At 73.6% G+C, this 55004-nt stretch carries 53 protein-coding genes (1 of these 53 running past the window's edge); 21 read left to right on the top strand and 32 right to left on the bottom strand.

All coding sequences use genetic code 11. The features are described 5' to 3' along the window. The 8 genes from ACWGN5_RS26260 to ACWGN5_RS26225 form a co-directional block, all read right to left on the bottom strand. Positions 1–6 carry the start of a TrmH family RNA methyltransferase gene (locus ACWGN5_RS26260; protein ID WP_453519427.1) on the bottom strand. 813 nt of this gene lie to the left of the window's left edge, so the window shows 6 of its 819 coding nt (coding positions 1–6); its start codon is at positions 4–6; the stop codon falls past the left edge of the window. 62 nt (positions 7–68) lie between these two features. Continuing rightward, positions 69–1325 (bottom strand): uroporphyrinogen-III C-methyltransferase, encoded by a 1257-nt coding sequence (cobA, locus tag ACWGN5_RS26255; protein ID WP_453519425.1) that lies wholly within the window; start codon positions 1323–1325, stop codon positions 69–71. Between the two features lie 204 nt (positions 1326–1529). Further along, complete coding sequence (gene cobT, locus ACWGN5_RS26250; RefSeq protein WP_453519423.1) at positions 1530–4973, bottom strand: nicotinate-nucleotide--dimethylbenzimidazole phosphoribosyltransferase; 3444 nt, start codon at positions 4971–4973, stop codon at positions 1530–1532. Positions 4974–5279: 306 nt separating this feature from the next. Continuing rightward, positions 5280–6524, bottom strand: a complete 1245-nt coding sequence (gene cbiE, locus ACWGN5_RS26245; RefSeq protein WP_453519421.1) for a precorrin-6y C5,15-methyltransferase (decarboxylating) subunit CbiE — start codon at positions 6522–6524, stop codon at positions 5280–5282. A 73-nt stretch (positions 6525–6597) separates the two neighbouring features. Continuing rightward, positions 6598–7233 (bottom strand): GNAT family N-acetyltransferase, encoded by a 636-nt coding sequence (locus ACWGN5_RS26240; RefSeq protein WP_369143210.1) that lies wholly within the window; start codon positions 7231–7233, stop codon positions 6598–6600. Positions 7234–7453: 220 nt separating this feature from the next. Beyond that, the gene (locus ACWGN5_RS26235; protein WP_453519418.1) at positions 7454–8308 is read right to left on the bottom strand and encodes a MetQ/NlpA family ABC transporter substrate-binding protein; all 855 of its coding nucleotides are present in this window, start codon (positions 8306–8308) and stop codon (positions 7454–7456) included. A gap of 92 nt (positions 8309–8400) precedes the next feature. Then, positions 8401–9069, bottom strand: a complete 669-nt coding sequence (locus tag ACWGN5_RS26230) for a methionine ABC transporter permease (RefSeq protein WP_041128301.1) — start codon at positions 9067–9069, stop codon at positions 8401–8403. Further along, complete coding sequence (locus ACWGN5_RS26225) at positions 9066–10115, bottom strand: methionine ABC transporter ATP-binding protein (protein WP_453519415.1); 1050 nt, start codon at positions 10113–10115, stop codon at positions 9066–9068. Before ACWGN5_RS26225 ends, ACWGN5_RS26230 begins: the two co-directional genes overlap by 4 nt. Before the next feature lie 561 nt (positions 10116–10676). Here ACWGN5_RS26225 and ACWGN5_RS26220 point away from each other — a divergent pair. Together ACWGN5_RS26220 and ACWGN5_RS26215 are read left to right on the top strand one after the other, a co-directional pair. Further along, positions 10677–11039: a hypothetical protein gene (locus ACWGN5_RS26220; RefSeq protein ID WP_453519413.1), complete on the top strand. Its 363-nt coding sequence runs from the start codon at positions 10677–10679 to the stop codon at positions 11037–11039. 2 nt (positions 11040–11041) lie between these two features. After that, positions 11042–11458: a hypothetical protein gene (locus ACWGN5_RS26215; protein ID WP_453519411.1), complete on the top strand. Its 417-nt coding sequence runs from the start codon at positions 11042–11044 to the stop codon at positions 11456–11458. A gap of 43 nt (positions 11459–11501) precedes the next feature. Here ACWGN5_RS26215 and ACWGN5_RS26210 read toward each other — a convergent pair whose 3' ends face one another. The 3 genes from ACWGN5_RS26210 to ACWGN5_RS26200 all read right to left on the bottom strand — a co-directional run bounded on the left by ACWGN5_RS26210 (position 11502) and on the right by ACWGN5_RS26200 (position 14023). Beyond that, a complete protein-coding gene (locus tag ACWGN5_RS26210; protein ID WP_453519409.1) occupies positions 11502–11990 on the bottom strand; it encodes a GNAT family N-acetyltransferase in 489 nt (162 codons plus the stop codon). A 37-nt stretch (positions 11991–12027) separates the two neighbouring features. After that, on the bottom strand, positions 12028–12612 hold the full coding sequence (locus tag ACWGN5_RS26205; RefSeq protein WP_453519408.1) for a sigma-70 family RNA polymerase sigma factor: 585 nt from the start codon (positions 12610–12612) through the stop codon (positions 12028–12030). A 241-nt stretch (positions 12613–12853) separates the two neighbouring features. Next, positions 12854–14023, bottom strand: coding sequence for a glycerophosphodiester phosphodiesterase (locus ACWGN5_RS26200; protein ID WP_453519407.1), 1170 nt, complete (start codon positions 14021–14023; stop codon positions 12854–12856). 241 nt (positions 14024–14264) lie between these two features. Here ACWGN5_RS26200 and ACWGN5_RS26195 point away from each other — a divergent pair, with 241 nt between their 5' ends. Then, a complete protein-coding gene (locus ACWGN5_RS26195; RefSeq protein WP_453519405.1) occupies positions 14265–14936 on the top strand; it encodes a lysophospholipid acyltransferase family protein in 672 nt (223 codons plus the stop codon). Between the two features lie 111 nt (positions 14937–15047). On the opposite strand, the gene ACWGN5_RS26190 is transcribed toward ACWGN5_RS26195, so the two are convergent. Together ACWGN5_RS26190 and ACWGN5_RS26185 are read right to left on the bottom strand one after the other, a co-directional pair. Then, positions 15048–16577, bottom strand: a complete 1530-nt coding sequence (locus ACWGN5_RS26190) for an MFS transporter (RefSeq protein ID WP_453519455.1) — start codon at positions 16575–16577, stop codon at positions 15048–15050. Further along, a complete protein-coding gene (locus tag ACWGN5_RS26185) occupies positions 16577–17128 on the bottom strand; it encodes a TetR/AcrR family transcriptional regulator (protein WP_453519404.1) in 552 nt (183 codons plus the stop codon). The genes ACWGN5_RS26190 and ACWGN5_RS26185 overlap by 1 nt, the downstream gene beginning before the upstream one ends. Positions 17129–17213: 85 nt before the next feature. On the opposite strand from ACWGN5_RS26185, the gene ACWGN5_RS26180 reads away from it, so the two are divergent. After that, positions 17214–17723, top strand: a complete 510-nt coding sequence (locus ACWGN5_RS26180) for an HAD domain-containing protein (RefSeq protein ID WP_453519401.1) — start codon at positions 17214–17216, stop codon at positions 17721–17723. A gap of 15 nt (positions 17724–17738) precedes the next feature. On the opposite strand, the gene argH is transcribed toward ACWGN5_RS26180, so the two are convergent. Beyond that, positions 17739–19166, bottom strand: a complete 1428-nt coding sequence (gene argH / locus ACWGN5_RS26175) for an argininosuccinate lyase (protein ID WP_453519399.1) — start codon at positions 19164–19166, stop codon at positions 17739–17741. 145 nt (positions 19167–19311) lie between these two features. Here argH and ACWGN5_RS26170 point away from each other — a divergent pair, with 145 nt between their 5' ends. The 8 genes from ACWGN5_RS26170 (at position 19312) to ACWGN5_RS26135 (ending at position 26604) form a co-directional block, all read left to right on the top strand. Then, the gene (locus ACWGN5_RS26170; protein ID WP_453519397.1) at positions 19312–20589 is read left to right on the top strand and encodes a HEAT repeat domain-containing protein; all 1278 of its coding nucleotides are present in this window, start codon (positions 19312–19314) and stop codon (positions 20587–20589) included. Positions 20590–20923: 334 nt separating this feature from the next. After that, positions 20924–21043 (top strand): keywimysin-related RiPP, encoded by a 120-nt coding sequence (locus ACWGN5_RS26165; protein ID WP_453519396.1) that lies wholly within the window; start codon positions 20924–20926, stop codon positions 21041–21043. A gap of 73 nt (positions 21044–21116) precedes the next feature. Then, positions 21117–23003: an asparagine synthase-related protein gene (locus ACWGN5_RS26160; RefSeq protein WP_453519395.1), complete on the top strand. Its 1887-nt coding sequence runs from the start codon at positions 21117–21119 to the stop codon at positions 23001–23003. After that, a complete protein-coding gene (locus tag ACWGN5_RS26155; protein WP_453519393.1) occupies positions 23000–23311 on the top strand; it encodes a lasso peptide biosynthesis PqqD family chaperone in 312 nt (103 codons plus the stop codon). The genes ACWGN5_RS26160 and ACWGN5_RS26155 overlap by 4 nt, the downstream gene beginning before the upstream one ends. After that, positions 23308–23706, top strand: coding sequence for a lasso peptide biosynthesis B2 protein (locus ACWGN5_RS26150; RefSeq protein ID WP_453519392.1), 399 nt, complete (start codon positions 23308–23310; stop codon positions 23704–23706). The genes ACWGN5_RS26155 and ACWGN5_RS26150 overlap by 4 nt, the downstream gene beginning before the upstream one ends. Further along, complete coding sequence (locus ACWGN5_RS26145; protein WP_453519390.1) at positions 23703–25475, top strand: ABC transporter ATP-binding protein; 1773 nt, start codon at positions 23703–23705, stop codon at positions 25473–25475. The genes ACWGN5_RS26150 and ACWGN5_RS26145 overlap by 4 nt, the downstream gene beginning before the upstream one ends. A gap of 8 nt (positions 25476–25483) precedes the next feature. Further along, on the top strand, positions 25484–26083 hold the full coding sequence (locus tag ACWGN5_RS26140) for a pyridoxamine 5'-phosphate oxidase family protein (protein WP_453519387.1): 600 nt from the start codon (positions 25484–25486) through the stop codon (positions 26081–26083). Positions 26084–26130: 47 nt separating this feature from the next. Further along, positions 26131–26604, top strand: a complete 474-nt coding sequence (locus ACWGN5_RS26135; RefSeq protein WP_453519385.1) for a hypothetical protein — start codon at positions 26131–26133, stop codon at positions 26602–26604. Between the two features lies 1 nt (position 26605). Here ACWGN5_RS26135 and ACWGN5_RS26130 read toward each other — a convergent pair whose 3' ends face one another. From ACWGN5_RS26130 to argC, 5 genes are read right to left on the bottom strand one after another with little or no spacing between them, the layout of a single operon-like run. Then, on the bottom strand, positions 26606–27136 hold the full coding sequence (locus ACWGN5_RS26130) for an arginine repressor (RefSeq protein ID WP_030214728.1): 531 nt from the start codon (positions 27134–27136) through the stop codon (positions 26606–26608). A gap of 7 nt (positions 27137–27143) precedes the next feature. Next, a complete protein-coding gene (locus ACWGN5_RS26125) occupies positions 27144–28343 on the bottom strand; it encodes an acetylornithine transaminase (protein ID WP_453519382.1) in 1200 nt (399 codons plus the stop codon). Then, positions 28343–29245 (bottom strand): acetylglutamate kinase, encoded by a 903-nt coding sequence (argB, locus tag ACWGN5_RS26120; protein WP_453519380.1) that lies wholly within the window; start codon positions 29243–29245, stop codon positions 28343–28345. Before argB ends, ACWGN5_RS26125 begins: the two co-directional genes overlap by 1 nt. Further along, a complete protein-coding gene (gene argJ / locus ACWGN5_RS26115) occupies positions 29242–30393 on the bottom strand; it encodes a bifunctional glutamate N-acetyltransferase/amino-acid acetyltransferase ArgJ (RefSeq protein ID WP_453519378.1) in 1152 nt (383 codons plus the stop codon). Before argJ ends, argB begins: the two co-directional genes overlap by 4 nt. Continuing rightward, entirely contained in the window at positions 30390–31418 is a 1029-nt protein-coding gene (gene argC, locus ACWGN5_RS26110; protein ID WP_351188230.1) for an N-acetyl-gamma-glutamyl-phosphate reductase, read from the bottom strand. The genes argJ and argC overlap by 4 nt, the downstream gene beginning before the upstream one ends. A 152-nt stretch (positions 31419–31570) precedes the next feature. On the opposite strand from argC, the gene ACWGN5_RS26105 reads away from it, so the two are divergent. The 5 genes from ACWGN5_RS26105 to ACWGN5_RS26085 all read left to right on the top strand — a co-directional run bounded on the left by ACWGN5_RS26105 (position 31571) and on the right by ACWGN5_RS26085 (position 38077). Beyond that, positions 31571–32164 (top strand): hypothetical protein, encoded by a 594-nt coding sequence (locus ACWGN5_RS26105; RefSeq protein WP_453519375.1) that lies wholly within the window; start codon positions 31571–31573, stop codon positions 32162–32164. A 59-nt stretch (positions 32165–32223) separates the two neighbouring features. Continuing rightward, positions 32224–33618, top strand: a complete 1395-nt coding sequence (locus tag ACWGN5_RS26100) for a hypothetical protein (protein ID WP_453519373.1) — start codon at positions 32224–32226, stop codon at positions 33616–33618. Positions 33619–33847: 229 nt separating this feature from the next. After that, positions 33848–35302 (top strand): argininosuccinate synthase, encoded by a 1455-nt coding sequence (argG, locus tag ACWGN5_RS26095; protein ID WP_369143230.1) that lies wholly within the window; start codon positions 33848–33850, stop codon positions 35300–35302. Positions 35303–35497: 195 nt separating this feature from the next. Next, positions 35498–36337 (top strand): sigma factor-like helix-turn-helix DNA-binding protein, encoded by an 840-nt coding sequence (locus tag ACWGN5_RS26090; RefSeq protein WP_453519371.1) that lies wholly within the window; start codon positions 35498–35500, stop codon positions 36335–36337. A 141-nt stretch (positions 36338–36478) separates the two neighbouring features. Beyond that, on the top strand, positions 36479–38077 hold the full coding sequence (locus ACWGN5_RS26085) for an ABC-F family ATP-binding cassette domain-containing protein (protein WP_453519369.1): 1599 nt from the start codon (positions 36479–36481) through the stop codon (positions 38075–38077). Positions 38078–38084: 7 nt separating this feature from the next. On the opposite strand, the gene ACWGN5_RS26080 is transcribed toward ACWGN5_RS26085, so the two are convergent. The 6 genes from ACWGN5_RS26080 to ACWGN5_RS26055 form a co-directional block, all read right to left on the bottom strand. Then, positions 38085–38489: a MerR family transcriptional regulator gene (locus ACWGN5_RS26080; RefSeq protein WP_453519368.1), complete on the bottom strand. Its 405-nt coding sequence runs from the start codon at positions 38487–38489 to the stop codon at positions 38085–38087. A 120-nt stretch (positions 38490–38609) separates the two neighbouring features. Further along, positions 38610–39629 carry an MDR family NADP-dependent oxidoreductase gene (locus ACWGN5_RS26075; protein ID WP_453519366.1) on the bottom strand — a complete coding sequence of 340 codons (1020 nt, stop codon included), beginning with the start codon at positions 39627–39629 and terminating at the stop codon, positions 38610–38612. A 219-nt stretch (positions 39630–39848) separates the two neighbouring features. After that, entirely contained in the window at positions 39849–41012 is a 1164-nt protein-coding gene (locus ACWGN5_RS26070; RefSeq protein WP_453519363.1) for a methyltransferase, read from the bottom strand. A gap of 64 nt (positions 41013–41076) precedes the next feature. Beyond that, a complete protein-coding gene (locus ACWGN5_RS26065) occupies positions 41077–41652 on the bottom strand; it encodes a histidine phosphatase family protein (protein WP_392154921.1) in 576 nt (191 codons plus the stop codon). A 68-nt stretch (positions 41653–41720) separates the two neighbouring features. Further along, on the bottom strand, positions 41721–42182 hold the full coding sequence (locus tag ACWGN5_RS26060) for a GNAT family N-acetyltransferase (protein ID WP_453519360.1): 462 nt from the start codon (positions 42180–42182) through the stop codon (positions 41721–41723). 105 nt (positions 42183–42287) lie between these two features. Next, positions 42288–43724, bottom strand: a complete 1437-nt coding sequence (locus ACWGN5_RS26055) for an aminotransferase-like domain-containing protein (RefSeq protein WP_453519357.1) — start codon at positions 43722–43724, stop codon at positions 42288–42290. Between ACWGN5_RS26055 and ACWGN5_RS26050 the strand changes: the two genes are divergently transcribed. Together ACWGN5_RS26050 and ACWGN5_RS26045 are read left to right on the top strand one after the other, a co-directional pair. After that, positions 43723–44751, top strand: a complete 1029-nt coding sequence (locus tag ACWGN5_RS26050) for a DMT family transporter (RefSeq protein WP_453519355.1) — start codon at positions 43723–43725, stop codon at positions 44749–44751. The two genes, ACWGN5_RS26055 and ACWGN5_RS26050, sit on opposite strands and share 2 nt — an antisense overlap. A 111-nt stretch (positions 44752–44862) precedes the next feature. After that, positions 44863–45066, top strand: coding sequence for a DUF1918 domain-containing protein (locus ACWGN5_RS26045; RefSeq protein WP_369143239.1), 204 nt, complete (start codon positions 44863–44865; stop codon positions 45064–45066). 8 nt (positions 45067–45074) lie between these two features. On the opposite strand, the gene ACWGN5_RS26040 is transcribed toward ACWGN5_RS26045, so the two are convergent. Beyond that, a complete protein-coding gene (locus ACWGN5_RS26040; protein WP_453519352.1) occupies positions 45075–46361 on the bottom strand; it encodes a glycoside hydrolase family 10 protein in 1287 nt (428 codons plus the stop codon). Positions 46362–46534: 173 nt separating this feature from the next. Here ACWGN5_RS26040 and ACWGN5_RS26035 point away from each other — a divergent pair, with 173 nt between their 5' ends. Further along, positions 46535–47395, top strand: a complete 861-nt coding sequence (locus ACWGN5_RS26035; RefSeq protein WP_190160426.1) for a 3-hydroxybutyryl-CoA dehydrogenase — start codon at positions 46535–46537, stop codon at positions 47393–47395. Between the two features lie 142 nt (positions 47396–47537). Here ACWGN5_RS26035 and ACWGN5_RS26030 read toward each other — a convergent pair whose 3' ends face one another. From ACWGN5_RS26030 to ACWGN5_RS26010, 5 genes are all read right to left on the bottom strand, one after another. After that, complete coding sequence (locus tag ACWGN5_RS26030) at positions 47538–48068, bottom strand: NUDIX hydrolase (protein ID WP_369143242.1); 531 nt, start codon at positions 48066–48068, stop codon at positions 47538–47540. Positions 48069–48130: 62 nt separating this feature from the next. Continuing rightward, complete coding sequence (locus tag ACWGN5_RS26025; protein WP_453519453.1) at positions 48131–49471, bottom strand: transcriptional regulator; 1341 nt, start codon at positions 49469–49471, stop codon at positions 48131–48133. Between the two features lie 302 nt (positions 49472–49773). Then, positions 49774–50841, bottom strand: coding sequence for a PP2C family protein-serine/threonine phosphatase (locus tag ACWGN5_RS26020; RefSeq protein ID WP_453519351.1), 1068 nt, complete (start codon positions 50839–50841; stop codon positions 49774–49776). Between the two features lie 118 nt (positions 50842–50959). Beyond that, positions 50960–51475, bottom strand: coding sequence for a tetratricopeptide repeat protein (locus ACWGN5_RS26015; RefSeq protein ID WP_453519348.1), 516 nt, complete (start codon positions 51473–51475; stop codon positions 50960–50962). Between the two features lie 10 nt (positions 51476–51485). Then, positions 51486–52622 carry a flavin-containing monooxygenase gene (locus ACWGN5_RS26010; protein ID WP_453519345.1) on the bottom strand — a complete coding sequence of 379 codons (1137 nt, stop codon included), beginning with the start codon at positions 52620–52622 and terminating at the stop codon, positions 51486–51488. A 120-nt stretch (positions 52623–52742) separates the two neighbouring features. On the opposite strand from ACWGN5_RS26010, the gene ACWGN5_RS26005 reads away from it, so the two are divergent. Next, complete coding sequence (locus ACWGN5_RS26005; protein ID WP_453519343.1) at positions 52743–53180, top strand: methyltransferase family protein; 438 nt, start codon at positions 52743–52745, stop codon at positions 53178–53180. Here ACWGN5_RS26005 and ACWGN5_RS26000 read toward each other — a convergent pair. Continuing rightward, positions 53147–54790 carry a LuxR C-terminal-related transcriptional regulator gene (locus ACWGN5_RS26000; RefSeq protein ID WP_453519342.1) on the bottom strand — a complete coding sequence of 548 codons (1644 nt, stop codon included), beginning with the start codon at positions 54788–54790 and terminating at the stop codon, positions 53147–53149. The two genes, ACWGN5_RS26005 and ACWGN5_RS26000, sit on opposite strands and share 34 nt — an antisense overlap. Positions 54791–55004: the final 214 nt, after the last annotated feature.

Below are 55004 nucleotides of genomic sequence, written 5' to 3'. Positions count from 1 at the left end.
GGCCACGAGGTGATACTGCCTTGTCCGGGGTGTGGTGCCAATGTGCGGGAAGGTTTGGTTACCCCTGGTTACGCAGGGGTGTCGCTTCCGTGGTTCTTCGTCAGCTTGTCGGGGCCCTCGGTCACCACGTCGCCGATGACGATGACCGCCGGCGGGCGGACCTCCTCCGCCCTGACGGTCTCCGCGACCGTCGCCAGCGTGGCGTCCACCCGGCGCTGCGTCGCCGTCGTGCCCTCCTGGACCAGGGCCAGGGGGGTGTCCGGGCTCTTGCCGTGGGCGATCAGCGCCTCGGCGATCTTCCCGATCTTGTCCACTCCCATGAGGATCACGAGCGTGCCCGTGAGCTTCGCCAGCGACGCCCAGTCGACCAGCGAGCGCGGGTCGTCCGGGGCCACGTGGCCGCTGACCACCGTGAACTCGTGCGCCACCCCGCGGTGCGTCACCGGGATGCCGGCCGCTCCCGGGACCGAGATCGAGCTGGAGATGCCCGGAACCACCGTGCAGGCGATGCCCTCGGCCGCCAGGGCCTGGGCCTCCTCCATGCCACGGCCGAAGACGAAGGGGTCCCCGCCCTTGAGGCGGACCACCGACCTGCCCTGCTTCGCGTGCTCGATCAGGGCGTTGTTGATGGCCTCCTGGGCCATGAAACGGCCGTACGGGATCTTCGCCGCGTCGATCACCTCGACGTGCGGCGGCAGCTCGTCCAGGAGGTCCCGGGGGCCGAGCCGGTCCGCGATGACCACGTCCGCCTCCGCGAGCAGCCTGCGGCCGCGGACGGTGATCAGGTCCGGGTCGCCGGGGCCGCCGCCCACCAGGGCGACGAAGGGCGTACGGGCGCGGTGCGCGGGCGCGGCGATCGAACCGTCGCGGAGGCCCTCGACGATCGCGTCCCGCACGGCCGCGGAGCGGCGGGGGTCGTGGCCCGTGAGCACCGCCACGGTGATGCCCGCGTCCCGGCCGGTCGCCGGGGTCCAGGCCGTCGCCGCCTCCGCGTCGTCCGCTCGTACGCACCAGGTCCTGGTGCGCTCGGCCTCGGCCGAAGCTGCCGCGTTCGCCGCCGGGTCCGTCGTCGCCACCAGGGCGTACCAGGCCTCTGCCAGGTCGCCCTCCTCGTACCTGCGCTTGATCCAGGTGATCTCGCCCGTCTCCGCCATCGCGTCCACGGACGGGGTCGCGGAGGGGGAGATCAGGGTGATCTCGGCTCCTGCGGCGATCAGCGCCGGGAGGCGGCGCTGGGCCACCTGGCCGCCGCCGAGGACGACGACGCGGCGGCCGGCGAGGCGCAGTCCGACGGGGTAGGCGGGGTGCTCGGCGTTCTCTGCCATGGGTGAGCGGCTCCTCGGAGAGCGTGGCGGTGCGGGCGAGGGTGCCGCTGCTGCGGTGGAGCGGCTCGTTCATGGTCACGATAGCGGTGACCTGGACGTTGCTTGGTGTGACGGATGTCCCCCGCCGGTGGATCGGTGCGTGGGGGACGCTCAAAACAGCACGTCCCCCGCTCCCGTTCGTGGGTGGGGGGACGCGCCGCGGTGCTACTTCTCGGTGACTCCCGCCGAGTCGAACGTGGCCACCTCGTGCATCGCGCGGGCCGCGCTCTGCACCAGCGGGAGGGCAAGCAGCGCGCCCGTGCCCTCGCCGAGGCGGAGGTCCAGGTCGACCAGCGGGCGCAGGCCCAGCTTGTTCAGCGCCGCCACGTGGCCCGGCTCGGCGCTGCGGTGGCCCGCGATGCACGCCGCGAGCGACTCGGGCGCGATGGCGCGGGCGACGAGAGCCGCCGCGCCGGTGGACACGCCGTCGAGGATGACCGGGGTACGGAGCGAGGCCGCGCCCAGGATCAGGCCCACGAGGGCTGCGTGCTCCAGGCCGCCGACCGCCGACAGGACACCGATCGGGTCCGCCGGGTCCGGCTTGTGCAGGTCCAGGGCGCGCCGGACCACGTCCACCTTGCGGGCGTGCGTCTCGTCGTTGATGCCCGTGCCCCGGCCCGTGACCTCGGCCGCGTCCACCCCGGTGTAGACCGAGATCAGCGCCGCGGACGCCGTGGTGTTCGCGATGCCCATCTCGCCCGTCAGCAGGGCCTTGTTGCCGGCCGCCACGAGGTCGCGGGCCGTCTCGATGCCCACCTCGATCGCCGCCAGGACCTCTTCCCGGGTCATCGCCGGACCCGTGGTGAAGTCACCCGTGCCCGGGCGGACCTTGCGGGGAAGGAGGCCCGGGGTGGCCGGGAGTTCCGACTTCACGCCCACGTCGATGACGCAGACCTCGGCGCCCACCTGGTTCGCGAACGCGTTGCAGACCGCTCCCCCGCCGAGGAAGTTGGCCACCATCTGGCCCGTGACCTCCTGCGGCCACGGCGTGACGCCCTGGGCGTGGACCCCGTGGTCACCGGCGAAGATCGCCACGGCCGCCAGCTCCGGGATCGGCGGCGGGCAGACCCGGGACAGACCCGAGAGCTGGGCGGAGATGATCTCCAGCATGCCCAGCGCCCCGGCGGGCTTCGTCATGCGCTTCTGGCGCTCCCACGCCTCGCCGAGCGCCTTCGCGTCCAGCGGGCGGATGTTCGCGACGGTCTCCTGGAGGAGGTCGTGCGGCTCCTCGCCCGGCAGGGCGCGACGGCCGTACGTCTCCTCGTGGACCACCCAGGCCAGCGGGCGGCGCTTCGACCAGCCCGCCTGCATCAGCTCCGGCTCGTCCGGGAACTCGTCGACGTAGCCCACGCAGAGGTACGCCACCACTTCGAGGTGCTCGGGAAGTCCGAGGGTACGGACCATCTCGCGCTCGTCGAAGAAGCTGACCCAGCCCACGCCGAGGCCCTCGGCGCGGGCCGCCAGCCAGAGGTTCTCCACGGCGAGGGCCGAGGAGTACGGGGCCATCTGCGGCTGCGTGTAGCGGCCGAGCGTGTGGCGGCCGCCCCGGGTGGGGTCGGCGGTCACGACGATGTTCACCGGGGTGTCGAGGATCGCCTCGATCTTCAGTTCCTTGAACTGCTTCGCCCGGGCCTTCGGCAGCGACTTGGCGTAGGCCTCGCGCTGACGCTGGGCCAGCTCGTGCATCGTCTGCCGGGTCTCCGCCGAGCGGATCACGACGAAGTCCCACGGCTGCGAGTGACCCACGCTCGGCGCGGTGTGGGCCGCCTCCAGGACGCGGAGGAGCACCTCGTGCGGGATCGGGTCGCTGCGGAAACCGTTCCGGATGTCGCGGCGCTCCCGCATCACGCGGAGCACCGCCTCGCGCTCGGCGTCGTCGTAGCCCGGGGCCGGGGAGTCCGGGCGGGGCTCCCCTTCGGTGTCCGAGAGTTCCTGAGGCTCCGTCTCGGCTTCCGGCTGCGCCTGGACCTCGGCCTCGGGCTCCGGCTGCGCCTGGACCTCGGCCTCGGCCTCGGTCTCGGCCTCCGGCTGGACCTGCGGCTCCGCTTCGGGGGCTGCCTCGGCCTGCTCGGGAAGGTCCTCGGCCACGACCGGGATCTCCTCGGCCACCGCCTCCACCGGCACTTCGGTCGGCTCTTCGGCCTGGGTCTCGGCGGGGGCTTCGGCCTGGGTCTCGGCGGGAGCTTCGGCCTGAGGCTCAGCGGGGGTCTCCGCCGTTGCCGGCTGTTCGGGGGCTGCCGCCTCCACCACGGGCTCCACGACCTGCTCGGCCGGAACCTCCACGGGCGCGACCTCGACGGCCTCGGCCTGGACCTCGCCGGGCGCGACCTCGACCGGGGCAACCTCGACGGGCGCGACCTCGACCGGGGCAACCTCGCCGGGCGCGACCTCGACGGGGGCAGCCTCGACCGGCGCGACCTCCGCGGGCGTCTCGGCCTGCGTCGGCTCTTCGATCGGCTGCGCGGGCTCGGCCGGGGCCTCGGCGGGGGCCTCGGCCACCTGCGGCTCGGCCGCCTCGACCGGTACGGCCTCCTCGGCCTCGCGCGGGGCCGGGACCGTGGCCTCGGGGGCCGCTTCCTCGGGGGCCGGGACGGGCTCCGGGGTCGGCTCCACCACGGCTTCGGGCGCCTCGGGGGCCTCCTGCGGCTCGACCGGCTCCGTCGCCTCGGCGACCGGCGTCGGCTCGGCGGCCTGGGGGGTCTCCGGCGTCGGGACCGGGGCCAGGTGCGGGGTCGTCGGGACCGAGCCCTCGACCTGGACGAACTGGGCCGCCGGCGGGACGACCGTTTCTGCGGGCGCCACCTGCTCCTGCGGCTGCGCGACCCACGGCTCGGCGCCCTGCGGGGCGAGCTGCTGGTCCTGCGCGATCTCGAAGTACTCGGGGCCGGTGGTCGGCGGGCCCTGGGTCCGCAACGGCATCGGGGCGGGGGCCGTCGCCACGACCGGCTCCGCGGCGGGCGCGGGCTGCGGGGCGGGCGCCGGGGCCGCGGCCGGGCCGCGGTCGGCGAGGGACAGCACGACGCCGCCGCCGGCGTCGGGGACCGGCGGGCCCATGTGCAGCGGGCGCCGTGCCGGAGGCGGGGTCGCGGACGCCGCGGGCGGGGGCACGCGGACGCCGCCGAGGTCGACGGAGCCGGAGTCGCGGCCGGCCGCCTCGTGGGCGCCGGTGTCGAGGATGCCCGGCTCGTAGCCGTGCTCGGTGACGACGGGGACGCCGTGCGCCGGGGTGCCGAGCGGCACGCCCTGCGGCGGGGTCTGGCCCTGCGGGGCTGTCAGGACGTCGGCGAGCGCCACGCCGTCGGGGAGCGGGCCCGTGAGCGGGTCCGGCAGCGGGTCGGTGAGCGGGTCGCCCATCGGGACCGGCACGCCCTGGTTCGGGACCACGGGGGCCGGCGGCGGAACGGCGACCGGCGGCGCGGGCACGACGCCCGGCGGGTGCTCGCTCCAGGCACCCTGGGCGCCCGGCATCAGGAGCAGGTCGTCGTCCTCGGTGGTGTGCTCGGAGGGGTCCAGGAAGGTGTACGCGCCCGGAGCGGGGATGCCCGGCTGCTCGACCATGCCTGCGTTCTCCGGCAGCCCCTCGCCCGGGACCTGGCCGGTGTCCGTCATGCGTACCCCTCGCCCATCGCTTGTGCTCCTTCAGACCTGCGCCCGTCGACAAGAACGAGCGCGCGCGCCGCGCGGCACGAAGCACACGCGGACACCCACACATTGTCGCGGCCTTCGGCCATCGTGGCAGGGAGATCTGCCACGGTGCGCTGTGGACTGCGCCACGTCGCGCGGTCCCCCCTTGTCACGTACCACATCGGTGGCGCAAAGCGGCCACCAATTCGGGACATTGACGAACAGAGCGCCGAACGTCCCGGTGCGGTACAACAATCGGCCAGCCTACCCTGCCCCGGTGGGGCGGCCTGGTCACGGGGCTCGGTCGATCCTGCGTCCGGACAGCAGGAACACGACCGAACGCTCGCGTTCCGACCAGTCGTCCGGGTCGAGTCCGACGGTCTGGAGGAGGAGGCTCTCGACGGCGTAGCCGCCGTCGCCGAGGGCGGCGCCGATCGCCTCGGCCTCGTCGCGGGTGGAGGCGTGGGCGACGATGCGTTCGGGGCGCCGGTCGGTGCAGGCGGTGACGACGGGAACGCCGCCGGCCGCGATCCGTACGACGTCCGGCTCGGGCAGGGTCTCCAGGACGTGCGGGGCGCGGCCCTGGACGGTCTGGAGGGGCACTCCGTGGCGGCGGGCCGCCCGTTCGGTGCGGGCGCAGGCGCCCGGGTCGGCGTCGACGGCGATGACGGCGGCGCCGAAGCGGGCCGCCTCCACGGAGAAGGCGCCGCCCGCGCAGCCGATGTCCCAGACGAGGTCGCCGGTGCGGGGCCCGAGGCGGGCGAGTTGGGCGGCGCGGAGGGCGGGGTCCGCGCCCGCGCCCGGGCGGACCCGGCCGGTTCCCGGGCTCTCGTCCTCGGAGTCGTACTCCTCGGTGGGAAGTCCCCAGCCGCGGACCGGGCGGGCGGCGGGGTCCTGGCCCATCAGCCAGGGGGCGGTGGGGGTGCCGCCGACCGCGCCGCCGATGACGAGGACGACGTTCGGGTCGCGCCAGCTGTGGTCGGCGGCCTTGTCGGAGGTGAGGACGGAGACCTGTTCGCGGTCGGTGCCGAGCTGCTCGCAGACGACGAAGGTGCGGTGGACGCCTTCGAGGAGGAGGGCGAGTTCGGCGGGTCCGGCGCCCGGGGAGGTGAGGACGGCGACCTTGGGGTGGGCGCGGCAGACGTTGACGGCCCGGCGCAGGGTGCGCTGGTGGGCGACGACGATCCGGGCGTCCTCCCAGGGCATGCCGGCGCGTGCGAAGGCGGCGGCGACGGAGGAGACGGCGGGGACGACCTCGACCTCCAGGCCGTGCTCGGGGGCGCGCAGGGTGCGGACGACGCCGAAGAAGCCGGGGTCGCCGTCGGCGAGGACGACGGCGGTGCCGCGGTGTGTCGCGATGCGGCGGGCGGCGAGGTCGACGCTGCCCAGGCGGATGCGTTCGGCGGCGGGCGGCACCTCGGGCAGCGCCAGGTGGTGGGCGGCGCCGGCCACGAGGGTGGCGGCGGAGAGCGCGGACCGGGCCGCCGCGGTGAGGGGCGAGCCGTCCCAGCCGATCACCGTGACGCGGTCGGCCATCGTCGTCTGTCTCCCTCTGGTGTTGTCGCAGGTCGGGGGCGTGCCGAGCGTACCCCGGGTTCGTTCCGAGGGTTCAGCTCCAGTCGGTGTACGAGGAGTAGCCGGCCTCGGCCATCTGGTCGGCGACGCCGTCGAGGTCCTCGGGGAGGAGGCCCCAGACGATGAAGTCGGTGCGCAGTTCGGCCCAGGTGCCGTCCTCGGTGCGGGTGCGGGCTATGCAGGCGTTGCGGAGGACGCCTTCGCTGATGCAGCCGATCTTCTGGGCGACCTGCTGGGAGGCGGTGTTGTCGGCGGCGGTGCGCAGTTCCAGGCGTTCGAACTTCTGGTCGCCGAAGAGCCACTGGGCGGTGGCGAGCGCGGCTTCGGAGGCGTAGCCCTCGCCGCGGGCCCAGGGGGCGATGATGTAGGACATCTCGGTGGAGCGGACGCGCCAGTCGGTGTTGCTCAGCTGGACGATGCCGACCAGACGCTGGGTCAGGAACTCGGTGACGGCGAGGTCGAGGCCCCGGCCCGCCGCGCGTTCGGTGGGGGCGTACTCGGTGATCCAGCCGCGTGCGGCGTCCTCGGTGTAGGGCTGGGGCACGGCCGTCCAGGCGGCGACCATCTCGTCGTTCATCATCTCGGCGAGGGCGGGGGCGTCCGCCTCGTCGAGCGCGCGCAGCACCAACCGGTCCGTGTTGATGGAGATGTCCGGAAAGGTGGTAGTCATGCGCAGCTCCATGCCGTGGACCGTCCGAATCGAGCGTGAACGCACAGCATGCAGCATGCGGCCGCCGGTGCGCATGGCCGGGTCGGGTGTGCCGGGGGTGTCGGGGGGCGGGTGTGGCGGAGGCCCCGCGCATCGGACGGGATGCGGGGGCCTCCTGCTCAAGGACTGTACGGGGGAACCGGTCTGACGGTCCCTCGGACGTCCGTCCTGCGGTGCGGCCTTACTGGGCGGCGCCGAAGGCGGGGATGACCGAGCCCTTGTAGGTGTCCTCGATGTACTTCTTCACCTCGGGCGAGTTGAGGAGCTCGGCGAGCTTCTGCACGCGGGCGTCCTTCTCGTTGCCCTCCTTGACGGCGAGGAAGTTGGCGTACGGGTTGCCCTCCGACTTCTCCAGGGCGAGGGCGTCCTTCGCCGGGGAGAGCTTGGCCTCGATGGCGTAGTTGCCGTTGATGACGGCGGCGTCGACGTCGTTCAGGGCGCGGGGCACGGTGGCGGCCTCCAGCTCCTTGAACTCCAGGCCCTTCTTGTCGGTGATGTCGGAGAGCTTGGCGTCGGTGCCGACACCGTCCTTGAGGGTGATGAGGCCGTTCTCGGCGAGGAGGTGGAGCGCGCGGCCCTCGTTGGTGGTGTCGTTGGGGACGGCGATGGTCTGGCCGGCCTTGATGTCCTTCACCGACTTGAGGCTCTTGGAGTAGAGACCCAGCGGCTCCAGGTGGACGTTGACCACCGGGACGATGGTGGTCTTGTTCTTCTTGTTGAAGTCGTCGAGGTACGGCTTGTGCTGGAAGAAGTTGGCGTCGACCTGGCCGGACTGGGTGGCGGTGTTCGGCAGGACGTAGTCCGTGAACTCCTTCACCTCCAGCTTCAGGCCGGCCTTGGCGGCCAGGTTGTCCTTGACGAAGTTGAGGATGTCGGCGTGCGGCGTCGGGGACGCGGCGACGACGAGCGGCTTGTCGGCGGCGCCGGCCGAGTCCTTGGAGGAGGACGGGTCCGAGGAGGTGCCGCAGGCGGTGAGGCCGAGGGCCAGGGCGGCGGTGGCGGCGATACCGGCGGTGAGCTTGATGTTCTTACGCACGAAGAGTGCCTCTTTCCGGTGGAGCGGTGGACGCCTGGACAACAAGTCCGGGCTGTTCTTCGAAAACGAAGTCTTGGGGTGGCCGGGGGCCGTTACGCGGTACGGCCCCGGCGGGCGAGGAGTCGGACGACTCCGTCGCCGATGAGCTGGACGACGGTCACGATGGCGACCAGGACGACGACGGTGACCAGCATGAAGGTGGTGTCGAAGCGCTGGTATCCGTAGGTGACGGCCTTGGAGCCGAGGCCTTCACCGCCGACCGCGCCGGCCATCGCCGAGTACCCGATGAGGACGATCACGGTGGTGGTGACGGCCGAGACCAGCGAGGGCAGGGCCTGCGGGAGCAGCACCTTGCGGACGATGGTGGGGATGCCGCCGCCCATGGCCTGGACGGCTTCGACGAGTCCGTGGTCGACCTCGCGGATCGCGGTCTCGACGAGGCGCGCGAAGAAGGGGATGGCGCCGATGGCGAGCGGCACGATCATCGCGGTCGGGCCGATGAAGGTGCCGACGACGAAGGTCGTGAAGGGGATCAGGGCGATCAGCAGGATGATGAACGGCAGCGAACGCCCGACGTTCACGATCGCACCGACGACCTTGTTCACCGGCCGGTTCTGCAGCAGTCCGCCCTTGTCCGTGAGGACGAGGAGGATGCCGAGCGGCAGGCCGCCGACGATGGTGACGACGGTGGCCCACAGGACCATGTAGAGGGTGTCGACGGTGCCCTGCTCGAGCAGGGGCTGCATCTCCGACCAGGTCACTTGGCACCTTCCTTGACCAGTACCGGCGCGTTGTCTTCCACGGTGTCCTCCACGAGCTCGACCTGGAGGCCCTGCTCGCGCAGGAAGCCGACCGGGACGACGTTCTCCTCGTACCGCCCGGGCAGTTCGATCCGCATCCGGCCGATCTGCTTGCCGCCGACGGTGTCCATCGCCGCCCCGAGGATCGAGATGTCGATGTTGTACGTGCGGGAGAGCTGGGAGATCACCGGCTGGGTCGCGGCCTCGCCGTGGAAGGTGACGTCCACGACGGTCCGGTCGGGGCCCGTGGGGGCGCCGCTGACCGGGAACAGCTCGGCCGCCAGCTGCGAACCGGGGGTGGCGAGGAGTTCGCCGACGGTGCCGGACTCGACGACGCGGCCGCGCTGCATCAGGGCGGCGGAGTCGCAGATCGTCTTGACGACGTCCATCTCGTGCGTGATGAGCAGGACGGTGAGGCCCAGCTGCTCGTTGAGGTCACGCAGGAGCTGGAGGATGGAGCGGGTGGTCTCCGGGTCGAGGGCGCTGGTGGCCTCGTCGGAGAGCAGGACCTTGGGCTTGCCGGCGAGGGCGCGGGCGATGCCGACGCGCTGCTTCTGGCCGCCGGAGAGCTGGCCGGGGTAGGCCTTGGCCTTGTCGGCGAGGCCGACGAGGTCGAGGAGTTCGAGGGCGCGGCGGGAGCGCTCGGCGCCGGAGACGCCGAGGATCTCCAGGGGGAGCTCGATGTTGTCCTTGACCGTGCGGGAGGACAGCAGGTTGAAGTGCTGGAAGACCATGCCGATGCTGCTGCGCGCCCGGCGCAGGTCCTTGCCCGCGCGGCGGCTCTTCCCGGCGAGGGCGGTGAGGTCGACGCCGTCGACGGTCACGGTGCCGGAGGTGGGGCGCTCCAGGAGGTTGACGCAGCGGATGAGCGAGGACTTGCCGGCGCCGCTCTGGCCGATCACGCCGAACACCTCGCCCTCGCGGACGTGGAGGTCGACGCCGTCGAGCGCGGTGACCTGCCGGCCGCGCGACTCGTAGACCTTGGTCAGGCCCGAAGTGGTGATCACAGGGGTTTCCGTCACTGTCGAGTGCGCGACGCGGGGTCCGTCGTGCACGGGGCATTCGTCATTTCGGACAGTCAGGCGCACGGGGAGGCTGCTCCGGCTGGTGGCCGGTCGGCAGCGGTGCGCGGGGCAGGCACGGTCCGGCGCCGGATGGCGGTCGGATCGGCTCGGCCGTCGGGGTCTCGCTTCGGGGCGCGAGGCTCAGTCGGGGGCCCTCAGATGGCGCACATTCGACACATACAACGAGCACCGGGCGTCGTGTTCGCCTCGGTCGCAAGGGTGCGGCTGCTCGTCGTGGTCATGGCTGCAAGTAAAACATGCGCAGCTGCGAAGGGAAGGGGGCTGTCCGAATAGCGGACGCCGTTGAGACGGTATGCGGACGCGCCGGAGCCGGCCGTCGGCGCGTCTTTCCGTGCGTGGCCTGGACGGATCCGACCCTGGGCCGGGGGTCTGCGGGGAGGGTGATCGGGTACGGGATGTGGCCAAGGCCACGCGGTCGGAGAGGTCTCGCGGAGGCGGGGGGCGAGCGCATCGGGCCATTCCAGCCGTAATACCCTCGGGCGCATGCTTGACGCCCTGACGGTCGCGGTCTCCGTGGCCGCGCTCGCCCTCGCCGCCTGGTGCGGCTTCGCCGCCTTCCGCGACCAGCCGACCAAGGACTGGCACTTCATCGGCATGGCCGTGGTGACCTTCCTGGTCCTGGTCCAGCTGATCGTCGGCATCGTGCAGCTGGTGCGCGGCGAGAAGGCCGAGGAGGGCACGACGATCTTCGTCGCCTATCTGCTCGGCGCGCTGTGCGCGGTGCCCATCGCCGGTTTCATGTCGCTCGCGGAGCGCAGCCGGTGGGGTTCGGCGACGGTGGCGGCCGGCGCGGTCGTCCTGGCCGTGCTCGAAGTGCGTCTCTACGACATCTGGACGGTGGGCTGACCATGACGACGACCGAGACCCAGGGGAAGACCCGTCTGGTCACGGGCCCGGGCATGCTGCTCGTCTGGCTGTACGGCGTGATGTCGGTCGGCGCGGTCTCCCGCTCGATCTACCAGATCGCGACGGAGTTCGACCGTGCGCCGCTCGCGTACGGCCTGTCGGCGGTGGCCGCGGTCGTCTACGTCTTCATCACGTACACGCTGGTGCGCGGTGGGGAGAAGGCCCGCAGGGCGGCGCTGGTGTGCTGCGCCGCCGAGCTCGCGGGCGTGCTGATCGTGGGCACCTGGACGCTGGTGGAGCCGTCCGCCTTCCCGGACGCCACGGTCTGGTCGGACTTCGGCTACGGCTACATCTTCATTCCGGTGCTGCTGCCGCTGACCGGCATCTGGTGGCTGCGGAAGTCGGCCGCGGCCGCCTGAGGCCGCCTGAGCGGTGTCCCGAGGGGCTGGGGGCCGGGGCCGCCTAGGCGGCCTTCTCCAGGGTGACCAGGGTGAGCCTCGGGCCGAGTTCGCGGGTGCTCACCTGCGCGTAGCCCTTGCTGCGGTAGAGGCGGAGATTGCCCTCGCTGCGGTGGCCGGTGAAGAGCTGGAAGCGTTTGGCGGACGCCGTCTCCTCGGCCTCCGAGGCGAAGTGGCGCTCGATGCCGTCGAGGAGGCGGCCGCCGAGGCCGTGGCGCTGCATGCGCGGGTGGACGATGAGCTTGGCGATCCGGACCGTGCCGTCCTCGTCGATGCGGGCCCGTACGGAGGCGACGACCTCTTCGCCGAGCCGGGCCACGAGCCCGTACCCCTCGTCCAGTTCGGCGCGCAGGGCGTCGAGCGACTGGGTGAGCGGTTCGATGGACCAGTCCCCGTACAGCTCCGCCTCGCTCTGGTAGCAGAGGTACTGCAGCTTCAGGATGTGCTCCGCGTCCTGCGGTTCCGCTGCTGAGATGGTCACACTCAGGCCCATGTGTGCACGCCTCCCGCTCATCTGGTCGATCATCGGTTTACCGCACCCTTCCCCGTCGACCGGGGGCGGGAACCTCTGCAGCCAGCATTCTGCGCAGGCATCCCAGGCATCGGGAACGCATCGGCCCCAGACTGCCCTGTGAGATACCCAACTCTCCTGCGATTTCCCGGTAGGTGGGGTCCTCCGGGTCGAGCATCGCGGTGAGCACCTTCGGGCAGCGGCCGGGTGTCCTGGTGACGGCGGCGCGCAGGGTGCGGCGGCCCTCGGCGACGAGCAGGTCGTGCTCCGGGGAGCCGTGCGGCTCGGCGCCGCCCGGTTCGTGGACGGGTTCGTCCCGGTAGGGGCGTTCGCGGTCGTGGGTCCTGCGCGCGCGGCGCGCCTCCGCGCGGACGGCGCGGCGCAGCCATTCGGCGGGCCTCTCGGGGGCTGTGCCGGTCTCCTGGAGCTGCTCCAGGAGGCGGAGCCAGACGGCCTGTTCGAGGTCGCCCGGGTCGACGCCGGCGGCCGGTGCCTCGGCGTCGGACTCGGCGGAGAGCAGCGGGGCGAGGGTGGCGAGGAGGCCGGGGGCGGGGTTCGCGTGCGCGGCGGATCCGGTCTCGGGGAGCGTCTCGGGGGAGGTCATGACCGGCACGATGCCGGGGTGCGCGGGCGTGGTTGCGGTACGGGGCGTAAACCACCCGGGAGGGGGTCGTACGGCGCGGCGGTCCGCCCGTACGGCCCCCTCGGGTCGGGCCTGTCCGCCCGTACGGGTCAGGTCTGTCCGCTCGTACGACCCCCTGGGGTCGGGCCTGTCCGCCCGTACGGGTCACGTCTGTCCGCCCGTACGGGTCAGGTCTGTCCGCCCGTACGGCCCTCTCGGCGGGTCAGTCGCGGGTGGCGAGGTCCGCGGCGGCGAGCAGGGCGGTGTCCGGGTTGTCGGAGAAGATGCCGTCGATCCCCGTCTCCAGGTACCGCTTGAGGGCGCCGAAGGCGTCGCCGTACGCCGTCGGGTCCGTGCCCTTGCGGAAGTCCGCGGGCAGGAAGGCGTTCTCATTGCGGTGCGTGTACGGGTGGAGGATCAGCCCCTCGGCGTGCGCGTCGCGGACCAGGGTGGTCGGGGTGCCGAGCCGCCCGCTCGCGTCCTTCGGGATGACCAGGTCGAGCGTGGGGCCGATGCCCTGCGCGTACGAGGCGATCCAGCGCAGGCCCTCCGGGGTGACGAGGTCGGCGACCGTGCGCGGGTCCCCGGCCTCGACGAAGTCCCAGGGGCGGCTGCTCGCGCCGGAGAGCAGGACGACACCCGGGGCGTCCACCAGCTTCGCCAGGCGCTGGATGCTGCTGGGCTCGAAGGACTGGAGGAAGACCGGGGAGTTCGCGCGGTGGCGTCCGTACCGGCGCAGCAGCTTCGCGAGGCGCTCCTCCAGGCCGAGGCCGAGGGCGCGGAAGTAGCTGGGGTGCTTGGTCTCGACGTGGAGCCAGATCTCGCGGCCCCGGCGGCGGCCCTCCTCCTCGGCCCAGATCAGGACCTCCTCGAAGGTGGGGACGGTCCAGCGGCCGTCGTAGAGGGTGTTCTCCTGGCGGGTGCCGGGGATGCGCTCCTTGGCCCGCAGGGTCTTGAGCTCGGCGAGCGTGAAGTCCTCGGTGAACCAGCCGGTGAGGGCGACGCCGTCGACGGTCTTGGTGGTCTTCCGGGAGGCGAACTCGGGGTGGTCGGCGACGTCGGTGGTGCCGGTGATGTCGTTCTCGTGGCGGCAGACCAGGTGTCCGTCCCGGGTGGGGACGAGGTCCTGCTCGACGACGTGGGCGCCGAGGTCGAGGGCGTGCCGGTAGGAGCCGAGGGTGTGCTCGGGGCGGTAGCCGCTGGCGCCCCGGTGGCCGATGACGGTGGGGACGGGGAGGGAGCGGTAGCCGCGGCCGCGGCCGGGGGTGCCGTCCGGGGCGGCGGCCTGAGCGGTGCCGGTGGCGGCGAGGGCCGTGGAGGAGCCGAGGACGGTGGCGCCCGCCGCTCCGAGAACCGTCCGTCGTGCCGGGGTCCGGCGTTCGCCCTGGGTCATGAGGGATCCTCCTGTGTGAGCCGCGGTGTGATGTCCCGCACCTGTCAACTGTTGCCCCCGACGCTAGGCAGCGGGCCCCTACGGGCGGCAGACCTGGGCCGAACATGGCGGAAACACGCGTCAACACTGTGTATCCACTCGGTGAACCCGATGTGCGCGTGAGGGTGACCCGCGAGTATCGTCGCCAGCTGCAACCGTCGGTCCGCCCGCTCGGCCGGCCCGCTTCCCACCGGAGGAACCGTTGTCCCGTCATGCGATCATCAAGGCAGTGCTCGGGCCGGTCATGCGCCTGATGTTCCGCCCCAGCGTGGAGGGCGCCGAGAACATCCCCGGGACGGGTCCCGTGATCCTCGCCGGCAACCACCTGACCTTCATCGACTCGATGATCATGCCGATCTGCCTGGACCGTCCGGTCTACTTCATCGGCAAGGACGAGTACGTGACGGGCAAGGGCCTCAAGGGCCGGGCGATGGCCTGGTTCTTCACCAGCGTCGGCATGATCCCGGTGGACCGGGACGGCGGCCGCGGTGGTGTGGCGGCGCTGATGACGGGCCGTCGCGTCCTGGAGGAGGGCAAGATCTTCTCGATCTACCCGGAGGGCACCCGCTCCCCCGACGGCCGGCTGTACCGGGGCCGTACGGGCATCGCACGGCTGACCCTGATGACGGGGGCGCCGGTGGTGCCGTTCGCGATGATCGGCACCGACAAGATCCAGCCGGGCGGTGCGGGCTTCCCGCGTCCGGGCCGGGTGACGGTCCGCTTCGGCGAGGCGATGGAGTTCTCGCGGTACGACGGCATGGACCGCGACCGGTACGTGCTGCGGGCGGTGACGGACTCGGTGATGGCCGAGGTGATGCGGCTCTCCGGTCAGGAGTACGTGGACATGTACGCCACCAAGGCCAAGGCGGCGTAGGCGCTCCGCTTCGGTTCGGAAGTACTCGAGGGCGGCGTCCTGGACAGGGCGCCGCCCTCGTGGTGTTGTGCCCACCCGTTCCGCCTTGCGGAACAATTGCCCACAACGGTTCTACTTCTCCAGCTTCTGGCCCTTGAGGAGGAACCAGGCCGCGACCGCCGTCGCGAGGAGGACCGCCGCGCCGACGCCCGCCGCGATCCGCAGGCCGTCGACGAAGGCCTCCTGGGCGTGGGTCACCAGGGCGGTCGCCGTCTGGGGGGCGAGGCCGCCGGCGGCCTCGACCGCGCCGCCGAGGGACTCGTGGGCGGCCGACGCGATGTCCGAGGGGACACCGGCCGGGGTGGCGAAGCCGCGGTAGACGCCGGTCACGATCGAGCCGAGGATGGCGATGCCGAGCGCGGCGCCCAGTTCGTACGCGGTCTCGGAGACCGCGGAGGCGGAACCGGCCTGTTCCTTCGGGACGCTGGAGAGGATCACGTCCGCGGTCACGGTGAAGGAGAAGCCCGCGCCCACGCCGACGACGAGGAGGCTCGCGCCGAGCAGCGGGTAGCCGGTGTGCTGGTCGAGGGTGGTCAGGACGGCGAGGGAGAGGCCGACCGCCGCGAGACCGCCGGCCACCACGGACCGTACGGAGAAGCGGCGGGCCACGAGGCCGGCGACCAGACCGGCCGTCACCGCGCCGATCGCGGCGGGCAGTTCGGCGAGACCGGCCTCCAGGGGCTGGCGGCCCTGGACCAGCTGGAAGAACTGGGACAGGAAGAACACCAGGCCGGACAGGCCGAGGATGGTCAGCAGGTCGGCGAGGACGGCTCCGGAGAAGCCGCGGTGGCGGAAGAGCCGCATGTCCAGGAGCGGCGCGGGCAGGGTCAGCTGCCTGCGGACGAACCAGATCAGGGCGGTGGCGCCGAGGAGGGCGGCGGCAGCGGCGTCGAGGGAGAGGCCGTGGGAGGCCAGTTCCTTCACCGCGTACACGACGCCGACCATGCCGACGAGCGAGAGGGCGACGCTGGCGAGGTCCCAGGGGCCGTGGGCCGGGTTCTTCGACTCGGGGATCAGCTTGATGCCGACGAGGACGAGGACGGCCATCACGGGCAGGTTGATGAGGAAGACCGAGCCCCACCAGAAGTGCTCCAGGAGGAACCCGCCGACGACCGGTCCGACGGCGGCGCCGGCCGAGGCCATGGCGCCCCAGATGCCGATGGCGAGGCTGCGCTCGCGGGGGTCGTGGAAGAGGTTCCGGATGAGCGCCAGGGTCGAGGGCATCAGGGTCGCGCCGGCGACGCCGAGGAGGGCGCGGGCGACGATCATCATCTCGGGGCTGGTCGCGTAGGCGTTCAGGACCGAGAGGGCACCGAAGGCGGTGGCGCCGATCAGCAGGAGCTTCTTGCGGCCGATGCGGTCGCCGAGGCTGCCCATGGAGACCAGGAGTCCGGCGATGACGAAGGAGTAGACGTCGCCGATCCAGAGCAGCTGGGTGCCGGAGGGCTTGAGGTCCTCGGAGAGGAAGGGGGTGGCGAGGCCGAGGACCGTGGCGTCGACCGCCACGAGGAGCACGGCCAGGACGAGCACGGAGAGGGCGAGCCACCGGCCGGGGCGGTGCACGCCCTCGATATGGCTCTCGGTCTTGATGCTGTCGGTGATCACTTCTCCACGCTCCTGCGCGCTCCGCCGAGCAGCAGCTCGACGATCATGTACTGGAAGTCCTTGGCGGCGACCCGGCCGTCCTGCACGGCCCAGGCGCCGGAACCGATGAGCCCGTAGAGGGCCTCGGTGAGCCAGGCGGGGGTCAGGTCGATGCGGAAGACGCCCTCTTCCTGGCCGCGCCGGAAGAGGGCGGAGACCCGGGCGTCGAGGCGTTCCCAGCCCTCGTTCTGCTGGTCGCCCTCGAAGAGCTGGTTCTCGGTGACGAGGAACGAGAGCAGCGGGGCGACGTCCTCGACCTCGGCGACGAGCCGGCGTACGGCCTCGTCGGCGGGACCTTCCTCGGTGCGGGCCCGGTCGTGGGCCGCCTCCAGCTCCTGCAGCCCGAGCTCTTCGAGCGCCCGCACCAGGGCGTCCCGTCCCGCGAAGTGCCGGTGCAGCGTGGCGCGCCCGATCCCGGCGGCCCGCGCGACCTCGTCCATGGTGGCGGTCGCCTTGCGGGTGAGCAGGGCGGCGGCGGCACGGAGCACCTGGGTGCGATCGACTGACATGAGACAACCATACACCCGATGAGACATCAGTGTCTCATTCGATAAATCAACGCCTCATCGGAGGCGGGAACGGAATGCTGCGGACATGACGAAGCCACTGCTGCTCATCGATGTCGACGGGCCGCTGAATCCGTACGCGGCGCAGCGCGAGAGACGCCCGGAGGGGTACGAGACCCATCGGATGAGCCCCACGGCCTGGACGGGGGCGAAGCCGCTGCGGGTGTGGCTCAATCCGGACCACGGGGACGAGCTGCTCGCCCTCGCCGAGGCGTACGAGCTGGTGTGGGCGACGACATGGAAGGACGAGGCGAACGACTGGATCGGGCCGCGGCTCGGGCTGCCGGAGCTGCCGTTCATCGACTGGCCCCGGATGCACGGAAAGGCCCCTCGCGGGACCTTCTGGAAGACGCAGTACATCCTGGAGTACGCGGCGGGGCGGCCGTTCGCCTGGATCGACGACGACATCACGTCGTACGACCACGAGTACGTGGAGCAGAACCACCTCGCCGCCGCCCTGTTGCTGCGCGTCGACGAACGGATCGGGCTGACCCGGCCGGACTTCGACGCGCTCGCGGAGTGGGCGGCGGCGCTGTGACGTGCTGAGGGTTACCTACTTCTTGGCCTCGGCCCAGGCGTGCTGGATGACCAGGTCCGCCTTGACCTCCACCAGCTGGATGGCGACCGCCGAGGGGGCGGTGCCGCCGCGGCCGTTGCGGGAGGCGAGGGCGCCGGGGACGTTGAGGACGGTGCGGACCTCGGGGGTGAGGTGCTCGGAGATCTTGGCGAACTGCTCGTCCGTGAGCTCGTCCAGCTCCTTGCCCTCGGACTCGGCGACCTTCACGCACTCGCCGGCCACCTCGTGCGCCACCCGGAACGGGACGCCCTGCTTGACCAGCCACTCGGCGATGTCGGTGGCGAGGGAGAAGCCGGCCGGGGCCAGTTCCTCCATGCGCTCCCGGTTGACGGTGAGGGTGGCCATCATGCCGGTGAAGGCCGGCAGCAGGACCTCCAGCTGGTCGCAGGAGTCGAAGACCGGCTCCTTGTCCTCCTGGAGGTCCCGGTTGTAGGCGAGCGGGAGGGCCTTCAGGGTGGCCATCAGGCCGGAGAGGTTGCCGATGAGGCGGCCGGACTTGCCGCGGGCCAGCTCGGCGATGTCCGGGTTCTTCTTCTGCGGCATGATCGAGGAGCCGGTGGAGAAGGCGTCGTGCAGGGTCACGAAGGAGAACTCCTTCGTGTTCCAGATGATGATCTCCTCGGCGATCCGCGAGAGGTTGACGCCGATCATCGCCGTGATGAAGGCGAACTCGGCGACGAAGTCGCGCGAGGCCGTGCCGTCGATCGAGTTGCCCGCCGAGCCCCGCTCGAAGCCGAGGTCCTTCGCGACCGCTTCCGGGTCGAGCCCGAGGGAGGAACCGGCGAGGGCGCCGGAGCCGTACGGGGAGACCGCGGTCCGGGTGTCCCACTGCCGCAGCCGCTCGGCGTCCCGGGAGAGGGACTGGGCGTGGGCGAGGACGTGGTGGGCGAAGAGCACCGGCTGGGCGTGCTGGAGGTGCGTACGGCCGGGCATGGCGACGTCCGGGTGCGCCTCGGCGAGGCCGACGAGGGCGTCCTGGAGCTCGGCGATCAGACCGCCGATGATCCGCGCGTGGTCGCGCAGGTACATCCGGAAGAGGGTGGCGACCTGGTCGTTCCGGGACCGGCCGGCGCGCAGCTTGCCGCCGAGCTCGGCGCCGAGGCGCTCCAGGAGGCCGCGCTCCAGGGCGGTGTGGACGTCCTCGTCGGCGATGGTGCCGACGAAGGAGCCGTCGGCGACGTCCGCCTCCAGCTGGTCGAGCCCGGCGAGCATGCGGGTCAGCTCGTCCTCGGTGAGCAGGCCGGCCTTGTACAGCACGCGCGCGTGGGCGCGGGAACCGGCGATGTCGTACGGCGCGAGACGCCAGTCGAAGTGGACCGATGCGGAGAGCTTCGCCAGGGCCTCGGCGGGGCCGTCGGCGAACCGTCCGCCCCAGAGCCGGACGTCACCGTTGTTGCTGCTCACTGCTACTCCTCGATTCGACGTCTGCGGGCTGCGCCGGACAGGTATAACTATGCAGACCTCCGTATGTTCTGTCAAAGCATGCGGGGGAGGACGCGGTAGGGAAAAGCAGGGGCGACAGCGGAATGCCACCCCCTACGCTCCGTGCATGCCGAGTGAAGACATACGACGGGACGAGGCCGTGCGCCGGTTGGCGCGCGGGCTGTCACTCGCCCGGGCCATCGACGTCACACGCGCGAGCGCCTGGACGGACCTGGACCGGGACGTCCGCACGGCGATCGGACGGGGCACGCTCCCCGAGCGCCCGTTCGACCACGCCCTCCCCGACGACCCCACCGAGGCGCAGCTCGCCCTCGCCCTGTGCGAGCCGCGGGGCAGGATCCGGGAGGCGGCCCTCGCCCACGCCGGGGCCGTGCCCGCGGTGCTCCCCCTGGTCGCGATCCGCACCACGGACTGGGCCCGGCCGGTGCGCGAACGGGCCCGCGCGGCCCTGGCCGCCGCACTGCCCGCCGCGAAGCCGGCCGCGCTCGCCGTCACGGTCCCGGTGATCCTGCGGATCCGCCGTCGGCAGCGGGCGGGCGAGGTGTCCGGCCTCCTGGACGAGGTCCTCCGCGACTGCCCCGCGTCCGCTCTCGCCCCACTGACCCTCCACCGGGACCGTCTCACCCGGCGGCTCGCTCTGGGTCTCGCGATGGAACGCGGGATGTACGGGGCGCGGGACCTCGCCCGGATCGCGGCGAACGACCCGGACGTCGCCGTCCAGGACCGGGCCGCGACCGCCGCGGTGGCCGCGAACGCACCGGACGAGACGCTGCCCCTGCTCCTGGAGGCCCGCAGCGGCCAGGTGCGGGCGGCCGGTGTCACCGCCCTGCAGAGGGCCGGGCGTCACCAGGAGGCGGAACCGTTCCTCCACGACCGGTCGGGGATCGTGCGGGCCTGCGCCCGCTGGGTGCTCCGCCAGGAGGGCATCGATCCGCTGCCGCTGCACCGGGCCGCGTGCGCGAACCCGGACGGCGTGCCCGACCGGGCGCCGCTCGGGCTCGCGGAGTGCGGCGAGCGCGCCGTGGACGCGCCGGTGCTGTGGGAGCTGAGCGGGCACGGGCGCCCGCTGGTGCGCGCCATGGCCGTCGCGGGCCTGCGCCTGCTGGACGCGGCGGACTGGGCGCGGCTGCTGCCGCTGCTCGACGACCCCGCGCCCGCGGTCGTACGGGAGGCGGCCAGGGCCCTGCTGCCGTGGGCGGACTGGCTGCCGGAGGCCGAACTCGTCGGCCTGACCTCGGCCGAGCGGCCATGGCACGTGCGCATGCGCGCGCTGCAACTGCTCGGCGCGCGCGGTGGGCCGGTCTACGTGGAGGCGGCCCAGCGGCTCGCGGAGGACCCCGACCCCGTGCTGCGGGCGCGGGTCCGCAACCACCTCGGCTGGTAGGAGACGGGGTCGCCCCGCCGGCCGGACCCGCACACCGACGGGGCGGGGCTGACGCCGGGTCGGGAGTCGAACTCGTCCTCGGCGTCCGGACCCTGGGCGCGCGCACGCACGGTGCGCCCGACGCGGAGGTCGCGACTCTCCGTCACCCACGACTCTCCGTTACTTGGCAACTCTCCGTCACCGTAAGACTTTCGGGGAACTCGCCGCGCTACACGGAATCCACGAAAGGGTCTATCGTGGAATCTGAACAAAACGCTCATATCGCGTCTCCCAAATAGGTTGAAACGCTGATTGTTTGAGCGCTCCCAGGAGGTCGAGGGGAGGTGTGTCACCCATGCGCGCGGCCTACGAGCGTCCCACTCTGATCGCGATCGGCTCCTTCCGTAAGGAGACCGGACGTCTTCGTAAGGGCAAGGGACCGCCCGACATCCTGTTCAAGGGCAACCTGCTGTGAAGGCGGCCAGGGCGCGCCGGCCCGGGTGGCCCCCACCCGGGCCGGGGCGCGGACCATAAGGCGGTGCCACACCGTGCGATCCCCCCGACTCGCCGCGCTGCCCTTCTGGTTCGTCGTCCTGCCGGACCACCCCCAAGCCGAACGCGTCGCGGCTCCTCTCCGGGCCGGCGCGTGGCAGACCGTCAGACACCCCTCCGGGCGCCCCTGGATCGTGGGCCGCTGGGCCGCGCGGGACGCCGCGGTCGTGTCCGCGGGCGAACGGCGGCTCGCCCTGATCGGTGAACAGGCCGCCGATCCCGCACGGCTCACCGAGGCCCTGGCCCGGCTGCGTACGGTCGCGGACGCCGACGCCCTCGCCCGCACCTGGCCCGGGAGCTTCCACCTGATCGTCGCGGCGGCCGGAGAGACGCGCGTCCAGGGCACCGTCTCCGGCTACCGGCGGGTGCACCGCGCCGCGACCGACGGCGTCACCGTGGCCTCCGACCGGGCCGACGTGGCAGCCCTCCTCACCGGCACGGGACCGGACGAACAGCGCCTGGCCGTACGGCTCCTGAACCCCCCTCAGTTCCATCCCCTGATCGCCCGGCCGGTCTGGCACGGCGTCTCCTGCGTACCGCACGACAGCTATCTGCTGCTCGACGCCTCCGGGCGGGCCCGGGAGGTGCGCTGGTGGCGGCCGCCCGAGCCGGAACTGCCGCTGGCCGAGGGCGCGCGGGCGCTGCGCGAGGCGCTGACCGCCGCCGTGGCCGTACGGACCGCGGGACGCGCCCTCGTCAGCAGCGATCTGAGCGGCCTCGACTCGACCGCCCTCTGCGCGCTGGCCGCGCGGACGGGGGCGGCGGTCCTCGCCTGCACCGCCGGAAGCGGTGACGCGCTGGACGACGACGTCCGCTGGGCCGCCACGACCGCCGCGGCCCTGGACCGGGTCGAGCACCAGGTCGTACCGGCGGAGCGCATGCCCGGGATCTATCAGGGTCTCGACCACCTCGCACCGCCGCTCGACGAGCCGCTGGACGAGCCCTGCGGCGGGCTCGCCGACTCCGCCCGCTGGCTCGCCGTCGTCGGCCCCGCCGCCGAGCGCCGCTCGCCGTGCCATCTGACCGGGTACGGCGGCGACGAGCTGCTCACCGGCTCCCCGCTGCATCTGCGGACCCTGCTGCGACGGCGGCCGGCGGCCGCGCTCCGGCTGCTCCGCGGCCATGCCGAGCGCTACCGGTGGCCGCGCGCGGAGATGCTCGCGCAGCTGCGCCCCCTGCCGCCGTACGACCGGTGGTTCGCCGGCGCGGCCGACCGGCTCGGCACTCCCCCGCCGCCCGAACCCGTGCCCCTGCTCGACTGGGGCCCGACGCCCCGGCTCGCCCCCTGGGTGACGGCCGACGCCGCCGACGCCGTCCGCGAACTGATCCGCGCCGAGGCGCCCGGCGCCCGGCCGCTCGCGGCGGACCCGGGACTCCACGACGACCTCGACGCCCTGCAGGAGGCCGCCCGCCCGGTGCGCCTCGTCGGCCTGCTCGCGGCCCGGCTCGGGCTCCCGCTCGCCGCCCCGTACTTCGACGACCGGGTCGTCGAAGCCGCCCTCGCGGTCCGCCCGGAGGACAAACGGCCCCCCTGGGCGTACAAACCGCTGATCCAGGAGGCGATGCGCGGCATCGTCCCCGACGCGGGGCTGCGGCGGCCCGCGAAGTCCGGCGGCCTGTGCGACCTCGACGCGGCCCTGCGGAAGAACCGGCCCGCGCTGTTCCGCCTCTTCGACGGCTCCCGACTCGCCCGCCTCGGCCTCATCGACGAGGCCGCGCTGCGCTCCCTGTGCGCGGGCCCCCTCGCCCACCACCCCTACGACCTCCACGACGGGCTCTACCAGGCCATCGCCTGCGAGCTGTGGCTGCGCTCCCGCGAGCGGGAACCCGAACGGGAGCGGGTGCCCGTCCGGTCGACACCGAACCCCGGAGCCCCGCCATGACCCTCACCCTGCGCCGAGGCGTGTCCTTCGCCCAGACCGACGACGGTCTCGCCCTGCTCGACGAGCACGGCGGCCGCTACTGGCACCTCAATCCGACCGGCGCGCAGGTGCTGCGGGCCCTCCTCGACGGGCGGACGGCCGAAGAGGCCGTGACGCAGCTGACCGCCGAGTACGAGGTCGACGCCGAGAGCGCCCACCACGACGTGCAGGAGCTGGTGACGGCCCTGCTCGCCGCCGGACTCGTCGTCGCGGTGCACGAGCAGCCGCGGGACGTGGGGAGGGGCGGCGCCGAGAGGGGCGGATCGTGAGCCGCCGCGCGGTGCGCACGAGGCGTCCCGCCCGCGCCCTCGCGGCGGTCGGCCTCGCCCGGCTGCTCGCCCGCCTCTCCCCCGCCCGGCTGCGTACCGTGCTCGGCCGGCTCAGCCGAGGCGCCCGGCCCGCGGGCTACGCGGAGGCCTCCGCGGCCCGGGAGGCGGTGACCGCGGCCAGTCCGCGGTGCGGCCGTCCCGAGGCGTGCCTGCCCCTGTCCCTGGCGACCGCCCTCCTGTGCCGCTCCGGCGGCAGCTGGCCGACCTGGTGTGTGGGCGTGCGGCGGCTGCCGCCGTTCGGGGCGCACGCCTGGGTCGAGGCCGAGGGCCGGCCCGTCGGCGAGAAGCACCCGCCGGACTACTTCCGGGCCTTCTTCACGGTGCCGGATCCATGACGGGCGGCTCCCGGGGCGGGCGCTCCGGATGGCGGGAGATCCTCCGGGTCCTGCACGGCCACGGCCGGCAGATCTCCCTCGCCGTCGCGTTGACGGTGGTCGCCTCGGGCCTGGGGCTCGCCCAGCCCCTCGTGGTCAGGAACCTGATCGAGGCCGCGGGTGCGGGGGAGGCCGTGGCCTCCGGTGCCGCCCTGCTCACCGCGCTCTTCCTGGCGCAGGCCGCCGTGCAGTGCCTGGCCCAGTACGTGCTCACGCGCACCGGCGAGGGGGTCGTGCTGGGCGTCCGCCTCGACCTCGTCGGCCATCTGCTGCGGCTGCCCATGGCCACGTACGACCGGCACCGGATCGGCGATCTGCTCTCGCGCACCACGGCGGACGGCACGGCGCTGCGGCTGCTCGTCGCCGAGGGGTTCACCGACACGGTCAGCGGCGGGATCGGGCTCGTGGGGGTCGCGGCCGTGATGCTCTGGCTCGACTGGGTGCTGTTCCTGATCGTCGTGGCCACGGTGGCCTGCGGGACGCTGATCGTCTCGCTGGTGCTGCGCGGCATCGAGTCGGCCTCCCTGGGCGCCCAGCGGGCCACCGGTGAGATGACGGCGGAGCTGGAGCGTGCGCTGTCCGCGATCCGTACGGTCCGGGCCTCGCGGGCCGAGGCACGGGAGGCGGAGCGGATCGGCGCGCGGGCCAGGGCGGCTTGTGCGGAGGGCGTACGGGTGGGCCGCCTGGACGCGGTGGTGGCGCCGGCGATCGTGCTCAGCGTGCACGGCTCTTTCCTGCTCGTCCTGGTGGTCGGCGGGCTGCGGGTCGCCGGGCAGGGCGCCTCGTTCGCCGATCTGGCCGCCTTCCTGCTGTACATGCTGTATCTGGTCGGGCCGCTGGGTGCGGTGTTCCAGGCGGCGAGCACGCTGCGGCAGGGGCTCGGCGCGCTGCGGCGCATCACCGAGATCCTGGACCTGCCCGTCGAGCGGCCGGGCGTACGGTCCGGTGCCGAGGTGGCGGCGGCGCGGCGGTCGGGGAACGGGCGCCGGCCGCCGGCCCTGGAGTTCCGGGACGTCTGGTTCGGCTACCGGCCCGGACTCCCGGTCCTGCGCGGGGTCTCGTTCCAGGTGCCGCCGCGCGGGCACGTGGCGCTGATCGGCAGCTCCGGGGTCGGCAAGTCGACCGTGTTCGCGCTCACCGAGCGGTTCTACGATCCGGATCGCGGCACGATCCTCTTCGGGGGCCGTGACGTCGCGGGGCTGAGCCGCGCCGAGCACCGCGGGCGCCTGGGCCTCGTCGAACAGCAGGCGCCGGTGCTGCACGGGACCCTGCGGGAGAACCTGCTGTACGCGGCCCCCGACGCCGGCACCGAGGAGCTGCGACGGGTGGTCGAGCTGGCGCAGCTGGCCGATCTGGTGGCCCGGCTGCCGCAGGGTCTCGACACCGAGGTGGGCGAGCACGGCTCGGGTCTGTCGGGGGGCGAGCGGCAGCGGATCGCGATCGCCCGCTCACTGCTCACCCGGCCGGGTCTGCTCCTGCTCGACGAGCCGACGGCCCATCTCGACGCCGTCAACGAGGAGGCGCTGCGCCGGTCGTTGCGGCTGGTCGCGGCCGACTGCGCGCTGCTCGTCATCGCGCACCGGTTCTCGACGGTCCGGGCCGCGGACCTCATCGTGGTGATGGACGGCGGCCGGGTCGTCGCCTCGGGCAGTCACGAGCTGCTGATGGACACCAGCGAGCAGTACCGGCTGCTGAGACAGGACGTCGGCGCGCCCCCGACGCCTCGATAATCAACACCATGGGAAAAACGTATGAGCACATCGATGGGCGGCTTCGGGCCTTCATCGAGGAGCAGCCGGTGTTCTTCACCGCGACCGCTCCCCTCTCCGGCGACGGTCACGTCAACCTCTCCCCCAAGGGGCGCAAGGGAACGCTCGTCGTGCTCGACGAACTGACCCTCGCCTACGTCGACTTCGGCGGCAGCAGCGCCGAGACGATCGCGCACCTGCGGGAGCCGGGGAACGGGCGGATCACGCTGATGTGGACCGCGTTCTCGGGGCCGCCGACCGTCGTGCGGGTGCACGGCACGGGCGAGGCCGTGCTGCGGGACGATCCGCGGTGGGGCGAGCTGTTCGCGCGGTTCCCCGCCGAGGCCGTCGAGGGGCAGGGCAGCGCGCGGGCGATCGTCCTCGTGCACGCCCGGCGGGTCAGCGACGCCTGTGGGTTCGCCGTCCCGCTGATGGAGTACCAGGAGGACCGGTCGCTGCACGCCGAGTACTTCAACCGGAAGACGGACGAGGAGTTCAACGCGTACTGCGAGCGGAAGGACCACATCGCCAGCAGCCTCGACGGGCTGCCCGCGCTGCCGCTCCCGCTGCCGCCGCTGCCCGCCGAATAGCCCCGCACGAGAGGCGAGGAGTCTCGTACGGTCCTAGCGTCGCGGCCATGCGTACTCTGCTCGTCCTCGGCGCCGCCCTGCTGTCCCTCGGCTCCGCCCCCGCACCCGCGCGCGTACCGCTGCCCGAGCGGATGGCCGACACCGGCGGGGGCTCCCAGCTGATCACGGCCGAGGCCTCGGACACGGACTCCACCACGGGCACGCTGACTTGGTGGGACCGGCGCGGCGGGCGGTGGGTCGAGGGGCTGCCCCGGGACTGCCGGGCGGAGGAGGCCGAGCGTCTCGCCTCGTACGGCACGCAGTACGCGTACGCGCTCGTCATCGGCTTCAACTACGAGCGTCCGGTGCGCGGGCGCGGGGCCGGGATCTTCCTGCACGTCAACGGGCGCGGGGCGACCGCCGGTTGCGTCTCCGTGCCGGAAGACGCGATGCGCGCGGTCCTCGCCTGGGCGGATCCCGCGCGCCGACCGCACATCGCCGTCGGAACGCGGGGCGGTCCGACGGCGATCACGGGGTACTGACCTACTTCTGGGCCAGTTTCAGCAGGTGGTCGGCGAGCGCCTGGCCGCCGACCGGGTCGCGGCTGATGAGCAGCAGCGTGTCGTCACCCGCGATGGTGCCGAGGATGGCGTGGAGTTCGGCCTGGTCGATGGCCGACGCGAGGAACTGGGCGGCGCCCGGCGGGGTCCGCAGCACCACCAGGTTGGCGGAGGCCTCGGCGGAGATCAGCAGTTCGCCGGAGAGGCGCCGCATGCGCTCCTCCTTCGCGGACTCGCCGAGCGGCGCCTGCGGGGTGCGGAAGCCGCCCTCGCTGGGCACGGCGTAGATCAGCTCGCCGCCCGTGTTGCGGATCTTCACCGCGCCGAGCTCGTCGAGGTCGCGGCTGAGCGTCGCCTGGGTGACGCTCAGCCCGTCGTCCGCGAGCAGCTTGGCGAGCTGGCTCTGCGAGCGCACCGGCTGCCGGTTGAGGATGTCGACGATCCTGCGGTGGCGTGCGGTGCGGGTCTGCGGAACGGACGGCCCTCCGTGCTCGTTCTCCTGCGCGTCGGTCATCGTCGTCTCATTCTCCGGTTCGTCCTTGCCCGTTCGCCTCGTCCAGGACTCCGGGCAGCGCCTGGAGGAAGGCGTCCGCCTCGGCGTCGGTGAGGACCAGCGGAGGCATGATCCGTACGACGTCGGGCGCGGGCGCGTTCACCAGGAGGCCGGCGTCCTGGGCCGCCTGCTGCACCTGGGGTGCGAGGGGCCCGGTGAGCACGATACCCAGCAGGAGGCCCGCACCACGGACGTGGGAGACCAGCGGGTGGCCCAGACCCTCGATTCCCTGGCGCAGCCGCTCCCCGACCGCCTTCACGTGGTCGAGGGCCGCGTCGGCTCCGAGGGTGTCCAGGACGGCGAGTCCGGCGGCGCAGGCGACCGGGTTGCCGCCGAAGGTGGTGCCGTGGTGGCCGGGCGCGAAGAGCTCCGCGGCCTCGCCGAAGGCGACGGTCGCGCCGAGCGGGAGGCCGCCGCCGAGGCCCTTGGCGAGGGTGACGACGTCGGGCTCGACGCCCTCGTGGGCCTGGTGCTCGAACCAGTGGCCGCAGCGGCCGATGCCGGTCTGCACCTCGTCGAGGACGAGGAGGGTGCCGGTGGCGCGGGTGATCTCGCGGGCCGCCTTCAGGTAGCCGGCGGGCGGGACGACGACGCCGTTCTCGCCCTGGATGGGCTCGATGACGACGAAGGCGGTGTCCTCGGTGACCGCGGCCCGCAGCGCCTCCACGTCCCCGTACGGCACGTGGGTGACGTCGCCGGGGAGCGGCAGGAACGGGGTCTGCTTGCCGGGCTGGCCGGTGAGCGCGAGGGAGCCCATGGTCCGGCCGTGGAAGCCGCCGTCGGTGGCGACCATGTGGGAGCGGCCGGTGAGCCGGCCGATCTTGAACGCGGCCTCGTTGGCCTCGGCGCCGGAGTTGCAGAAGAAGACCTTGCCGGGGCGTCCGAAGAGGCTCAGGAGCCGCTCGGCGAGGGCGACGGGCGGTTCGGCGACGAAGAGGTTGGAGACGTGGCCGAGGGACGCGATCTGCCGCGACACGGCCTCGACGATCGCCGGGTGGGCGTGGCCGAGGGCGTTGACGGCGATGCCGCCGACGAAGTCCAGGTACTCCTTGCCGTCGGCGTCCCAGACCTTGGCGCCCTCACCGCGGACGAGCGGCAGCCGGGGGGTGCCGTAGTTGTTCATGAGCGAGCCCTGCCACCGCTGGGTCAGCTCGGTGTTGCCGGTCATCAGTCCCCCTGTCCGTCCGGCACGACCATCGTGCCGATGCCCTCGTCCGTGAAGATCTCCAGCAGGATGGAGTGCGGGACCCGGCCGTCGATGACGCGGGCCGTGGTGACCCCGTTCCGTACGGCGTGCAGGCAGCCCTCCATCTTGGGGACCATGCCGCTGGAGAGCTCGGGCAGCAGCTTCTCCAGCTGGCTCGCGGTGAGCCTGCTGATGACCTCGTCGCTGTTCGGCCAGTCCTCGTAGAGGCCCTCGACGTCGGTCAGGACCATCAGGGTCTCGGCACCCAGCGCCGCAGCGAGTGCCGCAGCCGCCGTATCAGCATTGACGTTGTAGACATGTCCGTCGTCCTGGGAGCGGGCGATGGAGGAGATGACCGGGATCCGGCGGTCCTCCAGGAGCGCCTTGATGGCGCCGGTGTCGATGGCGGTGATCTCGCCGACGCGGCCGATGTCGATCGTCTCTCCGTTGATCACCGGCTGGTGCTTGGTGGCGGTCATGGTGTGGGCGTCCTCGCCGGTGAGGCCGATGGCGAGGGGGCCGTGCTGGTTGAGCAGGCCGACGAGCTCGCGCTGGACCTGGCCGGCGAGCACCATCCGGACGACGTCCATCGCCTCGGGGGTGGTCACCCGCAGGCCCGCCTTGAACTCGCTGACCAGGCCGGCCTGGTCGAGGGCGGCGTTGATCTGGGGGCCGCCGCCGTGCACGACGACCGGCTTGAGGCCGGCGTGGTGCAGGAAGACGATGTCCTGGGCGAAGGCGGCCTTGAGGTCGTCGTCGATCATGGCGTTGCCGCCGAACTTGATGACGACGGTCTTGCCGTGGTGGCGGGTGAGCCAGGGCAGGGCCTCGATCAAGGTCTGGGCCTTCGGGAGGGCGGTGTGTTTCCGCGCGGTGTTGGTCATGACGAGTACGCGCTGTTCTCGTGGACGTAGTCGGCGGTGAGGTCGTTCGCCCAGATGACGGCGGACTCGGTGCCGGCGGCGAGGTCGGCCGTGATGGTGACCTCCCGGTAGCGCATGTCGACCAGGTCGCGGTCCTCGCCGACGGAGCCGTTCTTGCAGACCCAGACGCCGTTGATGGCGACGTTGAGCCGGTCGGCCTCGAAGGCGGCCCGCGTGGTGCCGATGGCGGAGAGCACCCGGCCCCAGTTGGGGTCCTCGCCGTGGATGGCGCACTTGAGGAGGTTGTTGCGGGCGATGGAGCGGCCCACCTCGACGGCGTCGTCCTCGGTGGCGGCGTTGATCACCTCGATGCGGATGTCCTTGCTGGCGCCCTCGGCGTCGCCGATGAGCTGGCGGGCGAGGTCGTCGCAGACGGCCCGTACGGCCTCGGCGAACTCGTCCTGCCCGGGGGTGACTCCGGCGGCGCCGGAGGCGAGGAGGAGGACGGTGTCGTTGGTGGACATGCAGCCGTCGGAGTCGACCCGGTCGAAGGTGAGCCGGGTGGCGGTCCGCAGGGCGGCGTCGAGGCCCTTGGCGTCGACGTCCGCGTCGGTGGTGAGGACGACGAGCATGGTGGCGAGGCCGGGGGCGAGCATGCCCGCGCCCTTGGCCATGCCGCCGACGGTCCAGCCGTCCTTGGTGACCACGGCGGTCTTGTGGACGGTGTCGGTGGTCTTGATGGCGATGGCGGCCTTCTCGCCGCCGTGCTCGGAGAGTTCGGCGGCGGCCGTCTCGACGCCGGGGAGCAGCTTGTCCATGGGGAGCAGGACGCCGATGAGGCCGGTGGAGGCGACGGCGACCTCGCCGGCGCCGATGTCCAGGACCTCCGCGACCTTCTCGGCGGTGGCGTGGGTGTCCTGGAAGCCCTGGGGTCCGGTGCAGGCGTTGGCGCCGCCGGAGTTGAGGACGACCGCGGTGAGTTCGCCGTCGGCGAGGACCTGCTGGGACCAGAGGACGGGTGCGGCCTTGACGCGGTTGGAGGTGAAGACTCCCGCGGCGGCGCGGCGGGGCCCGGTGTTGACCACGAGGGCCAGGTCCGGGTTGCCGTTCGCCTTGATCCCGGCGGCGATGCCCGCTGCCGTGAATCCCTTCGCTGCGGTGACGCTCATGGAGCGACTCCAATCGTGGAGAGTCCGGTGGCCTCGGGAAGCCCGAGGGCGATGTTCATGCTCTGCACCGCGCCGCCGGCGGTGCCCTTGGTGAGGTTGTCGATGGCGCTGATGGCGATGATCCGGTTCGCGTTGGCGTCGTACGCGACCTGCACCTGAACGGCGTTGGAACCGTAGACGGACGACGTGGCCGGCCACTGCCCCTCGGGGAGCAGGTGGACGAAGGGCTCGTCCGCGTAGGCCTTCTCGTACGCGGCCCGCACGGTCTCGGCGGTGACGCCGGGCTTCGCGGTCGCGGTGCAGGTGGCGAGGATGCCGCGGGGCATCGGTGCCAGGGTGGGCGTGAAGGAGACGGTGACCCGCTCCCCCGCCGGTCCGCTGAGGTTCTGGATCATCTCGGGCGTGTGGCGGTGGCCGCCTCCGACGCCGTACGGGGACATGTTGCCCATGACCTCGCTGCCGAGCAGGTGCGGCTTGGCTGCCTTGCCCGCGCCGGAGGTGCCGGAGGCGGCGACGATCACGGCCTCGGGCTCGGCGAGCCCCTCCGCGTACGCCGGGAAGAGCGCGAGCGAGACGGCGGTGGGGTAGCAGCCGGGGACGGCGACGCGCTTGGAGCCCTCCAGGGCGGCGCGGGCGCCGGGGAGTTCGGGGAGGCCGTAGGGCCAGGTGCCGGCGTGCGGGGAGCCGTAGTACGTCTCCCAGTCGGCCGGGTCCTTGAGGCGGAAGTCGGCGCCCATGTCGATGACGAGGACGTCCGGTCCGAGCTGCTCGGCGACGGCGGCGGACTGGCCGTGCGGCAGCGCGAGGAAGACCACGTCGTGGCCGGCGAGCTCCTCGGCGGTGGTGGGCGCGAGGACGCGGTCGGCGAGCGGGAGCAGGTGGGGCTGGAGGGCCCCGAGTCGCTGGCCGGCGTTGGAGTGGCCGGTCAGTGTCCCGATCTCCACGTGGGGGTGGGCGACGAGGAGACGCAGGAGCTCTCCGCCCGCGTATCCGCTCGCACCCGCCACTGCTACTCGTACCGTCATCGAAACCCTCCTCATGGATGGCATGACTATACGTCTCGCCGAACTTTTATGCAACGACGTGGTCCGGGCGGCCGCACGGACGAAAGGCCCACCTTTCAGCGCACCACATATCCGGTCGCCCGGCGCGGCACGGCCCTGACAGGGTGTCCCCCATGAGTACCGAGCCCGCACATTCCGGACCGGTCCGTCACCACGACCGAGGCATCTGGCTCGCCGGGTTCACCCGACGGGTGCTCGTCGTCTGCCCGGGGTGCGGCGGCCGCGCGCTCGTCACGCCCCGGCCCGGCCTGCCGGAGCGGGGAAATCCGCTCTTCGAGCCCCGCCGCCTCACCTGCGGCGGCTGCGGCGCGGTCGCCGAATGGGCGGCCGAGCAGCGGGGCAACACCCTGGTCGGGGTGGTGCCCGGCGGCACCGAGGACCCCTTCTTCCGGCGGCCGCTCTGGCTCCAGACCCGCTGCGCCGGCCGGATCCTCTGGGCCTACGACGAGGAGCACGTCGACGCGCTCGCCGCGTACGTCGGCGCCCGGCTGCGCATCCGCCACGCCTCCCCGACGCTGGGGATGTTCGCCCGGCTGCCGGCCTGGATGAAGTCCGCCGCCCACCGCGACGAGGTCCTGGCCGGCCTGGAGACCCTCCGGGCCCTCGCCGGGCGTTCGGCCCCCGCCGACCGCTCCGACGCGGCCCACGAGCGCGGCGACCGGCCGCGCCACCACGGCAGCCTGCTGTTCCGGGGCGGCCCGTACTGACCCCACCGTCCACACGTAACCTCCTGCGGGACGTACGGGAGCGGTGAACGGGGGATCTCATGGCGACGACACATCACGCGGTGGACGGGCTCGCGAGCAATCCGGCGGCTCCGGCCGACGTCCTGCTGCGGCTCCTCGCGGACTACGACGGCGACGACTGGATCGCGTATCGCCTTTCCTGGCGCACGTCACTGCCCGACAGCGTCGCCGAGGCCATGCTCCACCACCCCGAGCGCCGGGTGCGGGCCCGGCTCGCGGGGAGCGCGGCGGCCGACCCCGGACTGCGCGCCCGCCTCCTCGACGGCCCGGCGTCGGACGCCATGCTGGTCGCCGTCGGCCCGACCCCGTACCGCAGCCCGGTGCCGCCGCTGCCCGACGCGGCGTACGAGCGGCTGCTGACCCACGAGCGCGAGGTGGTCCGGTACGAGACCCTGGAATCGGCCGGTGCGCCGGCGCACGTGCTCGTACCGCTCGCCGGTCACGCGGACCCGCTGTTCCGGCTGGCCGCCTGCCGCCGCGTCTGGAACGAGCTCACCGACGACGTGCGTGCCGCGCTCCTCGCGGACCCGGACCCGGCGGTGCGCACGGCCGCGTCCCTGCAGGTCATGCACGAGGACGAGGAGCGCACGGCCGAGCTCGTGGAGTCGCTCGCGGACGACTGGCGGGTCGGGGACGTGCTGGAGCGGGGCCGGCTCGGGCGGGCCCTGGCCGAACGCCTGCTCGCCGAGGGGACGCGGCTCGCGCAGCTCGTACGGAACCCGACGTTTCCCGCCGACCTGGCGGCGGGGCTCGCCGCCCACGAGGACCCCGCCGTGCGGCTCATGGTCTCCGCCCGACCCGAGCTGTCGGAGGAGGAGCGGGCCGCGATCGACTGGGAGGTCGGCCCCGAGGACCGGCTCGACACCCTGCGGTGGGTGTGGGACGCGCGCGAGGACCCGGACGTCCTGCGCCGGTGCGCGAGGTCCGCGCACACCTGGCTGCGGCGCAGCGCCGCGGTGTGCCCCGGGCTGCCCGAGGACTGCGTGGAGCCGCTGGCGGGGGACGAGGACTTCGCCGTACGGCTGCTGCTCGCCGAGCACCACCCGATGGCGCCGCCGGAGCTGCTGCTCGATCTGTACCTGAACGGCACCCACCGGGCCGTCGGCTCCCTGGTCTCCCGGCCGCGGTTCCCGGCGGCGGGGCTCGCGGCGCGGTTCGCGGACGCGCCGGAGCCGGAGGCCCGCGCGCTGGCCCTGCGCGATCCGGACGCGACGTCCGCGCTGGTCGAGCGGTTGAGCCGGGACCCGGCGGCGCGGGTGCGGCAGGCGGCCGCGCTCGATCGGCGGCTTCCGGTGGCCCGGCTGGTGGAACTGTTGGACGATCCGAATGTGGGCGCGGCCGCGGCCTGCAATCCCGCGCTGCCGGTCACGGAGATGCGGGCGCTGCTCGACCGGGCGGGCGTACCCGGCCTCTGACGGCCGAGCCGACGGGACCTGGCGGGCGTTCCCGGCCTCTGGCGGCCGAGCCGACGGGACCGGGCGGGCGTTCCCGGCCTCTGGCGGCCGAGCCGACGGGACCGGGCGGGCGTTCCCGGCCTCTGACGGCAGAGCCGACGAGCCGCCCAGGCCCCCCGGGAAGCCCCTGCGAGCCGTCGCCAGAAACCCAGCCTTTGCATGACCATGCGCGATGATGCATACTCTTCCTATGTCCAAGGTCCTCACCTCCCTGCCCGCCGGCGAGCGCGTCGGCATCGCCTTCTCCGGCGGCCTCGACACGTCCGTCGCCGTCGCATGGATGCGCGACAAGGGCGCCATCCCGTGCACCTACACCGCCGACATCGGCCAGTACGACGAGCCCGACATCGCCTCGGTGCCCGGCCGCGCGAAGACCTACGGTGCCGAGATCGCGCGCCTGGTCGACTGCCGCGCCGCGCTGGTCGAGGAAGGCCTGGCCGCGCTCACCTGCGGCGCGTTCCACATCCGCTCCGGCGGCCGCGCCTACTTCAACACCACCCCGCTCGGCCGCGCCGTCACCGGCACGCTCCTCGTCCGGGCGATGCTCGAGGACAACGTCCAGATCTGGGGCGACGGCTCGACCTTCAAGGGCAACGACATCGAGCGGTTCTACCGCTACGGCCTGCTCGCCAACCCCCACCTGCGGATCTACAAGCCCTGGCTGGACGCGGACTTCGTGACCGAGCTCGGCGGCCGCAAGGAGATGTCGGAGTGGCTGCTCGCCCACGACCTCCCCTACCGGGACAGCACCGAGAAGGCGTACTCCACCGACGCCAACATCTGGGGCGCCACCCACGAGGCCAAGACGCTGGAGCACCTGGACACGGGCGTCGAGACCGTCGACCCGATCATGGGTGTGAAGTTCTGGGACCCGTCGGTCGAGATCGCCACCGAGGACGTCACGATCGGCTTCGAGCAGGGCCGCCCGGTGACGATCAACGGCAAGGAGTTCCACTCCGCCGTCGACCTGGTCATGGAGGCCAACGCCATCGGCGGCCGCCACGGCATGGGCATGTCCGACCAGATCGAGAACCGGATCATCGAGGCCAAGAGCCGCGGCATCTACGAGGCCCCGGGCATGGCGCTGCTGCACGCCGCGTACGAGCGCCTGGTCAACGCCATCCACAACGAGGACACCCTCGCCCAGTACCACAACGAGGGCCGGCGCCTCGGCCGCCTCATGTACGAGGGCCGGTGGCTGGACCCGCAGGCCCTCATGGTCCGCGAGTCGCTCCAGCGCTGGGTCGGCGCGGCCGTCACCGGCGAGGTCACGCTGCGGCTGCGGCGCGGCGAGGACTACTCGATCCTCGACACCACGGGCCCGGCGTTCAGCTACCACCCGGACAAGCTGTCCATGGAGCGCACCGAGGACTCGGCCTTCGGCCCGGTGGACCGGATCGGCCAGCTCACCATGCGCAACCTCGACATCGCCGACTCGCGCGCCAAGCTGGAGCAGTACGCCGGCCTCGGCCTGATCGGCACCGGCAGCCCCGCCATCGGCGCCGCCCAGGCGGCCGCGGCCGGCCTGATCGGCACCATGACGCAGCTGCCCGAGGGCGGCGCCGAGGCCATCGCCTCCCGCGGCGAGGTCTCCGGCGAGGAGGAGATGCTGGACCGGGCCGCGATGGAGTCCGGCACGGACTGACGCACGACGCCCCACCTACGGAAGGCCGGTTCGACACCTTGGTGTCGGACCGGCCTTTTCGCTGGTCGGGGGGCTCGTGGGGTCCTGATCGTCCTGGACGCGGTGAGGGCCGCGGAGGTCGGCGCGGAGGTGCTGTCACATCCGGGCGGGTCCTCTCGTCAACGCGGTGAGGGAACCGACGAGGAGTGAGGCGCCATGCACGAGGACACGTTTCTGACCGCCCTGACCGGGCGGTTCGACGCCCACGAGGAGCAGTTGCGGGCCGTCGCCCTGCGGATCACGGGGTCGCCGGCGGAGGCCGAGGAGGCGCTCGCGGCGGCTCGGGCGGGGCTCCGGCAGGACGACGACGCGACGGTACGGGCGTGGCTCACGGCGGCCGTCGGCGAGGCCTGCGTGCGCAGGCTCCAGGAGCGCGGGGGCGAGGGGCGCCGTGCCGGGGCCGGGAGTTTCGGCGGCGGGGTGCCCGCGTCGGAGGAGGCCGGGGTCGGGTCCCTGTGGCTGGCCCTGCTCGTGATGCTGGAGAGACTCGGGGGCGAGGAGCGGCTCGCCTATGTCCTGCACGACGTGTTCGGGCTGCCGGCGGACGAGACCGCGCGGATCGTCGGCGGCTCGCCCGAGGCGGCGGCTCGGCTGGCCGGGCGGGCGCGGGAGCGGATCCGGGGCGGTGGGGCGGCCCGTACCGAGGGTGAGGAGGGGCGGCAGCGCGCGGTGGTGGACCGCTTCCTCGCGGCCGTACGCACGCGGGACGTCCGCCTGCTGGTGGCGGTCCTCGATCCCGAGGTCGTCGCGTACGCCGAGGGCGGCCCGGTGCACGGGGTCGCCGCGGTCGCCGAGACGGCCGTCGCCTTCGCGCGGCGCGCGGACGTGTCCCGGCCGGCGCTGGTCGACGGGGCCGTCGGCGCGGTCGGGTTCGCCTCGGGCCGTCCGGTCTCGGCGTTCGCGGCCACGCTCCGGCGGGACCGGATCGTCGCCCTCTCGCTCACCACAGGGGAGGACCGGGTGCGCGGTCTCGACCTGGCGTTTCCCGACTCCTGAGGCGCGGGCCGGGCGAAATTCCGCTGCGGTCGACGGTCGGCTCCGTTAGCCTCGACGGCATGTCTACGCCCCGAATCTCCTAGCTGAGGACCCGCACTCACGCCACCCGTGTGTCCTCAAGCCTGTTCGGAGCGTCATCCCATGATCACCGTTCGTGGTGCCGACGTGCGCGTCGGCGCCCGGCTCCTGCTGTCCGGCGTCACCTGCCACATCGCCCCCGGCGACCGCGTCGGCCTGGTCGGCCGCAACGGCGCCGGCAAGACCACCCTCCTCGACACCCTGGCCGGGCTGCGTGCCCCGGCCGCCGGCACCGTCACCCGTACCGGCTCCGTCGGCCATCTCGCCCAGGACTCCCGGGCCGCCGACCCCGCCGTGACCGTCACCGACCGGATCCTCTCCGCGCGCGGCCTCGACCGGGCGGTCCGGCGGCTCGCGGAGGCCGCCCGGCGGCTCGGCGAGGCGCCCGACGCGCGGGCGCTCGCCGCGTACGACGCGGCCGAGACCACCTTCGAGGCCGGCGGCGGGTACGCGGCGGAGGCCGAGGCCGCCCGGGTCGCCGCCGGCCTCGGCCTGCCCGATGAGCTCATGGACCGGCCCGTCGGCCGGCTGTCCGGCGGCCAGAAGCGCCGGGTCGAGCTGGCCCGGATCCTCTTCGCCGGTCACGGCCGGGACGGCACGCTGCTGCTCGACGAGCCGACCAACCACCTGGACGCCGACTCGATCGGCTGGCTGCGCGGCCACCTGGCCGCCCACCGGGGCGGACTCGTGCTGATCAGCCACGACGTGCGGCTCCTGGCCGACACCGTGAACCGGGTCTTCCACCTCGACCCGCAGCGGGCCGCGCTGGACGTCCACAACACCGGCTGGGAGGCGTACCTCGCCCAGCGGGACGCCGACGAGCGGCGCCGGGTGCGCGAGCGCGCCAACGCCGAACGGAAGGCGGCCGCCCTGCACGCGCAGGCGGACCGCATGAAGTCCCGCGTGGCGACGGCGACGACCGCCCGCAGCATGGCCCGCCGGGCCGACCGGATGCTCGCCGGCCTCGACCCGGCACGGCAGGCCGAGCGGGTCGCCCGCATCCGGCTGCCCGAACCCGCCCCCTGCGGCCGGACGCCGCTCGGTGCGGTGTCGCTCACCAAGGCGTACGGGGAGCGGCCGGTGCTCGACGGGGTGGACCTGGCCGTCGACCGGGGCAGCCGCCTCGTCGTCCTCGGACTCAACGGCGCCGGCAAGACCACCCTGCTGCGGCTCCTCGCCGGACAGGAGGCCCCCGACGCGGGGCGGGTCGTCCACGGGCACGGGCTGCGGCTCGGCTACTTCGCCCAGGAGCACGAGACGCTCGACCCGGAGCGCACGGTCCGGGAGAACCTCGCGGCGGCCGCACCACACCTGACGGACGGTGAGGTACGGGCCGTGCTCGGCGCCTTCCTGTTCCGGGGCGACGACGCCGACAAGCCGGCCGGGGTGCTCTCGGGCGGCGAGAAGACGCGGCTCGCGCTGGCCGCCCTGGTCCACTCCGGTGCGAACGTGCTGCTCCTGGACGAGCCCACCAACAACCTGGATCCCGCCTCGCGCGACGAGGTCCTGGCAGCCGTGGGCACCTATCCGGGCGCGATCGTGATGGTCACGCACGACGAGGGCGCGATCGAAGCGCTGCGCCCTGAGCGGGTCCTGCTGCTCCCGGACGCCGACGAGGACCTGTGGAGCGCGGAGTACCGGGAGCTGGTCGCCCTGGCGTGAGTGCCCGTCAGCCGGTCGCGGCGGCGGGGGTCTCCGGGTGCGGCGGCGGGGCCGAACGGGCCGCCAGTTCGTCGCGCTGGCGCGTGAGGCGGGCGATCTCCGCGTCGAGGGCCGCGAGCCGGCGGCTCACGACCGGGGACGCCCGCACACAGACCCCCTCGGGGACCCGGCGGGAGCGGATCGCGTCCACGTCGAGGAGCGGAAGGCGGTCCACGCACGCGCGTACGTCCTCGATCGTCAGGCCGAGGGCGAGGAGTTCCCGCACGACCCGGACGCGTGCCACGTCGTCCGGGCCGTAGCGCCGCTGGCCGGTGAGGGTGCGGTCCGGTGGCGGGAGGAGACCGCGCTGCTCGTAGAGGCGCAGGGCCCGGGGTGTGGTCCCCGCCGCTGCCGCCGCGTCACCGATCCGCATGCCGTCCGCCCTTCGTCGCGGGGACGGCCGCCACCGGGGGCCGTGACCGTCGCCGTCACGGTCCACCTCGCCGCCCAGTCCCCGTCGCCGTCGTCGTCGCCGTCGCCGTCGCCGTCGCCGTTATGGCAACTCGACCACGACCGCGCCGAGATGCCGTCCCTCCATCACCTCCCGCAACGCCTCGGCGGCCCGGTCCATGCCCGCCACCCTGACGTGCGGGAAGGTGATCTCCCCGGCGCGCAGCCAGTCGCCGAACCTGCCCCGCCACTCGGCCTCGGTCTCCGGGTGGTCGAGCGGACTGAAGCCGCGCAGGGAGACCCGCTTGAGGACGAGCGGGTACGAATCGAGCTCCACGCGCGCGGTGGCGCCGGTCCCCTCCGGATCGAGCTGGCCGGACAGGGCGCCGACGAGGACGGCCCGAGCGCCGGGCCGGGCGGCGGCGACCGCCGCGCTCAGCTGCTCGCCGCCGACCGTGTCGAGGAGGACGTCGACGCCCTCGGGCGCGGCCTCGGCGAGTTGCGCGGCGAAGGGCGTGGGGGCGCCCCGGACGACGGCCGCGTCGTAGCCGAGTTCGGTGACGAGCCGCTCGGCCTTCGCCGGTGAGCCGGTGCTTCCGATCACCCGGCCCGCGCCGAGGAGCCGGGCGATCTGCCCGGCCATCGTGCCGACGGCGCCGGCCCCGCCGGTGACGAGCACCGTGTCCCCGGCGCGTACCTCGGTGCCGCGGGTGAGGGCGGCGTACGCGGTCCGGCCCTGGGAGAGGTGGGCGACCGGGTCGGGCAGCGTGTCGCCGAGCGGCGTGCAGCCGGCCGCGGACACGGCGGCGTACTCGCGCCAGCCCTGCCAGTGGGAGACGAGGTCCCCGGGGCGCAGGCCGCTGCCGTCCGGGGCGGAGACGACCTCCCCGACGGCCGCGCCGAAGAGCGGGTCGCCGGGCTCGACGGGCGGGAGGGGAGCCCCCTTCAGTCCGCCGCCGATGAGGGTCCGCAGCGCGGCGGAGACCGCGAACCAGCGGTTCCTGACGAGGACTTCGCCGGGGGCGGGGACGGGCAGGGCGGTGTGGACGAGGGCGAGGTGCTCGGGTGCCGGGAGGCCGCGCTCGGGTCGGGTGCGCAGCCGGATCTCGCGGTGGGTGGCCATGGGGGCGCTCCAGGAGGAGGTCGGTCGGGTCGGCGGGACCGTAAACCCTGACCCGCGCGTCAGGGTCAAGTCCGTGCCGGGCCGGGGAGATCCCTGAAGCCGGCGGCGGCCGGGCGTCCTAGCGTGGAGGCATGATCACTGATGCGCGGAACACCCGCCCGAGCCCACTCCTAACCGTCGACGACCCGTTCGTCGTCCTCCTCGGCGCGCCCGGCGGGGCTACGCCTTGCGCACCGCCCGCAGCACCACGAACTTGGCGTCGCTGGCGACGAGTTCGCTGTTGCCGAAGATCCGCCGGAGGGTGACGTGGTAGCCGAGGTGCCGGTTGCCGATGACCCACAGTTCGCCGCCGGGCCGCAGCGCGCGCCGTGCGTCCGCGAACATCCGGCGGGCGGTGCGGTCGGTGGTGGCCTGGTGGCTGTGGAACGGCGGGTTGTTGAGGACGAGGTCCATCGAGCCGGGGGCGAGCTCGGTGAGCCCGTCGCCGACGAGGAACTCGGCCTTGCGGTCCGGTCCCAGGTGGGCGCGGAAGTTCTCCTCGGCCGAGGCGACCGCCGGGTACGACTCGTCGGTGAAGACCAGTTCCGCCTCGGGTTCGTGGAGGGCGATGGCGAGGCCGACGACGCCGTTGCCGCAGCCGAGGTCGGCGACGCGGGCCCGGCCGAGTCCGCCCGGCAGGTTCGCGAGGAAGAAGCGGGTGCCGATGTCGAGGCGGTCGGCGCAGAAGACGCCGGCGTGGTTGGTGACGGTGAGGCCGGGGAGTCCGGGCGCGGGGGTGTCCGGCGGGAGTGCGTACCGGAGGGGCCAGGGGTTTGGTCCGGGCGTGAGCGAGGGATCGGGGGTGGTGTGGATCAGCCGGGCCTTCTTCACCGCGAGGGAGGTGCGGGTGGGGCCGAGGATCCGCTCGAAGAGCTTGAGCGTGGACGTGTGGATGTCCTTGACCATGCCGGTGCCGACGATCACGGTGCCCTCGTGGACGGCGGGCGCGAGCCGGTGGAGCTGGTCCTCCAGGAGCGCGAGGCTCTTGGGGACGCGGACGAGGAGCACGTCGATCCGCTCGGGCGGCGGGTCCTGGGTGGTGAGGAGCCGGACGGCGTCCGGGGCGGCCCCGGCGCGCGCGAGGTTGGCCCGGGTGGCCTGCCCGCCGAGGTACGAGTCGGTGATCTGGACGAGTTCGCGGGGTCCCGCGGCCTGGAGCGCGGTGACGAGGGCTCCCCAGCGGTCGCCGAGGACGGCGACGGTGCCGGAGAGGTCGGTCCCGGTCTCGGCGAGGTGCCCGAGGAGGTACTCGTCGGACGCGTCCCAGGCGCGGAGCTGGTCGCGCGGGTCCTCGGGGTAGCGGGTCAGCGTGAAGGCGCCCCATGACGTGCTCAAACGGTTCATCGTGCTCTCAGGCTAGCCGGTCGGGGGCCCGGTTCCCCACCTTCGCGCGCCCCCCGGGGAGCCGTCAGCACGGGGCGGTGGCGAGCTGGAGGTGCCAGAGGCCGGGGCGGCCGGTGAGGGTGACGGTGGAGAGGGGGCGGACGTCGACGTTCCAGTAGGTGGCGGGCGGTGCCTTCAGGGCGTACACGAGGGCGGCCCGTACGACGGAGGGTTCGGCGACGGCGACGATGGAGCCGTCCTCGGCGGGGCGGGTGTCGAGCCAGTTCCCTATCCGGGTGATGAAGGCGAGGAGCGGTTCGCCGCCGTGCGGGGCGGTGCGGGCGTCGGTGAGCCAGGCGTCGACGGCGGCGGGTTCGAGGGCGGCGACCTCGGCGAGGGTGAGGCCCCGCCAGCGGCCCATGTCGCAGTCGCGGAGGGCGGGCTGGGCGAGCGGCGCGTAGCCGAGGGCGGTGCCGGTGGCGCGGCTGCGCGGGGTCGGGGAGCAGTAGCGCAGTTCGGCCGCGCCGAGCGGGATGAGCGCGGGCGCGGCCTGCTGCACCTCGTACCAGCCGGCCTCGTCGAGCGGCCGGTCGTCGTCGAAGCGTTCGGCGAGCAGGGAGGAGCTGCGTGCCGCCGTGACGAGCGTCACCCGAAGACTCATGGCCGCGATCGTGAGGCCGGTGGCGCCGCTGGTCAAGGGTCAAGGGGTGGGGCCCGAGGGGGCCGGGCTCACTGCTGCCCGAGAGCCATCCACTTGTCCGGATTCTGCAGTGGCGTGAAACCCACCTTCTCGTACACGCCGTGCGCGTCGGCGGTGGCCAGCATGATGCGGCGCAGTCCGTACGGGGCGAGGTGGTCGCGGACGGCGGTGACGAGCGCGGTGCCGAGGCCGGTGCCGCGGGCCGGGCGGTCGACGTAGACGTCGCAGAGCCAGGCGAAGGTGGCGTAGTCGGTGACGACGCGCGCGTAGGCGCTCATCTCGCCGGTCTCGCGGTGGTAGGCGCCGAGGTTGAGCGAGCCGGCGATGGCCCGGTCCTGCTTCTCCCGAGGTCGGCCGAGGGCCCAGTACGCGTCGGTGGAGAGCCAGTGGTGGACGCGAGCCGCGTCGATGCGGGCCGGGTCGGCTGAGATCTCGTACGCCCCGTGCATGACGGGGGCGCCGGGGGTGTCGGTGGTGGCGCTGTCGCTCATGGGCGAAGGCTTCCAGGGGGCGCGGGAGCTTGTCAGGCGAATTTGCCCGGGGCCAGGGACCGGGGCAGGGCCGCGCCGGTGGAGGGCGCGGCCCCGCCCCCGGGGTCAGCCGGTGAGCTCGTCGAGCGCCGTCCGCAGGCGGCGGACGCCCTCGACGATCTCCGTGGGGCCCGCGACACCCGCGAAACTCAGCCGGATGTGGCCGGCGGGGGGCTCGGCGCAGAAGTAGGGGCGGCCGGGGGCGGCGGTGACCCCGGCGCGCAGGGCGGCGGCGAGGAGGGAGGCCTCGGGGAGGGTGTCGGGGAGGCGCAGCCAGAGCTGGTAGCCGCCGTGGGGGATGTGCGGCAGGGCGAGTTCGGGGAGGTGGAGGGCGAGGGCTCCGGTCATGACGTCCCGGCGGCTCTTGAGCTCCTGGGCGACGGCCCGGAGGTGGCGGGGCCAGGCCGGGGAGCCGACGAGTTCGAGCGCGGCCTCCTGGAGGGGCCGGGGGACGAAGAAGCTGTCGACGACCTGGATGGCGCGCAGTCGTTCCAGGACGGGTCCGCGGGCGGCGAGGGCGCCGACGCGGAGGCTCGCCGAGGTGATCTTGGTGAGGGAGCGGACGTGGACGACGACGCCGTCGGGGTCGTCGGCGACGAGCGGCGCGGGCAGGGGCGCCGAGTCGGCGTGGACCAGGCGGCGGGCGAAGTCGTCCTCGACGACGAAGGCCCCGGCGGCGCGGGCGATGCGGACGACCTCGCGGCGGCGTTCGGGGCTCAGCGTGGCCCCGGTCGGGTTGTGGAAGAGCGGCTGGCAGACGAAGACGCGGGCGCCGGTGGCGCGGAAGGCGGCTTCGAGGAGTTCGGGGCGGACTCCGTCGGCGTCGGCGGGCACGGGGACGGGGCGGAGTCCGGCGGCGCGGGCGACGGCGAGCATGCCGGGGTAGGTGGGCGACTCGACGAGGACGGGGGTGCCGGGCGAGGCGAGGGCGCGCAGGGCGGTGGCGATCGCGGACTGGCCGCCGGCGGTGACGAGGATGTCGGCGGCGGTGATGCTGCCGCCGATCTCGCGGGCGAACCATTCGCGCAGTTCGGGCAGGCCGTCGGTGGGCGGTCTGCCCCAGGCTCCGGGGCGGCGGCCGGCCCGTGCGAGGGCGGCGGCGAGGGCGCTCTCGGGCTGGAGGGAGGGGTGGAGGTAGCCGCCGTTGAACTCGATCACGCCGGGCGGGGGCGCCGAGAGCGTGACGAGGACGCCGGAGGCGTCGACGGCCCGGGGCACGAGTTCGGTGGCGGCGTCGGCGCTGAGGGCGACCTCCTGCCAGGAGGTGTCCCCGGCGACCGGGGTGGCGGTGCGCGGTTCGGCGCGGAAGGCTCCGGCGCCGGGGCGGGTGACGACGAGACCCTCGGCGGCGAGCTGGGCGAGGGCCCGGGTGACGGTGACCGGGGAGACGTGGTAGCGCTCGACGAGCGCCCGACTCGATGGCAGTTTCCCGCCGGGAGAGTAGCGGTCTAGTTCCGCCCGCAGGGATTTCGCCAGTTCCGCGACACTGCTACGCTCATGCATGAGAACACAGGATAGCGCTACTGCCCCGAGCACGATAGCGGTCACCGCTACCGGATCCTCCCGGACCGGTACCACCGGCACCGCCGCCGCCCCGGCCGCCTCCACCGTCTCGACCGCCGGAACCGCCCCGGCCGTCTCGGCCCTCGGCGCCGCCCCCGCCGTCCCCTCCCCCCGGACCAGCGGCACCCTGCTCGCCGGGCTCGGCGTGATCTCCTTCTCGCTCACCTTCCCCTCGACGGTCTGGGGCCTGGAGAGCTTCGGCCCCTGGTCGCTGGTGGCCGTCCGTTCCACCCTCGCCGCGCTCATCGCCGGCGTCTTCCTCCTCGCGGGCCGGGTGCCGCTGCCCGAGCGCCGCCACTGGGCGGGCCTCGCGGTGGTCGCCTGCGGCGTCGTCATCGGCTTCCCGCTCCTGACCACGCTGGCCCTGCAGACCTCCACCACCTCGCACGCCGCCGTGGTCGTGGGCCTCCTGCCGCTCACCACGGCGACCCTCGCCGCCATCAGGACCGGGCGCCGCCCGTCCCGTACCTTCTGGGTCGCCGCCGTCTCCGGCGCCGTCGTGGTCCTTGGCTTCACGCTCCAGCAGAGCGGCGGCTCGTTCTCCACGGGCGACCTGTACCTCTTCGGCGCGCTCCTCGTGTGCGCGGCCGGCTACACCGAGGGCGGCCGGCTCGCCGCGCTCATGCCGGGCTGGCAGGTCATCGGCTGGGCCCTGGTCCTCTGCCTGCCGCTGATGGCGGTCGCCTCGGCCGTGACGCTGTCGATCGAGCCGGTCCACCTGAACGCGCACGGCGTCATCGGCCTCGTCTGGGTCGCCGCCGGCTCCACCTTCTTCGGCCTGTACGTCTGGTACCGCGGCATGGCCGCGATCGGCATCCCCAAGGCCAGCCAGCTCCAGCTCGCCCAGCCGCTGCTCACCCTCTTCTGGTCGGTCTTCCTCCTCGGCGAGACCCTGCCGCTCGCCGCCCCGGTCGCCGCGGTGGCGGTCCTGGTCTGCATCGCGGTCACCCAGCGGGCGAAGAGCTGACGCGACGAATCCGGGCGAAACGGGTCACAATGGCAGAGCGAGACCCTGCGCAGTACAGGAGTCCCGCGCCACACAGGACACGACAAGCCCGGTCGCGAGGAGGTCAGCCTGATGAGGGCGAGCGTGGGCGACAAGCTGCTGGTACACGGCCGGACCGTCGGTCATCACGACCGCACGGCGGAGGTCCTCGAGGTACGGGGGGAGAACGGCGCTCCCCCGTACAAGGTGAAGTTCGACGACGACGGTCACGAGGCCCTGATGTCGCCGGGCCCCGACACCGTCGTACGCCACCATCCGGAGCCGGGGACCGGCTGAAGTCCCTGCTACAGGCCGAGGCCCTGCTTCGGCGGACGGATCCCGGTCGGGTAGTGGTCGGCCACCACGGTGGTCATCGCCCCGATCGGGTCTGCGGCGACCTCCTTCGCGGAGAAGAAGCAGTGACCGCCGACCGAGGGACAGGTGCGGGCCAGGGCCAGGTGCCGTGAGAGCTCCCGCGGGTCCTGCCAGGCCGCGGGCTGGGCGGGATCGCCCGCCTTGTAGAGCGCCTCGCCGAGGTAGAGGCCGACGCCCGTGTCCCGTACCACCGCGTCCCACCAGGGCACCAGCTTGGCGTAGTCGGCGGCCGGCAGCCCGATGTTCCAGTACAGCTGGGGGATCACGTAGTCGATCCAGCCCTCCCGGATCCACTTCCGGGTGTCGGCGTACAGGTCGTCGTAGGTCTGGACACCGGCGCGGGTGTCCGAGCCCTCCGGGTCGGTGGCGATGTTCCGCCAGACCCCGAAGGGGCTGATGCCGAACGCCGTGTGCTTCCTGGTCTCCTTGATCCGCGCGGCCATCTCCGAGACCAGCAGATCGGTGTTGTTCCGCCGCCAGGAGGCCTTGTCGGGGAAGTCCCCGCCGTACCGGGCGTACGCCTCGTCGTCGGCGAAGACCTGTCCGGCCACCGGGTACGGATAGAAGTAGTCGTCCCAGTGCACGGCGTCGATCTCGTAGCGGCGCAGCGCGTCCAGCATCGCGTCCTGGACGAAGCTCCGGACCTCGGGCAGCCCCGGGTCGTAGTAGAGCTTCCCGCCGTAGGGCAGCACCCACTCCGGGTGGAGCCTGGCCGGATGGCTCGCGACGAGCCGGCTCGGGTCCGTGTGGTTCGCCACGCGGTACGGGTTGAACCAGGCGTGCAGTTCGAGCCCCCGCGCATGCGCCTCGTCGACGGCCGTCCCCAGCGGGTCCCAGCCGGGATCCCGCCCCTGCGTGCCGGTCAGGTACTGCGCCCACGGCTCGTACGGCGAGGGCCACAGCGCGTCGGCGGTCGGCCGGACCTGGAACACCACCGTGTTGAGCCGGCGCTCGACCGCCGTGTCCAGGTGGGCGAGGAGCTCGGCCCGCTGCCGCTCGGCGGTCAGACCGGCGCGGGAGGGCCAGTCGCGGTTGGCGACCGTCGCCAGCCACATGCCGCGGAACTCCCGCCGCCGGTGCGGCTTCCCTCGTGCCGGCCGCGGCTTCCCCCGTGACGACTGCTCGGCTCCGGCCGCCGTCGCCACTGTCGTTCCCGTCACGGCGAGCACCGCTCCGGTGGCGCCGGCCACGAACCCTCTTCTGCCGATAGGCCGCACTTGTACCCCTCCCGTGTCGGATACGTCACACCCACCCGGACAGCATGCCCGCCCCGGACGATCGATCATCGGTTAATGAGCGGTAACGTCGTGGGGGTAGAGGCGGACGCACCCGGAATCGCACGGGCCCCCCGCCGCCGGAGAAGAGCGAAAGGCACGAGGTGACGGACTCCATGGCCGACATTGAGCGCGTCGGAGTGGTGGGCTGCGGCCAGATGGGCGCGGGCATCGCAGAGGTGTGTGCCCGGAGCGGGCTCGAGGTGAAGGTCGCCGAGACCACCGGCGAGGCGCTGGAGATCGGCCGCACGCGGCTCTACAACTCGCTGAACAAGGCCGCCGAGCGCGGCAAGATCAGCGAGGAGGAGCGGGACGCGACGCTCGCCCGTCTCAGCTTCACCACCGACCTGGGCGAGTTCGCCGACCGCGACCTCGTCATCGAGGCGGTCGTCGAGAACGAGCAGGTCAAGACCGAGATCTTCCAGGTGCTCGACCAGGTGATCACCCGGCCGGACGCCATCCTGGCCTCGAACACCTCCTCCATCCCGCTGGTGAAGCTGGCCGTGGCGACCTCCCGCCCCGACCAGGTCATCGGCATCCACTTCTTCAACCCGGCCCCGGTGCAGAAGCTCGTCGAGCTGATCCCGGCCCTCACCACCTCCGAGGGCACGATCAGCCGGGCCCAGGCCTTCGCGGAGAAGGTGCTCGGCAAGCACGCCATCCGCGCCCAGGACCGCTCCGGCTTCGTGGTGAACGCGCTGCTCGTGCCGTACCTGCTCTCGGCGATCCGGATGTTCGAGTCGGGCATCGCGAGCCGCGAGGACATCGACAACGGCATGGAGTTCGGCTGCGCCCACCCGATGGGCCCGCTGAAGCTCTCCGACCTGATCGGCCTGGACACGATCGCGTCGATCGCCGACTCGATGTACTCCGAGTTCAAGGAGCCGCTGTACGCCGCTCCCCCGCTGCTCCAGCGCATGGTGGACGCGGGCCGGCTCGGCCGGAAGACGGGCTCGGGCTTCTACCCGTACTCCTGAGGGTTCCGCGAGACCGGCGGTCTCCCGAAAGACCCTCCACAGACCCGGAGTCGGCGTCGCGACCCCTGACGCCGTCACTCCGGCCGGACGGCCCGTGTCCCCGCACAGGTACGGGCCGTCCGGCACTTGGCTCCCCCGCGTCTCAGCCGAGGCGCAGATGGTGGAGCATCAGCAGTCCGGCGGCCATGTTGGCGGCCGGGATCTCGCCCCGGGCGATCATGTCGGGGATCTGTTTCAGCGGGATCCAGGCCCGCCGCGAGGACTCGAACGCGTCCTCCGGCGGTCCGGTGTACGTGGCCCGCTCCGCCCAGTAGAGGTGGTGCCGGGCGTCCGTCAGGCCGTTCGAGGGCTCGACGGTGAGGAGATGGCGCAGCGGCCCCGGCCGCCAGCCGGTCTCCTCCTCCATCTCGCGGGCGGCGGCGGCCTCGACGTCCTCGCCGTCCTCGACGACGCCGGCGGCCAGCTCCCAGCCCCAGCTGTCGGTGATGAAGCGGTGGCGCCAGAGCATCAGGACTTCGTCGGCCTCGTTGACGGCGGTCGCGACGGCGACCGGGCGGAGCCGGATCAGATAGTGGTCGAGGTGGCGGCCGTCCGGGAGTTCGACGTCCGCGAGGTTCACTCGGAACCAGCGATTCTCATAGACGGAGCGTTCGCTCAGTTTCGTCCACTGCACGTTCTTGCCACCTTCCGATCGGTCGGTGCTTGTTTGGTGGCAATATCGCAGCAGCTGAATGCTCACAGGGGAACGCGCAGCGCCCCTTCGATGAGAGCGGCCGCCTCCCGGGCGTCCCCGCCGCCGCTCGCGAGGAGATGCTCCCGCACCTGTGTGAGCCGGTCCCGGAGCCGCCGCGACTCCATCCCCCGCGCCCGCTCCGTCATCTCCACCGCCGTGCGCGCCGCCCCGTCGGCCTCCCCCTGCCGCAGCTCGATCTGGCACAGCATCGCGAGCCGGTGCACCCGGCCCCGGTCGTGCGAGGGCATCCCGACAGCCTCCGAGGCGTGCTCGTGGGCCGCGTCGAGTTCACCCAGACCGAGGAGGGCCTCCGCCACCTGCACGTTGACGAACCCCGGCTGGACGTAGCCGGTCTCGACCGGCTCCTCCCCCGGGCTGATCCGCTCCGCGGCAGCCTCGGCCCGCCGGATGCAGGCCAACGCGGCCGCCCCGTCGCCCAGATGCGCGTACGCCTTCGCCTGCATCGCCGTCAGATCGGCGGCGAGCGCCGGTGTGATCTGCCGCCCCGCCGCCCGCAGCGCCGCCTCCGCGAACGCCACGGCCTGCCGGTACTCCCCCATGAACAGCGACTGGTTGACCAGGAGCGCGATCACGTACGCGCCGAGCCCCCGGTCCCCGCTCGCCTTCGCGAGCCGCAGCGCCTGGTGGAAGTAGCGCTGGGCCAGGCCGTGCGCGTCCGCGTCGTACGCGCAGATCCCGGCCACCGCGACGAGCCCGCCCGTGGCCCGGTGCAGCTGCCGGCCGAGCGCGTCGCTGTACGCGCCCCGGAGCAGCGGCGCGGTCTCGGTGTTGAGGAAGCCGACGATCCGGGCCCGGGTCGCGATGCCGCCGGCCCTGCGGTACATCTGCTCGTAGTGCGAGCGGGCGGCGCTCAGGACGGTGATGTCGGCCGCCGAGACCGTCGTCCGGCCCGTACGGGAGACGTCCACGTCCTCCGGCGGGTTCTCCCACTCCCAGACCGGCATCACGGCCGGGGTGCCGGTGACGGCCGGGGCGGCGACCAGGTGCGGCCGCTGCTGCTCGTCGGAGCGCCACAGCGCGGCCGCCCGCTCCACGAATCCGGACAGCGGCGAACCGGCCGCCGTCGGCGGGCCGCCCGGCACCCCGAGGCCGATGTCGTCCAGGGTCACCTGCCGGTGCAGCCGGGCGGCGAGCACCTCGCAGATCAGGTCGGGCACCTGGCCGCGCGGCCGCTGGCCCTTCAACCAGCGGGCCACGGCGGTGTGTTCGTACCGCAGGGCGAGACCCCTGGCCCGGCCCGCCCGGTTCACATGGGCGGCCAGGCCGGCGTTCGAGACGCCCGCTTCGTCGAGCAGGGCGTCGAGCAGGGTGTTGGGCTGCATGGCCGCTCCGGTCGCTCGCATGGCCGCTCCGCTCGCTCGTGTGGGGGCTCCGCGCGCTCGGTGAACTCAGCGTAGCGGTGGCCGATTTCGCACGGGGTGTGAACGAAGTACCCGTTCTCCCGGTCCGCGTACTCTGCCACGCTCGTCCCGGCCCCGGTTGACTGTGCTTCTCGCCGCACGGCGACGACCGGGCCGCCGGCTCCCCCTCGTACAGTGCGGCCGCCCGGTCCGCGTCGCCCGCCCCGCTGATCTGCCCGACACTCCGTGGCGGGGCGGGCGGCGCCGGCCCCGGCCCCCTCCGCTCAACAGTGGGAGGAGGGGGCGGGCCGGGGGCGGCGCAGCCCGGGTTCGGCGGGCTGCGCCGGCACCCGGACACGGTCGTTGCGTACGACGAGGAGCGCGATGTCGTCGGCGATCCGGCCGCCCGTGTGGTGCAGCAGCGCGGCCTGGACCCGGCGGACCAGGGCGGCGGGCGCCTCTCCGGGCACCCCGGCGAGCGCGGCGTCCAGCGCGAAGAACCGGCCCCGGTGGTCACGGGCCTCCTCCGCGCCGTCGGTGTGCAGGACCAGGGTCTCGCCGGGCAGCAGCCGGGCCGCGGTGTACGGGGCGATCACGGCGGGCAGCGGCAGCACCCCGAGCGGGGGCAGCGGGTCCCCGACCGGGAGCCGCTCGGCCCGCTGTCCGAGGCGGTACGGGCCGGGGTGACCGCAGTTGAGGACGGCGAGCCGCCCGTCGGGACGGACCTCCACGAGCAGCAGGGTGACGAACTCCTCCGCCACCGGGTGCTCGGGCTCCGCCCCGGCCCTCGCCGGGTGCTCGTCCCGCGCCCGCTCCCGCAGATGGCGCTCCAGGGCCCGCTCCAGGCGCCGCAGCACACCGGCGAGTTCGGGCTCGTCGTGGGCGGCCTCGCGGAAGCTGCCGAGCACCGCGACGACCGCGCCGAGCGCGGCGAGCCCATGGCCCCGGACGTCCCCGATGACGATCCGTACCCCGTAGGGGGTGGCCACCGCCTCGTACAGGTCCCCGCCGACGGACGCGCCCCGGGAGGCGGACAGCTGACCGGCGGCGAGGGCGAGGCCGTCGAGGCGGGCCGGCGGCGGGCGCAGCAGGACGCGCTGGGTGGCGGCCGCGACGGCACGGGCCCGGGCCAGTTCCCGTACGAGCCCGTGGCGGATGCCGAGGACCAGGCCGATGCCGACGGTGAGGAAGACGACGCTGGTGGCGATCCGCATGGGCAGCCCCGGCTGCCGGGCCAGCGGACAGCCGAACTTCCACGCCACGGCCACGGTGCCCCAGCCGACGGGAAGAACGAGCGGGGCCGGCCGGCGGAGCCGGGAGCCCTCGGCGAGCAACGACCTGGTACGGATCATGCACGGCCCTTCCCGAGCCCCGACAGCGCCCGAAGGCCCTGCGGCACACAGGTCCGCCCCTGCGGCCGCGTCGATTCTGCCGACCCCGTGGTCCGCCATGGAACACCCTCCGGGGATCTCACCCGAAGGAGTGAGCGCCAGGACCGCGCCGGGCCGCGCCAGGGTCGCGCCACCCGCACATGCACGGGAGTCCCGTACGGGTGCGCAAGGACATGGGGCCGCGGGCCGGGGCGGTCTGCCAGGCGGAACGGCTCTCCGGGCGGGTCGCGATGTCCACGACCCGCGCGTAGAGCCGTTCCGCTCCGGCGAGGTCGCCGCGCCGCTGCCGGACGGCGCCCAGGGCGTTCAGCGACGGAGCGAGGCGGGGATCCTCGGGCCCGTGGGCCCGTTCGTGGAGACGCACCGCCAGGAGCAGGAGCTCCTCCGCCTCGGCGGGTCGGCCCAGGGCTTCGAGCAGGATGCCCAGGGCCGACGCCGCCTCGGCCGTCTCTGTGGGGAAGGAGCCGGCCGCGGTGCGGGCCAGCCGGAGGGCCGCGCGCAGGTCGCTCTCGGCCTCCGCGTAGCGTCCCTCGGCCTCGTACCGCCCGGCGCGGGCCAGGTGCCGGCGCATCCGCCGCCGTCCGGTCGTGTCCACGATCGCCGCCCTAGGCGGGGACGCTCGCCCGGGCGCGGCCACGGCCGGCGGTGGCTCCGGCGCGGTGCTTCACGAGGTGGTCCACCACGTGCTCCGCGTCCCGGCCCGCGCCGCCGACGAGCATCGACGCGAAGGCGTACTGGAAGGCCAGGCCGACGAAGTACAGCCCCGGCGAGGCGTCCACGACCCCGCGCCGTTCCAGGGGCCAGCCGTCCTCACCGGTGACCGGGAGGTCGATCCAGGAGAAGTCCTGCCGGAAGCCGGTGCACCAGACGACGTTCGCCACGTCGAGGACGCGTCCGCCGTCGAGGACCGGAAGGCCGTCGCGCACGCCGGTGGTCCGCTCGGGAGCCAGCTCGACGCCGACGCGGGTGAGGTCCGCCCGCTTGACGCGGATCAGCGGCCCGCCGTGGGCGCGGACGCCGGGGCGCATCCGGCGGCCGATCGGCGTGCGGAGGGTCAGCACGTGCTGCGCCAGGAACCACAGCACCGGGAAGATCGCGTGCGCCGGCCGGCCCTCGATGTCGAACGGGATCTCGCCGTGGATCGTGCCGCTGAGCACGGTCGGCCGGCCGGCCGCGCCCGCCTCGTACGCGATGTCGCCGCCGGAGTGCGAGGCGCCGACCACCAGCACGCCGCCGGGCCGCAGCTGTGCCGGGTTCTTGTAGGCGCTGGAGTGCAGCTGCGTGATGCGCGGGTCGAGCCCGCCGGCGAAGCCGGGCACGTACGGAGTCCGGCCGAAGGTGCCCGAGGCGACGACCACGTGGTCGCACAGATAGGTCGTCGTGCGCGTGGACACGGCGTACCCGCCGTCCTCCCGGCCCACCCGGGTGACCCGCTCCCCGGCGCGTACGGGCAGCCGGAAGGTCTCGGCGTACGTCTCCAGGAAGTCGGCCATCTCGTCCTTGGTGGGGAAGGACATCGGCGGCGCGGGAAAACGCATCCCGGGCAGTGAGGCGACCCGCGCGGGGCTGAAGAGCCGCAGGGAGTCCCAGTGGCACCGCCAGTTGTCACCGACCCGGGCGCTGCCGTCCAGGATCACGAACGGCCGGCCGTGCCGGGCGAGGTGGTACCCGGTGGCGAGGCCCGCCTGCCCGGCTCCGATGACGACCGTCTCGATGCGTTCCGTCCTGTCGGTGGGATTCATCGTCGGCCTCCTCGTTCGTTCCGTGTCCTCGACACTAGGAGCGTGGGAGCCGTGACCTCTTCGGGAGAACACCCCAATCCCGCGGCCCGCCGGCCATGGGTATTTCTGTCCAATGTGCCGGTGCCCGAGGCCCATCTGCTCGGCCTCGCCGTCGGCGCGGTGCTCCAGCGCACCCGCCCCTGGCCGCTGCCCGGACCGGCGTCCGCGCACCGTCTCGCGGGGCTGCCGCTGTTCGCCGCGGGCGCGTGGCGGATCGCCCGTGCGGTGCGCGCCGCCCGTACCACCGCCCTCGCCGACCCGGACCTGCTCGTGGTGACGGGGCCGTACGCCGCCGCGCGGAACCCCATGTACGTCGGCTGGGCGCTGCTGCACCTCGGCGCGGCGGTGGCCGGCGGCTGGGGCTGGATGCTCGTGTCGTACGCGCCGGTCGCCGCGTGGATGCACCGGGAGGTGCTGCGCGAGGAGCGCGCGCTCGACGACGCCTTCGGCGCGGAGTACCGGCGCTACCGGGCCGCCGTGCCCCGCTACCTGCCCCGGCTCACCAGGTCGTGCTCGTAGGCGTAGGCCGTGGCCGCCGACCGGGAGCTCAGGTCGAGTTTGGCGAAGATGTTGCTCAGATGGCGGGCCACGGTCTTCTCGCTGAGGACCAGCTCCTCGGCGATCGCGTGGTTGGTGCGGCCGGTCGCGACGAGACGCAGGACCTGCAGCTCCCGGGGGCTGAGCCCGGCGCCCGGCCGGGGCCGCTCGTCGGTGAGGGCGTCCAGCCGGGCCAGGTCGGGGGCCGCGCCGAGCCGTCGGAACACCTCACGCGCCACGTCCAGCTCCAGCCGGGCCGTGCCCACGTCGCCCAGCCGCCGCCGTGCGAGGGCGAGCAGCACGAGGGAACGCGCCCGGTCGTACGGCGCCTCCAGCTCGCCCCAGCTCCGGCAGGCGTCCAGCAGGAAGCCGAGCGCGGCCGCGGCGTCGTCCTCGGCCAGGAGCACCGCCCCGCGCGCCTGTGCGGAGGCGGCGCGCAGCAGCGGGGCGCCGATGTCGTCGGCGATCCCCGCCAGCTCCTCCGAGGCGGCCCGTGCCCCGGGCACGTCTCCGGCGGCCAGCACGATCTCCACGTACGCGCCCAGGAGCCTCGCCCGGCCGAGGCGGTCCCGCCTCTCCTCCGCCGCGCCCCTGACCGCCGCGACGGCCTCGTCGACCCGGCCCTGGGCCAGCCACAGCTGCGCGAGTCCGGGCTGTGTCCGGTGACCGCACTCGCCGGCCTGCCGGTAGCCCTCCTCCGCGCGGGCGAAGGCGCCGCGCACCCGGTGCAGCTCGGCCTGCTGGTACAGGGCCATGCCGAGCGCCGGCCGGTTCGGCGGCTCGGAGAGCCGTTCACAGGCCCGCCGTGCCTCCTCCAGCGCGTCCGGCCACGCCCCGCGGGTCTGGAGGACCTGGGAGCGGTGGACCAGGCACTGACCCCGGTAGGGCACGAGATCCGGCTGGGCCGCGCACCAGTCGGACAGCGCCGCCGTCCACTCCTGCGCCCGGCGCAGGTCGAAGATCTCCTGACAGGCCTCGATCGTGCTGCAGTAGATCATCCCGGTGACCAGGGGCGACAGCTCGCCGGACGCGACCGCGACCATGGTCTCGTCGAGCAGCGCCACCCCGGCCGAGGTCTCACCGGCGGCGATCAGGGCCCGGCCCCGGCCGTGCCGGGCCAGGGCCACCAGGTCCGGGTCCCCGAAGCGCTCCCCCGTCGCGGCGGCCTCGTCGAAGGTGGCACGCGCCCTCGCGGGGTCCTTGTGGACCAGCCGCACCCCCTCCGGGAAGAGCAGATAGCCCTGCTCGACGCAGTCGATCCCGGCGTCGTCGAGGAGCCGTCGCGCCCGGGCGAGCCAGCCGCCGCCCCGGGCCGTCTCACCCCGCAGGAGCAGCGGCACGGCGAGCCAGAAGGCGCACCGCACCGCCGGCGCCGTCCGGCCGACGCCCAGATACGCCTGGTGCGCCCGCTCGGTCGCCGCGGCGCACTCCGCGTCGCGGCCGACCAGGTAGGCGGCGGTGGCGAGCCGCACGAGGTCGTCGGGCCCCAGCGGCTGTGCGTCGTCGGCGTCCGAGAACCCGGTGTGAGCCTCCGACCACGCCTGGCGGGCGAAGGCGTCCCGGGCGCGTTCGAGTTCCGCAGCCACGTCCATGACGCCTCCCACGACCATTGCACCTCACGGCCGCGGTCTTGTCAGGCGGGACCGCGGGAGGCCAGGCCGGGCAGGCGCCGGGGTCCGGCGCGGACCGACGAAAGAGGGGGCGCCGCCCCGGTAGAACCGGGCGCCCCCCCCCCCCGGGGGCGGGGGGGAAGGCCCGCCCCCGGCCGCGCCCCCCGCCGCCGCGGCCCCCGCCCCCCCGGCGGAG

This window comes from Streptomyces sp. NPDC055815, assembly GCF_053616475.1.
The sequence above is the reverse complement of the archived record's forward strand: the minus strand, read 5'-3'. Positions and strand labels throughout refer to the sequence as shown.

Excerpts from the sequence above, each read along its gene's own strand:
- cobA (WP_453519425.1), bottom strand. The coding sequence starts at position 1,325 with ATGGCAGAGAACGCCGAGCACCCCGCCTACCCCGTCGGACTGCGCCTC.
- cobT (WP_453519423.1), bottom strand. The coding sequence starts at position 4,973 with ATGACGGACACCGGCCAGGTCCCGGGCGAGGGGCTGCCGGAGAACGCA.
- cbiE (WP_453519421.1), bottom strand. The coding sequence starts at position 6,524 with ATGGCCGACCGCGTCACGGTGATCGGCTGGGACGGCTCGCCCCTCACC.
- ACWGN5_RS26240 (WP_369143210.1), bottom strand. The coding sequence starts at position 7,233 with ATGACTACCACCTTTCCGGACATCTCCATCAACACGGACCGGTTGGTG.
- ACWGN5_RS26220 (WP_453519413.1), top strand. The coding sequence starts at position 10,677 with ATGCTTGACGCCCTGACGGTCGCGGTCTCCGTGGCCGCGCTCGCCCTC.
- ACWGN5_RS26215 (WP_453519411.1), top strand. The coding sequence starts at position 11,042 with ATGACGACGACCGAGACCCAGGGGAAGACCCGTCTGGTCACGGGCCCG.
- ACWGN5_RS26210 (WP_453519409.1), bottom strand. The coding sequence starts at position 11,990 with ATGGGCCTGAGTGTGACCATCTCAGCAGCGGAACCGCAGGACGCGGAG.
- ACWGN5_RS26205 (WP_453519408.1), bottom strand. The coding sequence starts at position 12,612 with ATGACCTCCCCCGAGACGCTCCCCGAGACCGGATCCGCCGCGCACGCG.
- ACWGN5_RS26200 (WP_453519407.1), bottom strand. The coding sequence starts at position 14,023 with ATGACCCAGGGCGAACGCCGGACCCCGGCACGACGGACGGTTCTCGGA.
- ACWGN5_RS26185 (WP_453519404.1), bottom strand. The coding sequence starts at position 17,128 with ATGTCAGTCGATCGCACCCAGGTGCTCCGTGCCGCCGCCGCCCTGCTC.
- ACWGN5_RS26180 (WP_453519401.1), top strand. The coding sequence starts at position 17,214 with ATGACGAAGCCACTGCTGCTCATCGATGTCGACGGGCCGCTGAATCCG.
- ACWGN5_RS26170 (WP_453519397.1), top strand. The coding sequence starts at position 19,312 with ATGCCGAGTGAAGACATACGACGGGACGAGGCCGTGCGCCGGTTGGCG.
- ACWGN5_RS26165 (WP_453519396.1), top strand. The coding sequence starts at position 20,924 with ATGCGCGCGGCCTACGAGCGTCCCACTCTGATCGCGATCGGCTCCTTC.
- ACWGN5_RS26155 (WP_453519393.1), top strand. The coding sequence starts at position 23,000 with ATGACCCTCACCCTGCGCCGAGGCGTGTCCTTCGCCCAGACCGACGAC.
- ACWGN5_RS26145 (WP_453519390.1), top strand. The coding sequence starts at position 23,703 with ATGACGGGCGGCTCCCGGGGCGGGCGCTCCGGATGGCGGGAGATCCTC.
- ACWGN5_RS26140 (WP_453519387.1), top strand. The coding sequence starts at position 25,484 with ATGGGAAAAACGTATGAGCACATCGATGGGCGGCTTCGGGCCTTCATC.
- ACWGN5_RS26135 (WP_453519385.1), top strand. The coding sequence starts at position 26,131 with ATGCGTACTCTGCTCGTCCTCGGCGCCGCCCTGCTGTCCCTCGGCTCC.
- ACWGN5_RS26130 (WP_030214728.1), bottom strand. The coding sequence starts at position 27,136 with ATGACCGACGCGCAGGAGAACGAGCACGGAGGGCCGTCCGTTCCGCAG.
- ACWGN5_RS26125 (WP_453519382.1), bottom strand. The coding sequence starts at position 28,343 with ATGACCGGCAACACCGAGCTGACCCAGCGGTGGCAGGGCTCGCTCATG.
- argB (WP_453519380.1), bottom strand. The coding sequence starts at position 29,245 with ATGACCAACACCGCGCGGAAACACACCGCCCTCCCGAAGGCCCAGACC.
- argJ (WP_453519378.1), bottom strand. The coding sequence starts at position 30,393 with ATGAGCGTCACCGCAGCGAAGGGATTCACGGCAGCGGGCATCGCCGCC.
- argC (WP_351188230.1), bottom strand. The coding sequence starts at position 31,418 with ATGACGGTACGAGTAGCAGTGGCGGGTGCGAGCGGATACGCGGGCGGA.
- ACWGN5_RS26105 (WP_453519375.1), top strand. The coding sequence starts at position 31,571 with ATGAGTACCGAGCCCGCACATTCCGGACCGGTCCGTCACCACGACCGA.
- ACWGN5_RS26100 (WP_453519373.1), top strand. The coding sequence starts at position 32,224 with ATGGCGACGACACATCACGCGGTGGACGGGCTCGCGAGCAATCCGGCG.
- argG (WP_369143230.1), top strand. The coding sequence starts at position 33,848 with ATGTCCAAGGTCCTCACCTCCCTGCCCGCCGGCGAGCGCGTCGGCATC.
- ACWGN5_RS26090 (WP_453519371.1), top strand. The coding sequence starts at position 35,498 with ATGCACGAGGACACGTTTCTGACCGCCCTGACCGGGCGGTTCGACGCC.
- ACWGN5_RS26085 (WP_453519369.1), top strand. The coding sequence starts at position 36,479 with ATGATCACCGTTCGTGGTGCCGACGTGCGCGTCGGCGCCCGGCTCCTG.
- ACWGN5_RS26080 (WP_453519368.1), bottom strand. The coding sequence starts at position 38,489 with ATGCGGATCGGTGACGCGGCGGCAGCGGCGGGGACCACACCCCGGGCC.
- ACWGN5_RS26075 (WP_453519366.1), bottom strand. The coding sequence starts at position 39,629 with ATGGCCACCCACCGCGAGATCCGGCTGCGCACCCGACCCGAGCGCGGC.
- ACWGN5_RS26070 (WP_453519363.1), bottom strand. The coding sequence starts at position 41,012 with ATGAACCGTTTGAGCACGTCATGGGGCGCCTTCACGCTGACCCGCTAC.
- ACWGN5_RS26065 (WP_392154921.1), bottom strand. The coding sequence starts at position 41,652 with ATGAGTCTTCGGGTGACGCTCGTCACGGCGGCACGCAGCTCCTCCCTG.
- ACWGN5_RS26060 (WP_453519360.1), bottom strand. The coding sequence starts at position 42,182 with ATGAGCGACAGCGCCACCACCGACACCCCCGGCGCCCCCGTCATGCAC.
- ACWGN5_RS26050 (WP_453519355.1), top strand. The coding sequence starts at position 43,723 with ATGAGAACACAGGATAGCGCTACTGCCCCGAGCACGATAGCGGTCACC.
- ACWGN5_RS26055 (WP_453519357.1), bottom strand. The coding sequence starts at position 43,724 with ATGCATGAGCGTAGCAGTGTCGCGGAACTGGCGAAATCCCTGCGGGCG.
- ACWGN5_RS26045 (WP_369143239.1), top strand. The coding sequence starts at position 44,863 with ATGAGGGCGAGCGTGGGCGACAAGCTGCTGGTACACGGCCGGACCGTC.
- ACWGN5_RS26035 (WP_190160426.1), top strand. The coding sequence starts at position 46,535 with ATGGCCGACATTGAGCGCGTCGGAGTGGTGGGCTGCGGCCAGATGGGC.
- ACWGN5_RS26025 (WP_453519453.1), bottom strand. The coding sequence starts at position 49,471 with ATGCAGCCCAACACCCTGCTCGACGCCCTGCTCGACGAAGCGGGCGTC.
- ACWGN5_RS26020 (WP_453519351.1), bottom strand. The coding sequence starts at position 50,841 with ATGATCCGTACCAGGTCGTTGCTCGCCGAGGGCTCCCGGCTCCGCCGG.
- ACWGN5_RS26010 (WP_453519345.1), bottom strand. The coding sequence starts at position 52,622 with ATGAATCCCACCGACAGGACGGAACGCATCGAGACGGTCGTCATCGGA.
- ACWGN5_RS26000 (WP_453519342.1), bottom strand. The coding sequence starts at position 54,790 with ATGGACGTGGCTGCGGAACTCGAACGCGCCCGGGACGCCTTCGCCCGC.